The sequence below is a fragment of the Mannheimia haemolytica genome, from assembly GCF_004342115.1.
GTDB classification, from domain to species: domain Bacteria; phylum Pseudomonadota; class Gammaproteobacteria; order Enterobacterales; family Pasteurellaceae; genus Mannheimia; species Mannheimia haemolytica.
The window spans coordinates 1-57671 of the sequence record NZ_SMAC01000012.1 but is presented as its reverse complement, the minus strand read 5'-3'; the positions used below and the strand labels follow the sequence as shown (position 1 = coordinate 57671).

General features: G+C 41.2%; 51 protein-coding genes (1 of these 51 running past the window's edge). 38 read left to right on the top strand and 13 right to left on the bottom strand.

The features are described 5' to 3' along the window. From EDC41_RS05865 to EDC41_RS05790, 16 genes are all read left to right on the top strand, one after another. Positions 1–368 carry the 3' portion of an organic hydroperoxide resistance protein gene (locus EDC41_RS05865; protein ID WP_006247873.1) on the top strand. The gene continues 64 nt to the left of window position 1, outside the view, so the window shows 368 of its 432 coding nt (coding positions 65–432); the start codon falls outside the window, past its left edge; the stop codon is at positions 366–368. Positions 369–384: 16 nt separating this feature from the next. Continuing rightward, positions 385–1065, top strand: coding sequence for a nitroreductase (locus tag EDC41_RS05860; protein ID WP_006251827.1), 681 nt, complete (start codon positions 385–387; stop codon positions 1063–1065). A gap of 63 nt (positions 1066–1128) precedes the next feature. Continuing rightward, positions 1129–2253, top strand: a complete 1125-nt coding sequence (locus tag EDC41_RS05855) for an NADH-dependent flavin oxidoreductase (RefSeq protein ID WP_006251828.1) — start codon at positions 1129–1131, stop codon at positions 2251–2253. A gap of 83 nt (positions 2254–2336) precedes the next feature. Continuing rightward, complete coding sequence (locus tag EDC41_RS05850) at positions 2337–2954, top strand: glutathione S-transferase family protein (RefSeq protein ID WP_020824171.1); 618 nt, start codon at positions 2337–2339, stop codon at positions 2952–2954. A gap of 142 nt (positions 2955–3096) precedes the next feature. Beyond that, positions 3097–4038 (top strand): N-acetyl-gamma-glutamyl-phosphate reductase, encoded by a 942-nt coding sequence (gene argC, locus EDC41_RS05845; RefSeq protein WP_006251830.1) that lies wholly within the window; start codon positions 3097–3099, stop codon positions 4036–4038. 91 nt (positions 4039–4129) lie between these two features. After that, the gene (gene argB / locus EDC41_RS05840) at positions 4130–4984 is read left to right on the top strand and encodes an acetylglutamate kinase (RefSeq protein WP_006251831.1); all 855 of its coding nucleotides are present in this window, start codon (positions 4130–4132) and stop codon (positions 4982–4984) included. A 12-nt stretch (positions 4985–4996) separates the two neighbouring features. After that, positions 4997–6181, top strand: coding sequence for an aspartate aminotransferase family protein (locus EDC41_RS05835; RefSeq protein ID WP_006251832.1), 1185 nt, complete (start codon positions 4997–4999; stop codon positions 6179–6181). A 182-nt stretch (positions 6182–6363) separates the two neighbouring features. Then, positions 6364–6795, top strand: a complete 432-nt coding sequence (locus tag EDC41_RS05830) for a PTS sugar transporter subunit IIA (protein ID WP_006247866.1) — start codon at positions 6364–6366, stop codon at positions 6793–6795. Then, positions 6779–7249: a PTS sugar transporter subunit IIB gene (locus EDC41_RS05825; RefSeq protein ID WP_032844541.1), complete on the top strand. Its 471-nt coding sequence runs from the start codon at positions 6779–6781 to the stop codon at positions 7247–7249. The genes EDC41_RS05830 and EDC41_RS05825 overlap by 17 nt, the downstream gene beginning before the upstream one ends. A gap of 2 nt (positions 7250–7251) precedes the next feature. Then, the gene (locus EDC41_RS05820; RefSeq protein ID WP_006247864.1) at positions 7252–8019 is read left to right on the top strand and encodes a PTS mannose/fructose/sorbose/N-acetylgalactosamine transporter subunit IIC; all 768 of its coding nucleotides are present in this window, start codon (positions 7252–7254) and stop codon (positions 8017–8019) included. Continuing rightward, positions 8016–8822 carry a PTS system mannose/fructose/sorbose family transporter subunit IID gene (locus EDC41_RS05815; protein WP_006247863.1) on the top strand — a complete coding sequence of 269 codons (807 nt, stop codon included), beginning with the start codon at positions 8016–8018 and terminating at the stop codon, positions 8820–8822. The genes EDC41_RS05820 and EDC41_RS05815 overlap by 4 nt, the downstream gene beginning before the upstream one ends. Beyond that, entirely contained in the window at positions 8822–9859 is a 1038-nt protein-coding gene (locus tag EDC41_RS05810) for a tyrosine-protein phosphatase (protein ID WP_006251835.1), read from the top strand. Before EDC41_RS05815 ends, EDC41_RS05810 begins: the two co-directional genes overlap by 1 nt. Before the next feature lie 47 nt (positions 9860–9906). Then, entirely contained in the window at positions 9907–10959 is a 1053-nt protein-coding gene (locus EDC41_RS05805; RefSeq protein ID WP_020824170.1) for a histidine-type phosphatase, read from the top strand. A gap of 517 nt (positions 10960–11476) precedes the next feature. Continuing rightward, positions 11477–13420 carry an HTH domain-containing protein gene (locus tag EDC41_RS05800; RefSeq protein ID WP_006247861.1) on the top strand — a complete coding sequence of 648 codons (1944 nt, stop codon included), beginning with the start codon at positions 11477–11479 and terminating at the stop codon, positions 13418–13420. Next, positions 13420–15567, top strand: a complete 2148-nt coding sequence (locus EDC41_RS05795) for an autotransporter domain-containing protein (protein ID WP_006251837.1) — start codon at positions 13420–13422, stop codon at positions 15565–15567. Before EDC41_RS05800 ends, EDC41_RS05795 begins: the two co-directional genes overlap by 1 nt. A 12-nt stretch (positions 15568–15579) precedes the next feature. Beyond that, complete coding sequence (locus EDC41_RS05790; protein ID WP_006251838.1) at positions 15580–16698, top strand: YdcF family protein; 1119 nt, start codon at positions 15580–15582, stop codon at positions 16696–16698. A gap of 60 nt (positions 16699–16758) precedes the next feature. On the opposite strand, the gene rho is transcribed toward EDC41_RS05790, so the two are convergent. The 3 genes from rho to pepA form a co-directional block, all read right to left on the bottom strand. Then, positions 16759–18021, bottom strand: a complete 1263-nt coding sequence (gene rho / locus EDC41_RS05785; RefSeq protein WP_006251839.1) for a transcription termination factor Rho — start codon at positions 18019–18021, stop codon at positions 16759–16761. 185 nt (positions 18022–18206) lie between these two features. Beyond that, complete coding sequence (cysK, locus tag EDC41_RS05780; protein ID WP_006252727.1) at positions 18207–19154, bottom strand: cysteine synthase A; 948 nt, start codon at positions 19152–19154, stop codon at positions 18207–18209. Positions 19155–19327: 173 nt separating this feature from the next. Then, positions 19328–20824, bottom strand: a complete 1497-nt coding sequence (pepA, locus tag EDC41_RS05775; RefSeq protein WP_006251841.1) for a leucyl aminopeptidase — start codon at positions 20822–20824, stop codon at positions 19328–19330. Between the two features lie 234 nt (positions 20825–21058). On the opposite strand from pepA, the gene EDC41_RS05770 reads away from it, so the two are divergent. The 4 genes from EDC41_RS05770 to dnaE all read left to right on the top strand — a co-directional run bounded on the left by EDC41_RS05770 (position 21059) and on the right by dnaE (position 27941). Then, entirely contained in the window at positions 21059–21859 is an 801-nt protein-coding gene (locus EDC41_RS05770; RefSeq protein WP_020824166.1) for a hypothetical protein, read from the top strand. Between the two features lie 173 nt (positions 21860–22032). Next, complete coding sequence (lptF, locus tag EDC41_RS05765) at positions 22033–23142, top strand: LPS export ABC transporter permease LptF (protein WP_006247853.1); 1110 nt, start codon at positions 22033–22035, stop codon at positions 23140–23142. Next, complete coding sequence (gene lptG, locus EDC41_RS05760) at positions 23142–24239, top strand: LPS export ABC transporter permease LptG (RefSeq protein WP_006251843.1); 1098 nt, start codon at positions 23142–23144, stop codon at positions 24237–24239. Before lptF ends, lptG begins: the two co-directional genes overlap by 1 nt. 225 nt (positions 24240–24464) lie before the next feature. Beyond that, positions 24465–27941, top strand: coding sequence for a DNA polymerase III subunit alpha (dnaE, locus tag EDC41_RS05755; RefSeq protein ID WP_006251844.1), 3477 nt, complete (start codon positions 24465–24467; stop codon positions 27939–27941). Between the two features lie 38 nt (positions 27942–27979). On the opposite strand, the gene EDC41_RS05750 is transcribed toward dnaE, so the two are convergent. Then, complete coding sequence (locus EDC41_RS05750; RefSeq protein WP_020824165.1) at positions 27980–28351, bottom strand: cytochrome b562; 372 nt, start codon at positions 28349–28351, stop codon at positions 27980–27982. Between the two features lie 127 nt (positions 28352–28478). Between EDC41_RS05750 and trhP the strand changes: the two genes are divergently transcribed. The 7 genes from trhP (at position 28479) to EDC41_RS05710 (ending at position 35351) form a co-directional block, all read left to right on the top strand. Further along, positions 28479–29858, top strand: a complete 1380-nt coding sequence (gene trhP, locus EDC41_RS05745) for a prephenate-dependent tRNA uridine(34) hydroxylase TrhP (protein ID WP_006247849.1) — start codon at positions 28479–28481, stop codon at positions 29856–29858. Between the two features lie 279 nt (positions 29859–30137). Continuing rightward, positions 30138–31418 (top strand): lipid IV(A) 3-deoxy-D-manno-octulosonic acid transferase, encoded by a 1281-nt coding sequence (gene waaA / locus EDC41_RS05740; RefSeq protein ID WP_006251846.1) that lies wholly within the window; start codon positions 30138–30140, stop codon positions 31416–31418. Position 31419: 1 nt separating this feature from the next. Further along, positions 31420–31899: a pantetheine-phosphate adenylyltransferase gene (gene coaD, locus EDC41_RS05735; protein ID WP_006247847.1), complete on the top strand. Its 480-nt coding sequence runs from the start codon at positions 31420–31422 to the stop codon at positions 31897–31899. A 9-nt stretch (positions 31900–31908) separates the two neighbouring features. Then, positions 31909–32463 (top strand): oligoribonuclease, encoded by a 555-nt coding sequence (gene orn, locus EDC41_RS05730; protein WP_006247846.1) that lies wholly within the window; start codon positions 31909–31911, stop codon positions 32461–32463. After that, positions 32463–32954, top strand: a complete 492-nt coding sequence (tsaE, locus tag EDC41_RS05725; RefSeq protein WP_006251847.1) for a tRNA (adenosine(37)-N6)-threonylcarbamoyltransferase complex ATPase subunit type 1 TsaE — start codon at positions 32463–32465, stop codon at positions 32952–32954. Before orn ends, tsaE begins: the two co-directional genes overlap by 1 nt. Before the next feature lie 19 nt (positions 32955–32973). Continuing rightward, complete coding sequence (locus EDC41_RS05720; protein WP_006247844.1) at positions 32974–34170, top strand: N-acetylmuramoyl-L-alanine amidase; 1197 nt, start codon at positions 32974–32976, stop codon at positions 34168–34170. Between the two features lie 140 nt (positions 34171–34310). Then, positions 34311–35351: an IS481 family transposase gene (locus tag EDC41_RS05710; RefSeq protein WP_115262485.1), complete on the top strand. Its 1041-nt coding sequence runs from the start codon at positions 34311–34313 to the stop codon at positions 35349–35351. A gap of 33 nt (positions 35352–35384) precedes the next feature. Here the strand turns inward: EDC41_RS05710 and EDC41_RS05705 are convergent, their stop codons facing one another. The 4 genes from EDC41_RS05705 to adhE all read right to left on the bottom strand — a co-directional run bounded on the left by EDC41_RS05705 (position 35385) and on the right by adhE (position 40730). Next, positions 35385–35552, bottom strand: a complete 168-nt coding sequence (locus EDC41_RS05705) for a hypothetical protein (protein WP_020824164.1) — start codon at positions 35550–35552, stop codon at positions 35385–35387. A gap of 106 nt (positions 35553–35658) precedes the next feature. Then, complete coding sequence (locus EDC41_RS05700; protein ID WP_006251728.1) at positions 35659–37068, bottom strand: basic amino acid/polyamine antiporter; 1410 nt, start codon at positions 37066–37068, stop codon at positions 35659–35661. Positions 37069–37077: 9 nt separating this feature from the next. Next, positions 37078–37974 (bottom strand): homocysteine S-methyltransferase family protein, encoded by an 897-nt coding sequence (locus EDC41_RS05695; protein WP_006251729.1) that lies wholly within the window; start codon positions 37972–37974, stop codon positions 37078–37080. Positions 37975–38120: 146 nt separating this feature from the next. Then, positions 38121–40730, bottom strand: a complete 2610-nt coding sequence (adhE, locus tag EDC41_RS05690) for a bifunctional acetaldehyde-CoA/alcohol dehydrogenase (RefSeq protein ID WP_006251730.1) — start codon at positions 40728–40730, stop codon at positions 38121–38123. A 298-nt stretch (positions 40731–41028) separates the two neighbouring features. Here adhE and hemC point away from each other — a divergent pair, with 298 nt between their 5' ends. From hemC to EDC41_RS05670, 4 genes are read left to right on the top strand one after another with little or no spacing between them, the layout of a single operon-like run. Then, entirely contained in the window at positions 41029–41964 is a 936-nt protein-coding gene (hemC, locus tag EDC41_RS05685) for a hydroxymethylbilane synthase (RefSeq protein WP_006247839.1), read from the top strand. Further along, on the top strand, positions 41964–42728 hold the full coding sequence (locus EDC41_RS05680; RefSeq protein ID WP_006251731.1) for a uroporphyrinogen-III synthase: 765 nt from the start codon (positions 41964–41966) through the stop codon (positions 42726–42728). The genes hemC and EDC41_RS05680 overlap by 1 nt, the downstream gene beginning before the upstream one ends. Before the next feature lie 11 nt (positions 42729–42739). Then, complete coding sequence (locus tag EDC41_RS05675) at positions 42740–44050, top strand: uroporphyrinogen-III C-methyltransferase (RefSeq protein WP_006251732.1); 1311 nt, start codon at positions 42740–42742, stop codon at positions 44048–44050. An 18-nt stretch (positions 44051–44068) separates the two neighbouring features. Next, entirely contained in the window at positions 44069–45334 is a 1266-nt protein-coding gene (locus EDC41_RS05670; protein WP_006247836.1) for a heme biosynthesis protein HemY, read from the top strand. 89 nt (positions 45335–45423) lie between these two features. Here the strand turns inward: EDC41_RS05670 and EDC41_RS05665 are convergent, their stop codons facing one another. Next, positions 45424–46293 (bottom strand): DUF808 domain-containing protein, encoded by an 870-nt coding sequence (locus EDC41_RS05665; RefSeq protein ID WP_006247835.1) that lies wholly within the window; start codon positions 46291–46293, stop codon positions 45424–45426. Positions 46294–46364: 71 nt separating this feature from the next. After that, the gene (gene rpsO, locus EDC41_RS05660) at positions 46365–46634 is read right to left on the bottom strand and encodes a 30S ribosomal protein S15 (protein ID WP_005597777.1); all 270 of its coding nucleotides are present in this window, start codon (positions 46632–46634) and stop codon (positions 46365–46367) included. Between the two features lie 181 nt (positions 46635–46815). Between rpsO and EDC41_RS05655 the strand changes: the two genes are divergently transcribed. From EDC41_RS05655 to apbC, 4 genes are all read left to right on the top strand, one after another. Further along, the gene (locus tag EDC41_RS05655; RefSeq protein WP_006251950.1) at positions 46816–48687 is read left to right on the top strand and encodes a SurA N-terminal domain-containing protein; all 1872 of its coding nucleotides are present in this window, start codon (positions 46816–46818) and stop codon (positions 48685–48687) included. A 121-nt stretch (positions 48688–48808) separates the two neighbouring features. Then, positions 48809–49459, top strand: coding sequence for a YchE family NAAT transporter (locus EDC41_RS05650; protein WP_006247833.1), 651 nt, complete (start codon positions 48809–48811; stop codon positions 49457–49459). Between the two features lie 25 nt (positions 49460–49484). Next, positions 49485–51038, top strand: a complete 1554-nt coding sequence (locus EDC41_RS05645) for a peptide ABC transporter substrate-binding protein (protein WP_006251948.1) — start codon at positions 49485–49487, stop codon at positions 51036–51038. Then, entirely contained in the window at positions 51035–52132 is a 1098-nt protein-coding gene (gene apbC / locus EDC41_RS05640) for an iron-sulfur cluster carrier protein ApbC (protein ID WP_006251947.1), read from the top strand. Before EDC41_RS05645 ends, apbC begins: the two co-directional genes overlap by 4 nt. Positions 52133–52186: 54 nt before the next feature. Here apbC and EDC41_RS05635 read toward each other — a convergent pair whose 3' ends face one another. Further along, positions 52187–52894: a 3-deoxy-D-manno-octulosonic acid kinase gene (locus tag EDC41_RS05635; protein ID WP_006251946.1), complete on the bottom strand. Its 708-nt coding sequence runs from the start codon at positions 52892–52894 to the stop codon at positions 52187–52189. 100 nt (positions 52895–52994) lie between these two features. Here EDC41_RS05635 and folE point away from each other — a divergent pair, with 100 nt between their 5' ends. Both folE and truA read left to right on the top strand, forming a co-directional pair. Then, positions 52995–53684, top strand: a complete 690-nt coding sequence (gene folE, locus EDC41_RS05630) for a GTP cyclohydrolase I FolE (protein WP_006251945.1) — start codon at positions 52995–52997, stop codon at positions 53682–53684. Between the two features lie 72 nt (positions 53685–53756). Further along, a complete protein-coding gene (gene truA / locus EDC41_RS05625) occupies positions 53757–54542 on the top strand; it encodes a tRNA pseudouridine(38-40) synthase TruA (protein ID WP_031200754.1) in 786 nt (261 codons plus the stop codon). A 52-nt stretch (positions 54543–54594) separates the two neighbouring features. Here truA and EDC41_RS05620 read toward each other — a convergent pair whose 3' ends face one another. Both EDC41_RS05620 and EDC41_RS05615 read right to left on the bottom strand, forming a co-directional pair. Continuing rightward, complete coding sequence (locus tag EDC41_RS05620) at positions 54595–56739, bottom strand: heavy metal translocating P-type ATPase (RefSeq protein WP_006251943.1); 2145 nt, start codon at positions 56737–56739, stop codon at positions 54595–54597. Next, entirely contained in the window at positions 56739–56939 is a 201-nt protein-coding gene (locus EDC41_RS05615; protein ID WP_006251942.1) for a heavy-metal-associated domain-containing protein, read from the bottom strand. The genes EDC41_RS05620 and EDC41_RS05615 overlap by 1 nt, the downstream gene beginning before the upstream one ends. 73 nt (positions 56940–57012) lie before the next feature. Here EDC41_RS05615 and EDC41_RS05610 point away from each other — a divergent pair, with 73 nt between their 5' ends. Then, positions 57013–57402 (top strand): Cu(I)-responsive transcriptional regulator, encoded by a 390-nt coding sequence (locus EDC41_RS05610; protein WP_006251941.1) that lies wholly within the window; start codon positions 57013–57015, stop codon positions 57400–57402. The last annotated feature ends 269 nt before the right edge of the window (positions 57403–57671 follow it).

Genomic DNA, 57671 nt, shown 5'->3' with positions numbered 1-57671 from the left:
ATGACGGTTCTATCGGTTTTGATTTAGTCGGTTTCCAAAATGAAAGTGGCAAAGTAGGCACTAATCCGGAACAATTATTCGCAATGGGCTATGCTGCCTGCTTTGACAGTGCAATGAATCACGTTGCCCCAACCTTAGGCATTAAGCCAACCAAATCCAGTACCACTGTTGCAGTTGGGATTGGTCAAAAAGCTGATGGTGCTTTCGGCTTAGATTTAGATATTACCATTACTGTGGAAGGCATTAGTGCGGAAGAAGCGAAAACTTTAATTAGCAAGGCACACGAAGTTTGCCCATATTCAAATGCAACCCGTGGTAATGTAGATGTGCGTTTACACGTTAAAGTCGTGAGTGAATTTGACTTATAAAAAATAAATAGGGGAAATGAAAATGTTAGATTTTGAAACCACGGTAAAAACACGACAATCAATCCGCAAGTTTTTACCGCTTCCGATGACGGAAACTGAAATCAAACAAATTCTTGCCGATGCACAAAATGCCCCTTCGGCTTGTAATACACAGCCGTGGTTAGTACACGTTGCCTCTGGTGAAACGCTAGCACGCTTAAAAGCTCGTTTTAAAAAGACTTTTGAAGCGGGCATTAATGATGCGGATTTTGAGTTCAATCAAACGAAATTTACCGGTGACTACGAACCACGTTGGCGTAACCAATACAGCCACGTTTTTACCACCAGCTATGGCATTCCCCGTGAAGATAAAGCCGGTCGCCAAGTGGTGTATGATGACAATATTGTCGGTTATGGTGCGCCACATATGGCATTCCTATTTATGCCAAGCATTGACGGACACGATGTCAATATTGCCAGCGATGTTGGTATGTATTCGCAAACTTTCTTGCTCTCACTCACCGCTCGTGGTTTTGGCGGCATTCCGCAGCTTGCCCTTGCGATGTTTGCTAAAGATGTGCGTGAAGAGTTAGGCATTCCTGAACATTACAAGCTCCTCCACGCCATTTCTTTCGGACACCCAGATTGGGACGCTATGCAGAACAAACACCATTTAGGGCGTGTGCCGGTGGAAGAGAGTGCGACCTTACATTGGTAATAAACAAGCGGTTGATTTTTCGCAAAAATTTGCGAAATCAACCGTATTTTTTAGGAGAATACGATGATAAATTTATTTACCCCTTATACTCTGAATAACGATGTAGAAATTAAAAACCGCCTTGTAGTTGCCCCAATGACCCATTCCGCCTCCAACGATGACGGCACAATTAGCGAGCAAGAACGCCATTTCTTGCATAATCGTGCAGCAGATATGGGCTTATTTATCACCGCAGCAACCGGGGTAATGCGTAACGGCAAAGCGTTTTACGGTCAGCCGGAAGCTCTTGATGAACGCTATTTGGCAAGCCTGACAGAAACTGCCAATATCTTGAAAAATCAAGGCACCAAAGCGATTTTGCAAATTTTCCACGGTGGGGCACAAGCTATTCCTGCCTTGCTTGACGGGGCGAATGCAGTTGCGCCGTCCGAGCACGCCAACGGTGCTAAAGCCCTAACGGCGGACGAAGTGAAGCAAATGATCCAAGCTTTCGCTAATGCCACCGATTTAGCTATTCAAGCCGGTTTTGATGGTGTGGAAATTCACGGGGCGAACGGCTATTTAATTCAACAATTTTTCTCTACTGAATTTAATCAACGCACTGATGAATGGGGCGGTAGCCTTGAAAAACGCTTGCGTTTCCCGTTAGCGGTGGTTGAGGCAGCGGTCAGCGTGCGTGAAAAACACCAACGCCCTGATTTTATTATCGGCTACCGTTTCTCACCGGAAGAGCCGGGCGAACACGGCTTAACCATGACCGATACCTACGCCCTGATTGATGCTTTGTGCGAAAAGCCGTTGCAATACTTGCACATTTCACTCTGGGATTTCGGCAAAAAAGCCCGCCGTGGTGCAGATACCAACCTCACCCGTATGCAACTGGTACACCAACACATCAACGGGCGTTTACCGCTGATCGGCGTGGGTAACTTATTAACCGGTGAACAGATCCGTAAAGCTTATGCAACAGGCTGGGCAGAATTTATCGCCTTAGGTAAAGCGGTAATGCTCAACCCGAACGTGGCGACCTTGTTGAAAGATAATCGAGACAGTGAGATTGTCAGCGAACTCGACCCGCAACAAGCCGACCACTACGGCATTCCCGATAGACTATGGGGCTACTGCGTGCAAGGTGGTGCTTGGTTACCGCCGCTTAAAGGGCAAAACTGGCAACCAATGGATATTTAATCATTACAGACAAGCGGTCATTTTTTTGTAAAAATTTGCAATTAAGTGACCGCATTTTTTCAATTATCTGAAGGAGAAAAATTATGATTACGTTACATTACCTGAACAGTTCCTGCTCTCACCGCATCGTTTGGTTGTTGGAAGCCTTAGGCTTGGATTACGAGCTAAAAATCTACCATCGTGAAGAGAGCGGTTTTGCACCTATGGAGGTAAAAGCCTTGCACCCACTTGGCAAAGCCCCTGTGTTGCAAGATGGCGATTTGGTGCTTGCCGAAGGCAATGCGATTATCCAGCATCTGATTGCCCGTTACGCCGAAGGGAAATTTGAGCCGACTCGTGGTAGCGAAGCCTATTCAATGTATCACTACTGGTTGTCGATTTCTGCTTCATTATTCTCGGCAAACCTTGTGATAATGTTGGCTAATCGCTCTGATCTCGGAGCTTTTGGCGACTACGCAAAAGCGCAGACTCCGCTGTATTTTAACTATATTGAGCAAACACTTTCAGATAAAAAATGGATTGTGGGTGATGAACTAACCGGTGCGGATTTTTCTCTCTGTTTCCCACTACAATGGGGGCGTAATTTTGTTGAAATGGCAAATTACCCGAATATTGCACGCTATTTAGAACAGGTGGAAAATCACCCTGCTTACCAAAAAGCGAATCAAAAAGCCCTGAAGCTTGATATGAATAGATTTTAATACTCTTTTTAATCCCTAACATTTTGTTAGGGATTTTTGAATATAAAATCAATTAATTTGAATAATTATTCAAAAATAAACTTGAGTTTAGCCTTAAATAGCCTTAGACTACCGAGCAGAAAAAGTCAAAGAAGGATTTTCAATGAGCAAATACAAGATTTTTGTTGATGGGGCAGTAGGAACAACCGGGCTACGCATTCACGAACGTTTAAGCCAAGCGGACGATATTGAATTATTAACCTTGCCCGAAGAGCAGCGGAAAGATTTGAACGCCCGTGTGGCAAAAGTCGCAGAGGCGGATTTAACTTTCCTCTGTTTGCCGGATGAAGCCTCAAAAGAATTAGTAGCAAATGCACCGGAAAATGCCCGAATTTGCGATACTTCAACCGCTCATCGGGTCAATCCTAATTGGGTTTATGGTTTTCCGGAATTGAGCGGACAACGTGAAAAAATCCAAAATGCCAAGCGTGTTGCGGTGCCGGGTTGCCATGCCACGGGCTATATTGCGTTGGTTCGTCCACTGGTGGAAAAAGGGATTCTGCCCGCCGATTACCCTTTAAGTTGTCATTCCTTAACCGGCTATTCAGGCGGTGGCAAAGCGATGATTGCTAACTATGAAAATGAAAACAGCCCAAATGCTTTCAATGCCCCTCGTGTTTACGGTTTAACTCTCCAACACAAACATTTGCCTGAAATGCAGGCAGTTACCCAAATGCAAAACCCACCGATTTTCACCCCTGTGGTTGCCGATTATTACAGCGGAATGTTAGTCACTGTGCCATTGCCGATCTTCGCCTTACAAGCGGTCAAATCCGGCGAAGAAATTGCAAATTTGCTCGCCGATTACTACCAAACCAGCCGACTAATTCACGTTCACCCTTTCCAATCTCTACCCGAAGACGGAATGCTTGCCGCGAATGCTTATGCAGGTAAAGGCAGCTTAGAGATTTTTATTTACGGCAACAGCACCCAACTTTTACTTGCTGCCCGTTTTGACAATTTAGGCAAAGGGGCATCAGGTGCCGCAGTGCAGTGTATGAATATTATGTTGGGAAGAGATGAGGTTGAGGGGTTAGAGCTTTAAATATAAATGTAGGGACGGGTCCTGTGCCCGTCCGAATATGGGCGATGATTATCGGACAGGCACAGGACCTGTCCCTACAAGAGAAAGAAATATGCAACAACAAGAAATCAATCAATTTGCAAATTTATTAGAAAAATCCACCGCTTGCTTGGTGAAATGGCAGGGTAAAATCATTGTGGTGAAATATGGCGGTAACGCAATGATTAATGAGGAACTGAAAAAATCAGTGATGGCAGATCTGCTGTTACTTCATCGTTTAGGCGTAAAAGTGGTACTGGTACACGGTGGCGGGCCGGAGATTTCACAAGGCGTGAAATTATTGGGTAAAGAACCGCAATTTATCAACGGGTTGCGTGTTACCGATAGCGATACGATTAACGTGGTTTTGCAAATGTTGGCAGGCAAAGCTAATAAAAGCCTTGTCGCCTTATTAAAAGGGAAAGGCATTGGGCTGTGTGGTATTGATGGGGCGATGTTGCAATGCAAAAAATTAGAGGCAGAGGTGGATTACGGCTTTGTGGGCGATATTGTGAAAGTCGATCCAACTGTGATTGAAATTGCTCTTAATGCAGGCTTGATTCCGGTTGTTTCCACGGTGGGCGTTGATGAAAACGGGCAGGCTTATAACATTAATGCAGACACCGCTGCCAGCGAGATTGCGATTGCGTTACAAGCGGAAAAATTGGTCTCGATGACCGATATTGCAGGTTTATTGCGAGATCGCTTTGATGAAAGCACCTTAATTCCGGAAGTGGAAGTAAGCGAAGTGCAGTCCCTGATTGAGCAAGGCATTATTGCCGGTGGGATGATCCCCAAAATTGCGTGCTGTACCGATTTCATCAGAGCTGGTGGCTCTGAGGCAAATATTATTGACGGGCGAATCGACCACGCCATTTTGGTAGAAATGTTCGGTGGCAAAAACGGCACACGGTTTTATAAAAAATAACAGGAAAGTGAAATGACAAGCAGTAATACGATTAAGCAATTAGATAAGGATTATATCGCCCAAACCTATGGCAGATTTGACCTTGCACTGTCGCACGGAAAAGGCTGTGAAGTGTGGGATTTTGAGGGCAATAAGTATCTTGATTTTACCAGTGGCATTGGGGTAAATAGTTTAGGCTGGGCGGATGAGGATTGGCTACAAGCTGTTACCACACAAGCCGGCAAATTAGCTCACACCTCAAACCTGTTTTTTACCGAACCGGCAAGCCAATTAGCCCAAAAATTAGTGGCTGCAAGCGGTCTAAAACGGGCATTTTTTTGCAATTCAGGGGCAGAGGCAAATGAAGGAGCAATTAAAACCGCCCGCAAATATAGTTTCGACAAATACGGTTCCGGTCGTTCAACGGTTTTAACCCTCGTGAACTCTTTTCACGGACGAACCATTTCAACCCTCGCAGCCACTGGGCAAGAGGTATTCCACAAGCATTTTTTCCCCTTTACAGAGGGCTTTGAATATTTACCTGTAAATGACATTGAGGCACTGAAAGCTCGCTTGGAAACTGAGAACGTTTGCGGGATTTTGCTGGAGGTGGTGCAGGGCGAGGGCGGTGTTTGCCCATTAGAGGCGGATTATCTGCACGCCGTGCAAAGCCTGTGCCAAGAAAAAGATATTTTATTTATGATTGATGAGGTGCAAACCGGCATTGGGCGAACGGGCACACTTTTTGCTTATCAACAATTTGATTTAACTCCTGGTTTAGTCACGCTCGCTAAAGGCTTGGGCGGCGGCTTGCCGATTGGTGCTTTCCTGTTAGGCGAAAAAGTGGAAATGACATTAGGCAAAAGCGACCACGGCTCAACCTTTGGTGGCAATCCTGTTTCCTGTGCTGCTGCAAATGTAGTAATCGATAAAATAAACGCCGAATTTCTCGCCCAAGTGCAACAAAAAGGGCAGTTGTTACAGCAACGCTTAGCGAGCTTACCAAAAGTTAAATCCGTTTCAGGCTTAGGTTTAATGCTCGGCGTAGAATTTGAGGAAGGCATTTTAGCCGCTGATATTGTTGCAAAATGTATCAACAAAGGTGTGCTGTTTTTAACCGCTAAAAGTAAGTTAAGGTTACTCCCACCGCTGATGATCTCTGAACAACAGATAGAACAAGGAATCAGAGTGTTAGAGGATGTCTTGAAAGATTCTTGAGTTATTATAAACAGTAGGAATATCTTCTTACTGTTTTTTATTACTATTATATAGTAGCCTACTTTAATCTGTTGTCACTTTATATTTCTTCTTATGTGTACGATATATCGTGCAATAACTTCCCTTGTTTATCTGTATAACATTTTATTTAATAGAATGACTTATAAATCAAGGAGTGACTTATGTCTAATCAAATTGCGTTATTGTTGATGAGCCACGGCAGTTTTGCGAGGGCGGCGTTGGCGAGTGCCGAGCTGATTGTCGGGCAGCAGGAAAATGTGGCAGCTATCGGCGTAGTAGCAGTGGATAATGTAGCGGACATTAAACGGCAGATGGAGCAAACCATTGCTGAGTTAAACACCGACAAAGGCTTGATTATTCTCACCGATATTGTTGGTGGTACGCCGATGAATCTTGCCTCTTCTCAATTAACCCACCCTAATGTTTTTGCCTGTTCGGGTTTGAATTTACCTTTATTGCTAGAAGTGCTGATGAGCCGTGACGGCAATTTGCAAGAAATTCGGGAAAATCTACCGCTTGCATACCAAAACGGATTTAGCCTACGCACACAACAAGATTTTGTTTCACAGGAGGACGATGATGATCTGCTTTAGCCGTATTGATGACCGTTTAATTCACGGTCAAGTAGTCACCACTTGGGTTAATTTACACCGTATTGAACAAATTATTGTGTTAAATGATGCGGTGGCAGCGGATCCAACCCAAAAACAGATTTTAACGATGGCTGCACCGCAGGGAATTAAAGTGGTCGCGTTTGGCATTGAAAAATTTGGTGAAGTGTTGCAGAAGACACAAATTACCCGCCGTACTATGTTGTTGTTTACCAATAGCATTGATGTGTTACGCACTGTAGAACTAGGTGTATCGATTGACAAATTGAATGTCGGCGGAATGCGTTATCAAGCTGGGCGTGAGCAGTTAAGTAAAGCGGTTTCAGTTACGCCAGAAGAGCGTCAAGCATTTAAAACCTTATTGGAAAAGGGTGTTGAAGTAACGGTACAGATGGTACCGAATGATGAAAAACTTAACTTACAGGAGATTATCTAGCTATGCTGACTGCACTACTTGTTGCCTGCTGGGCAGGTATTTGTGCCTTAGATGATATTGGCACACAGATGATCCGCCGTCCGTTGTTAATCGCACCGGTGGTCGGATTGATTATGGGGGATTTGGAAACGGCGTTGATTATTGGTGCTACGCTTGAAGTGATGTGGATGGGGATCGGCAATGTTGGTGCATATTCTGCACCGGATATGATTTCCGGAACCGCTATTGGCACCGCACTTGGTATTGCTGCTGGTGAAGCTTCTACTGCGGTTGCACTCGCAGTACCGACCTCACTCTTGGCACAGCAGTTACTCATTCTTTACCGCTCCGGCGTATGTGCATTGAACCCAATTGCTGAACGCTGGGCGGCAAGCGGTGATTTTGACAAGATTTTCCGCATTCACTATATCCCAATGTTAATTGCCTTTTCTATTCGTGCTATTCCAACGTTCTTAGCCGTCTATTACGGGGCGGACATTATTGCCCAAGCGGTCTCTGCTCTGCCGGCAAAAGTGATTACCGGATTAAATGTTGCAGGCAAAATTATTCCTGCCATCGGTATCGGTTTGCTGATGTTAATGATGATTAAGAAAGCCGAACTTTGGACGTTCTTAATTGCTGGCTTTACGTTGGCGGTTTATCTCAAATTATCAGTATTGCCGATTACCTTAATTGCACTACCGCTTGCGTTGATTTACGACTTAGCAGTAAGCAAAAAAGCTGAAGCTGCACCAACCAAAACCGCAGATGAAGAGGATTATGACCTATGAGCAATAAAATTACCAAACAAGATTTAAACAAAGTGTTTTGGCGGATGCAGGTGCTGAACGTCACAAACAACTTCCAATCGATGCAGGCGATTGGATTTTTAAGTAGCTTTATTCCGGTATTAAAACGACTTTATAAAGATCGTCCACAGGAAGAACGAGCGGAAGCAATGAAACGCCACTTAAAATTTTTTAACAGCCACGTTAATTCTGATGCATTGATTTTAGGAATTGCCGCTGCGGTAGAAGAGACTACCAAAGAGGATGAAAAAGAGACAGTAACCGCGATTAAAACCGGTTTAATGGGGCCGTTAGCAGGGCTGGGAGACAGCTTGTTGAAATTCACCTGGTTACCGATTTGCGGTAGTATCGGGGCGGCATTGGCACTAAGTGGCAATGTGTTAGGCCCGATTTTAATGTTCTTGTTGTATAACAGTGTAAACATTGCGACGAAGTATTACGGTATCCATCTAGGTTACAGCAAAGGGGTTGATTTAATTCACGGTGCGGGTAATAACATTTTGCAACGACTCGGCAATATGGCAAATGTGGTTGGTTTAATGGTGATTGGCGCATTAATTGCCTCCGTTGTGAAAGTCAAAGTAGTTTCACAAATTGCCGCTGGTGATAATGTGATTAAATTCCAAGAGATGTTAGATAAAGTGATGCCGGGACTACTCAGCTTACTTTTAACTGTCGTGATCTACTGGATTTTGAAGAAAACTAACGGCAAATATGCTGCAACGATGATCCTTGCTACGATGGGGATCTGTATCGGCTTAGTCTATGCAGGAATACTCGGCTAATGGACAGTGTGTATGACATTATTCGGTTGGAACAGGGCAGATACCTGTTCCGCCAACAGCCGGCTCAATCGGTACAGATTTTCTTTCTGGACAACCCTGACAGTAAGGATAGCAAATGGCTGGCGGAGACTGATTTGGCAGAGTTTGAGCTGAAATTGAGCGCTTGTGAAGCCCGTCCGTTCTTCCTCATTCAATCAGCAAACGGAGAACAGATTGTTGCTGAACGCACCTTACCTGTTGCCGGAATGAATAATTTTCGGGATATGGGGGGCTATGTCGCTCATCAGGGCAAGCGAGTGAAATGGGGCAAGTTATACCGCTCCGATCATCTGCATAATTTAAGAGACGAAGGCGTGGCTTATCTTGATAAATTGGGAATTCAGACTGTTATTGACTATCGCAGCCCGAATGAAGTCGCCAAATACCCAAATCCCCCAATTAATGGCAGAGAGCAAACTTTTCGGCTTGATCCGAATGCACATACTGCCGAGCTTGCTGCCCAATTTAGTGCAGACAAGCACGATGAAGATCGTAATTTGGTCAATAAAATCATTGCTCAAAAAGCTGAAGGTAATCTTATCAATCGCTACGACATTGTAATGGCACAATATCGTAATTTTGTCGAAAAAGCAGAATGCCAAACCGCCTTTGCTGAAATGTTAAGGTTGGCGACAGACCCTGAAAATGCACCATTGGTTCAACACTGCCGTGGAGGGAAAGATCGCACTGGTTTCGGTGCAATGTTACTGCTTGGTATTTTAGGCGTGAGTAAAGCTGATATTATTGCTGATTATATGCTTACTCATGATAACCGCCTTGCTCGTAACGAAGAGAAAATGGCGATTTACCGTACCTTCACTCAAGATCAAGATGTGTTGGACTACCTATTGTCTTTAATCGATACTCAACCCGAATTTATCGAACAATCGCTTAATACTATTGAAACCCAATATGGCACTATTGAGCAATATGCCCAAAGGGTATTAGGTATTACTGCGAAGGAAATTGAAGCATTACGGGCAAATTATTTGGCGTAGAACGGTAGGGTGTAATATTGAACACACTACAAATGGAGAAATTTCATATGCGTTATTTTGCAAAACATTGGTATAAAACTACCGCTTGTCTGACAACAATTTTCACAGCATTTCCTCTTTTTGCTCAACCAATTGAAAATATACCAACTTCCCACTACGAATTAGAAAAAATCATTATATTTAGCCGACACGGGTTACGTTCCCCTCTTACAGAAAAAGGCAGTGATTTAGAAAAATCAACCCCTTATAAATGGGCAAATTGGAGTGTACCGACCGGTCATTTAACCCATAAAGGGACGCTGTTGGAAACCTATTTTGGGCAGTATCTTGGTCAATGGCTCACACATAATGGGTTATTGGACAAGGCAAGCTGTGAAAGTGGGAAGCAGATTGAGGTTTATGCTAATAGCCTGCAACGTACAATTGGCACTGCACAAGCTTTGGTTGCCGGTGGGTTTTCAGGTTGTAATGTACAAGTTAAACACCACCAGCAGATTGGAAAGATGGATCCGGTGTTTAATCCAATTATTCGCTCCGATGACCAGACATTTGTGCAAACAGCATTAAGCAAAATTGACCTCAATAAAACCCATCAGTATTTAGCGCCATCCTATCATTTATTAAGCGAAATAATCGATTATGCTCATTCAGAAAAATGTTTGCAGGAAAAACAGTGTGAATTTTTTAATGATGTTGGTAAATTAAGGATTAAAAAGGATAAAGAACCAGGTGTTTCCGGTACGATGCGATTAAGTGAAAATATTGTCGATGCCTTATTGCTGCAATATTATGAAGGTCTTCCTTTAAAAGAGATTGCAAATAACCAGCTTGATAGTGATCAGAAATGGCAAACACTCAATAAAATTAAAAACGATTACCAATTTATGCTACGAGGAGATCCATTTATTGCTAAACATATTTCATTACCGCTATTAAAATATATTCAGCAAGATTTAAATAGTGAAAATAAAATAACACTTTTAGTCGGACACGATTCCAATATTATAGCCTTACTTTCTGCATTAAATGTTAAGCCTTATAAATTAGCACATCAATATGAACAAACTTCAATAGGAGGGAAAGTCTTTATTGAAATCTGAAAAGAAAAAAGTAGCCAAGCACAAAAAGTTAAACTGGAATATGTATATCAATCTACTGACCAAATTCGTAAAGCGATTCCACTAAGCCTTGATAAACCACCGCAACATCACATTTTGAGTTTGGATTATTGCCAAGCTGACCAATATGGATTATGCGATTATATGGAATTTAAACAGTTACTGGAAAAAGTCATTGCTGATACATTGTGAGATTTTGACAAAGTGAGCGAAAAAGGTAGCATAAAAAAGTCGGGACAGTTGCCAGCTGCTCCCTGTAAGATGTTGTTTACAGCACTAGTAATGCTACTATCCCCAAAAAGCTGCTGAAAGGCAGCTTTTTTGTTGTATATAAAAGTACACCTTTCTACGCTTCATTCTTTTTCTCCAATTAAACCTAATTTAGGACTTCTAGTGATAAATTCGGTATCATATCTTAATTCACTACATATCGTGCAAGCCTTAAAATTGAAAGGGCTGACGAAATCCTATTTAATTCTGACACACATAAGGGAATATTATGTCGCAAGATATTCAAGCCGATTTAAAAAAGATATTGGCACTATTAAGCCGTAACCGTCGATTTCAATCATTATTTTTATTACTGTTAAGAAGTGAACAATTTATTAATAGTGATGCACTTTCTACGGAGTTACAGCTTTCAGTACGAACGGTAAAAAAAGAGATTAAGTTATTAAAAGAAAAACTTGAACCTTACGGCATTCAGATTTTTTCTCGACCGTTTTATGGCTATAAATTATTGATTCAGTTTGAAGAATTACACACGCAACTAAAACAGTATTTCCAAATATCACAGCCGATGACGGTAAATAATAAATTTGAGTCTCGGGTAAATGCGATTTTACGCCGATTACTGGTGAGCCAGCGTGCATTGAAAGTTGAAGATTTTCAGAGTGAGCTTTATTTAAGTTTTACCAGTGCCTTAACAAAAGAATTTAGTCAAGTTAAAGCCTTGTTAGGAAAATATGGATTGATACTCGAAGCGAAACCCTATCACGGAATGAACATTGTAGGTGAAAGTTATCGTAAAATAATGCTCACAGTACGATTATATAAATATTTTACCCAGCTTGAACATCCATTTGGAATTAAAGAATTTGAACAGTGTTTTGCTTGTCCTATGACTGAAAAAATCCGTGAAAGGTTAGCTAAGACAATTATTCATTTCAATTTAGTATTTTCTGATATTTATGCTGAGCGGTTTATTATTTACTTACGCTATTTTTATAATCAACAGCCTGAGTTATTGTTACCGAAGTTAAATTTTAATTATCAACAGACGAATGAATATCAGTTTGTAATTAAGTTACTGGAACAGCTTCGTGAACAAGACAGTCGTTTTGAGTTTAATCCGGAAGTTATTCGATTTCTGACCTATATTGCGATAGCCAGTACAGATCTCTACCGCTTTAAAGATTGTAATTCGGATAATTACCCATTGTTGCTAGATAAGGCTTGGGAAATTCATCGTTTTATTTTTACTCAGTTTTCTGCATATTTAAATTTATCGGAAATTCACGATGACACTTGCCGTAAAGATTTGCTTAAAATGCTGATCCCTATCGCAATGAAAATGATGCTTAGCATTTCAGATGATGTGGATTTAGGGCTATTTAACCAAACAGAACTACATAGAAATCCAATTTTGGCTCATACAGTAGAAAAATTAGTGGATGACATTGAAAAAAACTACGGGTATAGCCTATCTATTCGAGAACAGTATTTTATTTTTGATATTTTTTCCGGAATGGTTAATCGAATTGAATTAGAACGTAAACCGCTCCGACTGGCGATTATTGCCCTTAATGGCAGATTAAGCACCCAACAGTTAAAACGGAATATTAAGCGGTACTTTTCCGACTATATTTTGAAAATTGAAACCAAAGTGCTATATGAGCTTGCCATAATGGAAGATAAACCTTATGACTACTATCTCTGTAATGAATATGGAAAAAATATGGCTATTCCCTATAAGCCTATTTATTTTGCTGACAGTAGTTTAAATGAAAATGAATATGCAACATCACTCAACGAAGTATTTTATCACGCTTATCAATATGATGAGGTGTTGCCTAGCATTAAATCGATTGAAATTGAAGCACAATATCGCCTAAATGAGTTTCATCTTGAGCAAGAATATCTTAATTACGAACAGATTATTTTAGAAAATAAACAAGACAAGATTAAACTATTTTATCAACTCAATGCCTCGGTAGAAAAATTTGAGATCTATTATTTTAAAAATAAAGAAGATTTCACTTTATATGGTTATACTAAATTTATTGTGATGAGTCTTAATGTCATTGAGCAACCACAAAAATTAAAAATGATTTTGAATATTATTAATAAAATAGCACAAACAAATTTTATCCTTAATCAACTTTGTTGGTTAGATGTAAAAAGTTATAAATACTTCTTCACCCAATATAAGGAGAAATCATAATGAAACGCTTGCGTTATTCTTATCTTGCTTTGATATTAGGTTCAGCCTTACCTTTATCGGCTTATGCTGACGGTTATTTAAGTAACGATAATATTCGGCAATTTGATGCCCGTTTTAATTTTTTCCTCGCAAATCCACTACCTGCGCCTATTGCAAAAGCAGATGGGCGTGGTGAAGCGATTGAGAATTTGGTGGTGAAATATGCATCAGATTATCTTAATGATATCTATCTTAAAGAGGATGTTATTCGTTTTCGCCGTTGGCAGTGGCAAGATCTCTATACGTCATTGGATTTAAAAACGAAACAAAAGCCCGATTATTTAAATACTTACCGATTACAGGCGGAAGCGTACTTTATCAATAAGCAATACCAAGAAGCATTATCTCAACTGGATCAAATTCTGCGGCGTAACCCTAATGATGTTCATGCAATGGCAATGAGTGTGGTTGCAAGTCGGGTATTGGAAAATCCTAATACTGAAGCCGAGCGTTTATTAGCGCTTTATCAAATCTCTCCAAGTATTGCGCAAAAGGTGCAGCAATATCTACATTTTACAGACACTATGCTTGCTGCCAGCTATGGTAGTGAGCCTCAAACAACAATGATCCCCGACACCATAGCGGTATTTGGGCAATCGCCTAACCCAGACGGTACTCCAAGCAAGGGATTATTGCAACGTCTTGAGAAAACCAAAGAAATGGCAGCGAAATTTCCGAATGCAAAAATTATTTTAAGTGGTGGACCTGTTCGTTATATCTATGCAGAAGCGGATGTAATGAAAAAATGGTTGATAGAGAATGGCGTTGATGAAAGCAGACTGTTGCTTGATGATGTGGCACGAGATACTCCGGGAAATGCTGTCGGTATCATTGATTTTATGAAGGAATATGGAGGTAGAAAAGTATTGGGGATCGGTACGATCTTACATTTACCGAGAGCAATGTCTGTATTGAAAAGCTATGCGGATTCCATTGGATATGAATTGGAAATTGATTCTGCCGGAGGCGGTTCTCCTCCTAATGAAAAAAATAAAAAAGGTGAAGCTCTTTATACATTTGTTAATGTTGCTCGTGCAATGGGGTTATTTACCTTGGGCGATTTTGAGAATTTGCTTGCCAAAGAACAAGCTGAAAAAGAACAAAGAGAAGCGTTGGAAAAAGCACAGCAGAATTATTTAGAAAAATTGGTAGCTGAGCGAGATCAAGCAGTAAAAAATGCAGAAAATTCTGCAAATGAGCTGGAAGTAGCCAGACAGGCGTTAGAAACAGCAAAACAGGCTCATCAGCAAGCTGAAGAGGAATTGAATAAAGAACTTAGTAAAACGCAAGAGCAGTTAAAACAGAGTACGGAAGCCCTTAGTCGTTTAATAATAAAGCAGAACAATCCTTTTTCCGAGCATTATGTTGTACAGCTTAATTTGATGGAACAAGCAACTTATGATCTGTACCGTAGGTTAGCAGAAATAGAACATACACAAGATTGGAATTTATGGCTTTCGGATAGTCTATCCAAATATCGTTTAAAAAATCGTTCAACCGAAGACTATCACTTATTACATATCGGGCTAGATCATCAGGTTTCCCATAATTGGTCTATTGGTGGAGTATTTGGTATCAGTCAGGGGCAAATTGAGAATAGGACGCATAAAGTGAAAGGGACATCTGCTGGTATTTATGCTGGTTATCGTCCTACAAGTGGTCTGTTTTGGACAAATTTTTTTAATTACAGTCATTTTACTAATCAATCTGGTGTAACAAAACGTGATAATAATGCATACAGTCTGAGTAGTGAAATTGGAAGAAATATCGTGATGAGTCATCAATGGCAAATTACGCCAAAGCTGCAATTAGGCTGGGCAAAAGCTGGATCAGCACGAATGTTTTGGGCTGGGACAGGGCTACGTTTAGGAAAAGTGATTGAACTCAATGCAATCAAACTTAAACCTTATGCTGATATTAGCTATCGTTTTCGAAATCGTCATATTGATACCTTAGATAGTTTATCTGATCGTCATCGGAATGTAATCAGTATTGGGGTACAAGCAGTTGGAAATCGCCATTATTTTGCAATCGAAGGATCAATGTTACACGGGGATGCATTGAAGCGTTCATACGGATTACACGCAAATTATCACTATCAATGGTAAATAGGAGCCTCTATGAAAAAAATCAAAACAACCCTTTCTGCCCTTGCTTTAAGCCTTTCTTTGATAAGTGTAAATAGCTGGGCGATACCAGCTGATTATTTGAGCCAAGACAATATCAGTCAATATGATAAGGCGTTTAACTTTGTATTAGCAAAAGTACTGCCTGCACCAAAAGGTAAAGAAGATGGTCGAGGAGCGCCGATTGAGCATTTAGTTATTCAATATGCGCCAGACTATGTTGATGACCCTTATCTAAAAGAGGATGTGCTGAATTTCCGCCGTTGGTATTGGCAAGCGATGTATGCTTCGCTTGATCAGAAAGTTAAAGAGAAGCCGACCTACCTTAACACTTACCGTTTACAAGCAGAGGCGTATTTCGTCAATAAAGAGTATCGGGAAGCACTTTCTCAGCTCGACCAAATTTTGCGCCAAAACCCCCGTGATGTTCACGCTCTTGCGATGACAGTATTAGCTTCAAGGGTGCTAGAAGATACTGAACAAGAAACGGCTCGTCTTTCTGCACTGAAACAGCTTGCTCCCGAAGTCGCACAACGAATGACAGACTTTTTTGCCTTTACCGAACAAACGCTGGCGGCAAGCTACGGTAATGAACCACAGACAGCAATGATCCCTGATACGATTGCCGTTTTTGGTTCTACGCCAAACAAAGACGGCACACCTTCGCCGCTGTTGTTAGATCGATTACAGAAAACCAAAGAGATGGCACAAAAATTTCCGCAAGCAAAAATTATCGTCAGTGGCGGTGCTGTGAAAACGGAATTTGCTGAGGCTGATGTGATGGCAAAATGGCTTAGCGAAAATGGTATTGAAAAAGACCGTTTGCTACTTGATCCTGTTGCCAGAGATACCCCGGGAAATGCGGTTGGGATTATCAAGCTGATGCAAACCTATAATGGCAAGAAAGTATTAGGTATCGGTACGTTACAACATATCCCTCGTGCAACAGCGGTTCTCAAAGGTTATGCACAGCACATTGGTTATCCGATTGAGATGGATTCCGTTGGTGGTGGCAAGCCGGCAACACCGGGAAAAGCCAAAATCGAGGCACTTTATACTTATGTAAATGTGGCGAGATCAATGGGGTTGTTTGAGTTGGGGGATTTTAAGTAGTTACTTTATTGACAGCTGCTATTGATAAAAATCCCGCGTTAAGCGGGATTTTTTTATGTTCTACGAACGTTTCATAATCTCGAAAAACTCTTCGTTAGTTTTTGCCATCATTAATTTGTCGATTAGCCATTCGATAGCATCTACTTCGTCCATTGGGTTGAGGACTTTGCGTAACATCCAAGTTTTTTGGAGTTCGTCTGCTGCCATTAAGAGGTCATCTTTACGAGTACCTGAGCGGTTGAAGTCAATAGCCGGGAAGATACGGCGTTCAGCAATACGGCGTGAGAGGTGTAATTCCATATTACCCGTACCTTTGAACTCCTCGAAAATCACTTCGTCCATTTTTGATCCGGTATCCACAAGTGCGGTTGCGATAATGGTTAAGCTGCCACCTTCTTCCACATTACGGGCTGCACCGAAGAAACGTTTTGGACGATGTAAGGCGTTAGCGTCCACACCACCGGAAAGGATTTTGCCGGAAACCGGGGTAATGGTGTTGTAGGCACGGGCTAAACGAGTGATGGAGTCTAATAAAATCACCACATCTTTTTTATGCTCTACCGAGCGTTTTGCTTTCTCGATTACCATCTCCGCAACTTGAACGTGGCGGGTTGCCGGTTCATCAAAGGTTGAGGCAATTACTTCACCACGTACGGTGCGTTGCATCTCTGTTACTTCTTCCGGACGCTCATCAATTAATAATACGATAAGCTCACATTCAGGATGATTATGGGTGATGCTTTGTGCAATATTTTGCAGTAACACGGTTTTACCAGCTTTTGGCGGGGCAACAATTAACGCTCGCTGACCTTTACCGATTGGGGCGGCTAAATCTAAAATACGAGCGGTTAAATCTTCTTTTGATCCATTGCCACGCTCCATTTTTAAGCGAGAATTGGCGTGCAGAGGGGTTAAGTTTTCAAAGAGAATTTTACTGCGAGAGGCTTCCGGTTTGTCATCATTAACTGAATCAACTTTCAGTAGGGCAAAATAGCGTTCTCCCTCTTTTGGTGGGCGAATTTTACCTTCTATTTTATCGCCAGTTTGTAAGTTAAAACGGCGGATTTGGCTTGGAGAAACATAAATATCATCAGGGCCGGCTAAATATGAGCTATCTGATGAGCGGAGGAAACCGAAGCCGTCCGGTAGAATTTCAAGCACGCCTTGCCCGAAAATGTCTTCACCGCTTTTTGCGTGTTGTTTAAGAATAGCAAATACGATGTCTTGTTTACGTAAACGAGCCAGATTTTCTAAGCCCATTTGATTTTCACCCATTTCCACAAGCTCTGAAACAGGGGTGTTTTTAAGTTGAGTAAGATGCATAATTTGAATGTAAAATTGTGATTAATTAAGATTGGATTTGTTGATATTGATTAGATACGGCCAACCGTAAAGATGTGGCGAAGAATAACGCAATAGGAGACAAATTGCAAATTTTTTATAAAAAATAACCGCTTGTTTGCAATAAAAATGCCGACATCAGCCGGCATTTTTATATTAATTTAATATTACGCTTCAATCCCTTCAAACAGTAGCGTACTTAAATAACGCTCTGAGGCTGAAGGCAGAATCACTACAATTAATTTATCGGCAAATTCAGGTAGTTTAGCGATGCGATCTGCGGCAGCAACGGCAGCACCTGATGAAATACCGCCTAAAATGCCTTCTTCTGCCATTAAACGGCGTGCGGTTGTAATCGCTTCTTCGCTTGAAACTTGTTCAACACGGTCAAGCAGTGATAAATCTAAGTTTTTCGGAATAAAACCTGCACCAATGCCTTGAATTTTGTGCGGGCCCGGTTTGACTTCTTCACCGTTTAAAGTTTGCGTAATGACCGGCGATTCACTCGGTTCTACCGCCACTGAAATAATTTGCTTGCCTTTATCTTGCTTAATAGCACGGGAAACACCGGTAATAGTGCCACCTGTTCCTACGCCTGCCACTAATACATCAATTTTACCTTCAGTTGCATCCCAAATTTCAGGACCGGTAGTTTGTTGGTGAATTGCCGGGTTTGCCGGGTTTTCAAACTGTTTTAAGGTAACATAGCGCTCTGGGTCGGAAGACGCGATTTCTTCAGCTTTCGCAATCGCTCCTTTCATTCCTTTTGCCCCTTCGGTTAAGACTAAATTTACTCCTAAGCCACGCAATAAGCGTTTACGCTCGGTACTCATTGTTTCCGGCATTGTGAGCGTTAATTTATAACCACGAGCGGCTGCTACATAAGCCAAGGCAATTCCAGTGTTACCGCTGGTTGCATCTACAATTTCTTTGTCTTTGGTTAGAATACCGTCTTTCTCTGCTTGCCACACCATATTCGCACCAATACGGCATTTCACGCTAAAACTTGGGTTACGCCCTTCCACTTTTACCACAATATTGCCGTTGCCAAAATTCTTTAAACGCACCAGCGGGGTATTGCCGATTGAGTATGAGTTGTCTGCATAGATAGTCATAGTGATATTCCTTAATAAGTATTGAGATTGGGATTTATCATACTTATTTTTAATCGCTTTTCTAGTAGCTGGAATTTATTTGATATAACTAAAAAGAATATAGGGTCGTATGAAGAGGATCGGTCTGATTTTCTTTTTGCAAAAACTCGATAAAATCAGACCGCTTGTGAGGGTTAGACCTGGGCTTTATTGATCAAAAATTGTGTTAGTAAGGATACCGGTCTGCCGGTCGCCCCTTTGGCTGCCCCAGATTTCCAAGCCGTGCCGGCAATATCTAGATGCGCCCAAGTATATTTCTTTGTAAAGTTAGAGAGGAATTGACCGGCAGTACAGGCTCCGCCTAAACGTCCGCCGATATTAGCAAGATCAGCAAAGTTAGATTTTAACTGTTCTTGATATTCTTCCCCTAAAGGTAAACGCCACGCTTTGTCATCGGCTTGCTCTGCGGCAGCTAAGAGTTCGTTTGCTAAACCGTTATGAGGTGACATCAGCCCGCTGTTATGATTACCTAAGGCAATCATGCAAGCACCAGTTAGGGTAGCAATATCAATCACTAATTCCGGTTCAAAACGTTCTACATAGCTGAGAGCATCACATAGCACTAAACGTCCTTCTGCATCGGTGTTGAGTACCTCAACGGTTAAACCAGACATTGTAGTGAGAATATCCCCCGGTCGATAGGCTTTGCCATCAACCGCATTTTCACAGCCGGCGAGTAAGCCGATAACATTGAGTGGTAATTTCATCTCGGCAATTGCTTTGATTGTACCGTAAACAGTAGCAGCTCCGCACATATCGTATTTCATTTCGTCCATCGCCTCCGCAGGTTTAATGGATAAACCGCCAGAGTCAAAGGTCATTCCTTTGCCGACTAAGATAATCGGCTTCGCATCAGCATTCGGGTTGCCTTTATATTCAATCACTGAAAGAAAGGCCTCATTTTCAGAGGCTCTGGAAACCGCTAAGTAAGCATTCATTCCCAATTCTGCCATCTGTTTTTCATCAATAATGGTAGTTGAAATGGCAGGATAGTCGTAGGCTAAACCCTTAGCCAATTCGGCTAAATAGTGAGGATTACACACATTAGGCGGACAATTTGCTACATTTTTAGCGTGGCTGATTCCAAGTGCTACGGCTTTTCCGTGTTCTAAAGCTCGTTCGGCATCAGGAAGATCTTTACGGTGTGCGACATTAAAAATCACACGGCGTAATTCACGGCGAACTTCAGGTTTGATGCTTTTGAAATCGTTATAGGCATATAGTTGTTCTTGGATTGCCTCTACCGCAAATCGCACATTCCAATAAGGTGTTCTACCTTTAACGTGCAGTTCGGTTAAAAAGCTGACAGCTTCCATTGAGCCGGTTTCATTAATAGTTTGTACACTTTTTTGAATAATTTGTTTGTATTGGCGTTCAGTTAATTCACGCTCTTTTCCACAGCCGACTAATAATACTCGATCAGCGAGTACATTCGGCACATTATGCAAGAGTAAGGTTTGCCCTGCTTTGCCTTCTAAATCTCCTCTTCTCAGTAATGTGCTGATATAGCCGTTACTTAATTTATCAAGCTGTTCTGCGGCAGAACATAATCGGCGGGGTTCATAGACACCAACAACCAAACAGGCGGTTCTTTGTTTCTCAACACTGCCATTTTTGACACTAAATTCCATTTTTCCTCCTTAATTTTTATTGCTACAGATTTTATAATGCCAACATAATCATCAATGATAAGTAAAATATAGATATACCCTGATGTAAATCATTATTTAAAATAATTTACTTTTTATTTGCAAATATTAAATGTTTTTTGCGGTCGTATAGATAATTTTACTGGTTTTTCTTTTAGTTTGCTTACTTTATACTAAAAGAGTTTTTTAGATTTAAGAGAATAATTGGAGATAAAAATGATGCGCTTTTGGGGTAAAACGTTTGTTGTTGGTCTAATCGGCTTAGGGACTCAAAACACTATTTTCGCTAATGATGATGCTCAAATTAGTCGCTATGAGCAGGCAAAGTTACGTCTTTCTTATGATGGAAATGTGGGCAATTTACTTCAGCAGTTATCACAACGTTTAAAAGTTGGTTTTATTGCTTATGATGTTGATATTACACGTAAAATATCGCTTCAAAATGAGACAGAAACTGCGATCAAGACAATTAATGAACAAATTGAATCACAATTAACCAATATTGATGTCCGTTTTGAAAAAATAGGTGAACGGTTATTTTTGGTTGTTTCAGCTAAAGACGTTGCACCATTATTGCAAAATGAGCCTAAAGAGGTGCAATTTGTTGGGGATGTTATTTTTGATGGAGAACCAAATTTAACAGAACAGGCACAATCTACAGCAGAAGCGACTAAAGTTCAAAATATTCTTAATATTGCGACTAATCAAGAGAAGATTATGGCTGCAAAAGGGAAAAAAGCACCTCAATATAAAACGGTAACGAAGGACAATATAGGGCTTAAAAATCTTAGAGTTACCGCATTAGGTACATTCTTAGTATTTGACACTAGTGTTGATGCGGCTAAGTTACGTGTGAAAGGAAACTTTGAAGATATTGCACAAGGTGAAAATATTATAGCTATCCTTCATCAAAATACGGAAGCACCACCTAAGATTGAAATTGAAGATAGCCAAGGTAAGAAATTAATTCTTGAAGCTCATAAAGCAACATCATCGAAAAAATCGAAAAAACAATAATACTTACGCACGCTTTTGCCGTGCGTGATATTTTCTATAGGTGATTTTTTTGTATGAAAAAGGTATTATTAGCGATTCGAATAAGTTATTTTGCGCTCTTTGCAAAAAATTAACAAAAATAGACCGTTTGTGTTTAGCGGTATTCAGATTTGTAAATGTTATAGAGAAAAAACGTGATCTTAAGCCGATATTTAACCAAAGAGATATTTAAAAGCCAATTGGCGATATTGTTTATCTTATTACTGATCTTTTTTTGTCAGCAATTAGTGCGTGTTCTAAGTTCTGCTGTGAGTGGTAAAGTACCGGCAGATTTAGTGGTGAGCTTATTAGGCTTAGGTATGCCGACAATGGCACAATTAATGCTGCCACTCTCACTGTTTATCGCCTTGTTATTAACCCTCGGGCGGTTTTATGCCGAAAGTGAAATTACCGTAATGCGGGCTTGTGGTATCGGGCAAGGGCTATTGGTTAAAGTGGCGATGTTTCTCTCGATTTTTACCACTGCATTAGCGGTTTATAACGTGTTTTGGCTTACGCCTTGGGCAATTAATAAACAGAGTGAAATGTTAGCGGAAGCGAAAGCCAACCCACGTTTTGCGGCTCTTTCGGCCGGACAATTTATGTCTGCCGGTGGCTATGTGTTATTTATTGATAAAATTGAAAATAACAGTCTAAATGATATCTACGTTTTCCAGCCGGAACAGCAGAAGAAAAACAAACCTTCAGTGGTTGTTGCTGAATCCGGCACGTTGCAAGGTTTGCCAAATGGTGATCAAGTCTTAACCTTGGCAGAGAGCAAGCGTTTTGAAGGTACACCACAAAGTGCCGATTTCCGTATTTCACATTTTGAGAATTATTCTGCTTATTTAGGCTATCAAGACGTTGAATCTGATGAGAAATTAGTGCAACGAGCCGATTTCAAGAAATTAATGGAAACCAAAACGCCGGAAGCAAAAGCCGAGCTTCATTGGCGGCTTGCTTTGATTTTAGCTGTACCGTTAATGGCATTATTAGCGGTGCCAATGAGTAGTGTAAACCCTCGTCAAGGGCGTTTTGCTAAACTACTGCCGGCGTTATTGCTTTATTTAATCTATTTCTTACTACAAAGCTCGCTGAAATCGTCAGGGGCATCAGGCAAGTTGAATGCGGAAGTGTTAATGCCGTTGGTATCAGTTGCCTTTTTAGTTTTAGGTGTTATTTTAAATGCGTGGGATAGTAAATTTATGTCTAAGTTACGCTATCAATTTGGTGCAAAAAAATTAACCAATAAGGCGGTGGCATAATGCAATTTTTCTCAATGAATATTTTAGAACGCTACATCGGCAAAACGATTTTATCCGCGATTTTTTTAACCCTGTTTATGTTGATTGGGCTTGGGGCGATTATTAAATTTGTGGAAGAGTTTCGTGATGTAGGGCGTGGCTCTTACGATGGCTTAAAAGCGGCATACTATACTTTTTTAACTATTCCACGAGATATCGAAACCTTTTTCCCGATTGCGGCATTACTTGGCTCATTACTCGGTTTAGGCAACCTTGCGAGCCGCAGTGAATTGGTGGTGATGCAAGCCTCCGGTTTTTCCCGTTTCCGCATTGGTTTAGCCGTGATGAAAACTGCCTTACCGCTGGTACTTTTTACTATGATTATTGGCGAATGGGGCGTGCCACAAACCGAGCAATTTGCCCGTAATATGCGTTCGATTGCTCAAAGCGGTGGCTCAATGCTTGCGACAAAAGACGGGTTTTGGGCGAAAGATGGCAATTCATTTATCTATATCAATCATATTAAAAATGAAAAAAGCTTAGATAACGTACTGATTTATCAATTCGGCGAAGGACAAAACAAACGTGAATTGCAATCCGTTTTAAAAGCCGGTACTGCGAATTACAGCGATGAAAAAGGCTGGGTGTTGTCTAAAGTGGAAAAATCGACTGTGGGAGAAAATCAGATCCAGCAAGCTAAACAGCCGGATCAAGTTTGGCAAACCAGTTTAACCCCTAGCAAATTAGGCATTGTTTCACTCAAACCGGAGTCGCTCTCGATTTCAGGCTTGGCAGATTATGTCGGCTTCTTAAAAGATACCGGACAAGATCCAAAACGTTTTGAGATCACCTTCTGGCGAAAAGTATTCCAACCAATCTCAATGGCGGTGATGATGCTACTTGCGATCTCCTTTATTTTCGGGCCGCTTCGTAGTAGTACGATGGGGGCGAAAATTGTGATTGGTATTGTTGCCGGCTTTATGTTCTATGTGGCAAATATTGTGTTTGGCAATTTAAGCTTAATTGCCACTTGGTTACCTGTACCGGTTGGAGCATTAATTCCAAGCCTACTCTGTTTGATCATCGTTTGGTGGCTGTTAAGCAAAAAACGTGATTAATTTTTACTCCCCTCTTTAGATAAAGCAGGGTTGTCAGGTTCTGAAAGGGCGAATGTAATTCGCCCCTACATTCGGATTTTAAATGTAACTCTGAGCAAGAATAATGCTCGTTTGTAGGGGCGAATAACATTCGCCCAACGGGATTTTATTCACAGCAGGCTTCACTTTTTAGAACCTGACAGTCTTTACTAAAGAGGGGAACTGCTTTACTTAGATTATATTCCTATGTCAGATTGTCGTTTCGTTCATTTAAAAGTTCACAGTGATTTCTCAATGATTAATGGTTTAGCTAAGGTTAAATCGTTAGTCAAAACGGCGGTTGCCAATAATATGGTGGCGATGGGCTTGACGGATTTTACTAATTTTTGCGGGTTGGTGAAATTTTATGGCGAAGCATTGGGAGCTGGAATTAAGCCGATTATCGGGGCGGATGTTTATGTGAGAACCGAGGCAGGCAGTGAAGATTATTTTGAACTGACATTACTTGCAAAGAACAATAAAGGCTACCATAACATTACCCAAATTTTGTCTAAGGCCTATCAGCAAGGCTATATTGAATTTCCGATGGTGGAACGTGAATGGCTGGCAGAGTTGAATGAAGGCATTATCATTCTTTCGGGCGGGCGAATGGGCGATGTGGGTAAAGCCTTACTCAAAGAAAACCGACAAGAAGCTGAAGAAAAAGTGGCTTTTTATCAGCAATATTACCCGAATCATTTTTACCTTTCCGTTTGCCGTACCGGACGGGCAGACGAAGAACGCTATATCAAACAAGCGGTCGAATTTTCACAAAAAAATGCAATTCCGTTAGTGGCGGTAAATGATGTTGTCTTCTTGAAAGAAGATGACTTTGACGCACACGAAATTCGGGTTGCCATTCACGACAGCTACACCCTAGACGACCCGAAACGCCCGAAAAAATACTCACCGAAACAATATTTCCGTACTGAAGAGGAAATGTGCAAGCTGTTTGCCGATTTACCGAGTGCATTGGCAAACACGGTTGAAATTGCGAAACGCTGTTCGGTTACCGTGCGTTTGGGCGAGTATTTCCTGCCAAATTTCCCGACCGGTGAGCTTTCCACCGAAGATTTCTTGGTAAAAAAATCGAAAGAAGGCTTAGAAGAGCGTTTAGAGTTTCTATTCCCTGATCCTGAGGAAAGGGCGAACAAGCGGTCGGTTTATGACGAAAGATTGCAAGTTGAATTAGATGTGATCAACCAAATGGGGTTCCCGGGTTACTTTTTGATCGTGATGGAGTTTATCCAATGGTCCAAAGATAATGATATTCCGGTAGGACCGGGTCGTGGCTCAGGGGCAGGCTCATTGGTGGCTTATGCGTTGAAGATTACCGATCTTGACCCATTGGAATTTGATTTGCTTTTTGAGCGTTTTCTCAACCCTGAGCGTGTTTCAATGCCCGATTTTGACGTTGATTTCTGTATGGACGGGCGAGACCGTGTGATTGAACACGTTGCGGAAACCTACGGGCGACAAGCGGTATCGCAAATTATCACATTCGGTACTATGGCGGCGAAAGCGGTCATTCGAGATGTAGGGCGAGTGCTTGGACACCCCTATAGCTTTGTGGATCGCATCTCCAAACTCATTCCGCCCGATCCAGGAATGACGCTTGAAAAAGCCTTTGCCGCTGAGCCAAAATTGCCTGAGCTATATGAAGCCGATGAAGAGGTGAAAGACCTTATTGATATGGCTCGTAAGCTCGAAGGTGTAACTCGTAATGCAGGTAAACACGCTGGTGGTGTGGTGATCGCCCCAACTGCGATTACCGATTTTTCGCCGCTTTATTGCGATAGCGAGGGCTTACACCCGGTTACCCATTTTGATAAAAATGACGTGGAATATGCAGGATTGGTGAAGTTTGACTTCTTAGGCTTGCGTACGCTCACCATCATCAAATGGGCGTTGGAGATGATTAACGAACGTTTGGCTCGTGAAGGCAAAGAGCCGATTCGGATTGAAACCATTTCGCTTGATGATAAAAAATCCTTTGCTCTGTTGCTGGCAGCTAAAACTACAGCAGTATTCCAGCTTGAATCACGGGGAATGAAAGACTTAATTTCTCGCCTGAAGCCGGACTGTTTTGAAGATATTATCGCATTGGTGGCACTATTCCGCCCAGGGCCGCTGGAATCAGGTATGGTGCAGAACTTTATTGACCGTAAACACGGCAAAGAAGAGGTTTCTTATCCTGATCCGCAATACCAACACGAATGCTTAAAACCTATTCTCGAGCCGACTTATGGGGTCATTGTTTACCAAGAACAGGTTATGCAAATTGCACAAGAGCTTGCCGGTTATACACTCGGTGGAGCGGACTTACTCCGCCGTGCAATGGGTAAGAAGAAACCGGAGGAAATGGCTGCACAGCGTGAAGTGTTTGAAAAAGGGGCGGAAGCCAAAGGGATTGACGGTAAACTTGCCGGTCAAATTTTTGACTTGGTAGAAAAGTTTGCCGGCTACGGCTTTAATAAATCTCACTCAGCAGCTTATGCGTTGGTTTCTTACCAAACACTTTGGCTAAAAGCCCATTATCCGGCAGAATTTATGGCTGCGGTAATGACCTCAGAGATGGATAATACCGATAAAATTGTCGGGTTCTACGATGAGTGTATGAATATGGGCTTAACCGTTGTGCCGCCTGATGTAAACAGCGGTAAACATCGTTTTAGCGTAAATGAAAAAGGCGAAATTGTTTACGGGCTAGGAGCAATTAAAGGCGTTGGGGAAGGACCGATTGAGGCAATTCTGGCAGCTCGCCAAAAAGAGGGGAAATTTAAAGATCTATTTGATTTAACCGCTCGGGTCGATCTGAAAAAAATCAACCGCCGCACCTTTGAAAGCCTGATTATGTCCGGTGCTTTTGACAAATTAGGCCCTCACCGAGCTGCCTTGATGAAGAATTTGGAAGATGCACTTAAAGCCTCAGATCAGCACGCTAAAATGGAGGAACTCGGGCAGAGCGATATGTTTGGCGTGCTTACCGAGACACCGGAAGAAGTGCAAAATGCTTACGCCAATACGCCAAAATGGTCGGAGCAAGTGATTTTAGATGGAGAGCGTGCCACGCTCGGGCTGTATTTAAGCGGACACCCGATTGGTAGATTCCTCAAAGAATTATCCCACTATGCCCCTAATCGGCTGAATGAATTGCAACCGACTTTCCGAGGGCAAATGACCACGGTTTCAGGAATTGTTATGGCATCTCGAGTGGCAGTTACCAAGCGAGGAAGCCGTATTGGGATTGCGACTATTGAAGATCGCTCGGGGAAATTGGACATTACCCTTTTCTCGGAAGCCTTAGAAAATTTCGGGCATTTGATGCAACAAGACCAAATTATTGTGGCAACAGGTTCGGTACAGTTTGATGATTTCAGCGGTGGACTGAAAATGTCGGCTCGAGAAGTGTTATCCCTTGATGAAGCAAGGGGTCGATTTGCCAAAAGTTTAGCGTTAGCGATTAGCAAAGAGCAACTTTCTGCAGATTTTATTAAAAAAATGACCGCTATCATCACCCCACATAAAGAAGGCACTTTACCGCTGCATTTTTATTACCAAAGCCCGGAAGGTAGGGTATTGCTCAAAGGCGGAGTAGAGTGGCGAATCAGCCCGAATGAGGCAATGTTTAGCGAATTAAAGGCACTTCTTGGTGAGAATTCGGTTGAACTGGAATTTGAATAGAAAGGGTGAGCTTTAGCTCACCCTTTTAATGTGTTGAATTATTTGTATTTTTTGTGATATTCACGCTTGATCATTTCAAGCTCGGAAATCAGCATTTTTGCTTCTTGCAATTCACCTGCTTGAGCTTTCTCAATGGCTTGATTAACCATATCAATTAATTTTTGCATACCGGCTTGGTAATCTTCCTGAGCTGCTTTATCGCCTTCTACGCTATTGGGAAAAATCCCTTTGGTTTTCTCGGTAATTATAATGAAATCATTCGCAATTTCGCTAAACTCTTCTGCCGATTCGGCACGCATCAATTTATTCGCTTGCATATTCATTTGCATCATCTCCGTCTTGATGCTTTGAGCGACGGTAAATGTTGAAAAAGCCAGTAATATTGTTGCTAAAAGGTATTTAAGTTTCATATTTTTCCCCACATAAAAATCGGATTGTAATGGATTAGCTTGCCATCACGCAATATTTCTTAGAAAATATACCGCTTACGCTTCTCACGTCGAGAAGTCCTGACTTGTTATCAGAAAAGAGAATAATATGACTTTAAAATATGCCAAACCTGAGCTACTTTCGCCTGCAGGTTCTTTAAAAAATATGCGTTACGCTTTTGCTTATGGTGCCGATGCGATTTATGCAGGACAGCCCCGTTATAGCTTGCGTGTGCGTAATAATGAATTTAACCACGCCAATTTAAAAGTTGCGATTGATGAAGCCCACGCCTTAGGAAAAAAATTCTATGTGGTGGTAAACATTGCGCCACACAACTCAAAATTAAAAACCTTCATCAAAGATCTAAAAGTGGTAGTGGATATGAAGCCGGACGCTTTGATTATGTCTGATCCGGGCTTAATTATGTTGGTGCGTGAAAATTTCCCTGAAATGGATATTCATCTTTCGGTGCAAGCCAATGCGGTAAACTGGGCAACGGTGAAATTCTGGCGTCAAATGGGGCTAACCCGTGTGATTTTATCCCGTGAATTATCACTCGAAGAGATCGAAGAAATTCGTGAACAAGTGCCGGATATGGAGCTTGAGATCTTCGTTCACGGTGCTTTGTGTATGGCATATTCAGGTCGCTGCTTGCTTTCAGGCTATATCAATAAGCGTGACCCAAACCAAGGCACTTGCACCAATGCTTGCCGTTGGGAATATAAAATGGAAGAAGGTAAGATTGATGAGGTAGGGCAAATTGTGCCTAAGTATGAGCCGGAAATTGAAGTCAAAAATGTGGCTCCTACTCTAGGTAATGGCGAAGCAACAGATAAAGTGTTCCTTTATACAGAATCACAACGCCCTGATGAGCAAATGACCGCCTTTGAAGATGAACACGGCACCTATTTTATGAACTCTAAAGATCTGCGTGCAGTACAACACGTTGAGCGTTTAACTCAAATGGGGGTGCATTCACTGAAAATTGAGGGGCGTACGAAATCGTTCTATTACTGTGCGAGAACGGCTCAGGTGTATCGTAAGGCGATTGATGATGCCGCTGCCGGTAAACCGTTTGACGAAAGTTTAATGGATACTCTTGAAAGCCTTGCACACCGTGGTTATACAGAGGGCTTCTTACGTCGTCATACTCACGATGAATACCAAAACTATGAATATGGCTATTCGATTTCAGAACGCCAACAATTTGTGGGCGAATTTACCGGCAAACGCAATGCAGAAGGCTTGGCGGAAGTGGCAGTGAAAAACAAATTCTTAGTGGGCGATTCAGTGGAAATGATGACCCCTAAAGGCAACATTGTATTTAAAATCGAGCGTATGCTTAACCGCAAAAATGAAAATGTGGACGCAGCACTCGGTGACGGGCATTTTGTCTTTTTAGATGTGCCGGCAGATATTGAGTTGGATTTTGCACTTTTAATGCGTAACTTAGTGAATACGAATACCCGCAATCCACATCAAGCGTAATGATGCGAGATAAACCACGGATTAAGGTTATTCCGTGGTTTTGTCTTTGAGGATATAGATTGCAAAATTTTTGGTAAAAATAACCGCTTGTTCCCCCCTCTCGAACAAGAGAGGAACGATTTATTGGCGTATTTGACTCTCTCCCCTTGTGGGAGAGAGACCGATAAAATTGTGTTCAGCAATTTTATCAGAGAGAGGGCAAGCGGTCGTTTTTTTGTAACAGTTTGCAATATTCCCCCTCTCCCACAAGAGGCGAGGGTTATGGTATAAGGAAAATAAATGCTACGTTTACTCTATATTTGTTTAAGTTATCTATTACAGCCTGTGGTTCTGCTATTAATGTGGTACAAAGGGCGTAAACAACCGGCTTATCGGAAACGTTTATGGGAGCGTTATGGGATTTATGACGAATCGGAAAAACCGAAAGCAAAAGGGGTGGTAATCCATGCGGCATCGGTTGGTGAGGTGATTGCTGCAACGCCTTTGATTAAGGCAGTCAGCAAGCAATATCCTGAACTTCCGTTGATAGTCACAACGGTAACGCCAACAGGCTCTGGGCGTGTGCAAGCTGCTTTTGGTAATAGTGTTTCACATTTTTATTTGCCTTATGACTTACCTGATGCTATCGAGCGGTTTTTGAATTTTATCGATCCGAAATTGATGATTGTAATTGAAACCGAACTTTGGCCGAATTTAATTCGTAAAGTAAATATTCGTAAAATTCCATTTGTGATTGCCAATGCCCGCTTATCGCCACGTTCTGCGAAGCGTTATGGCTGGGTAAAAGGTAGCATTAAGGATATGCTCAACCAAATTAGTCTGATTATGGCTCAAGATGAGGTAAGCCGAGATCGCTATTTAGCACTCGGTTATGCACCGGCAAAAATGGTTAATACCGGTAACCTGAAATTTGATTTAGAAATTACGCCACAGCTTCATCAATCGGTGATTAAAACTAAAGCTAGTCTGAATTTAACAGAGAGACCGATTTGGATTGCCGGCAGTACTCACGAAGGGGAAGAGAAGCTGATTTTAGATGCTCATAAACTCTTATTAGAGCATTACCCGAATTTAGTGTTGATTTTAGTGCCTCGCCATCCGGAGCGTTTTGGTTTAGTTGAGCTACTGATTCAAAAATCAGATTTAAATTATGTAAAACGTACTGAGAATAAAACGTTAAGCCAAAATACTCAAGTAATGTTAGGTGATACAATGGGGGAAATGATGTTACTGTATGGGTTGTCTGACATTGCTTTTGTAGGAGGCAGTTTGGTCAAACACGGTGGGCATAATCCACTTGAACCAATCGCTTTTAATATTCCGGTGGTTTCTGGGCTTTACACCTATAATTTCCCTGAAATCTTTGAGAAATTGCGTGAGGTGAAAGGCGTGATTGAAATTGAAAGTTCAGTCGAGGCTTTGACCGAGAGCATTCAATTATTGCTTAAGCAGCCCCAAATCGGACAAGAAATTGCAAAATCCGGCTTAAGCGTGTTACAGGAAAATCAAGGGGCATTAAAACGCCATTTGGATTTATTAGCCTCCTATTTAGAGAAATAAAATGAGTTATAACGTAATTTATGCAGGCACCTTTGATCCCATTACCAATGGGCATTTGGACATAATTTGCAAAGCCTCTCACTTATTTGGAAAAGTGATTGTTGCCGTTGCTCAAAACCCAAGCAAGCAGCCGCTTTTTAGTCTTGAAGAACGAGTGGAGCTTGTTAAACAAAGCTGTACCCAGTGGCAAAATATTGAGGTGATTGGCTTTAGTGGATTGTTAGCAGACTTTGCCAAACAGCAGAATGCCAAAGCGTTAATCCGTGGTATTCGTGGGGCAGATGATATTGACTATGAAATCCAACTCGCTCAGTTAAATTACAAATTATCGGGCGATTTAGAAACTATTTTTTTCCCCCCTTCAATAGAATGGCGTTACCTTTCTTCAACGATGGTAAGGGAAATCTATCGCCACAATGGTGACATCAGCCAATTTGTGCCGCAAGCGGTCAAAAATGCCCTAAAAATTGCAAAAGTGTAAGGAAATAAAATGGCTCAAAACGAACAAAATTTAATTTGGATCGATCTTGAAATGACAGGGTTAGATCCGGAAAAAGAACGCATTATTGAAATCGCCACCATTGTGACCGATAAGGATTTAAATATTTTAGCGGAAGGACCGGTACTTGCGGTACACCAAACCGATGATTTATTAGAGAAAATGAGTGATTGGTGCGTCAAAACCCATACCGCTAACGGGCTGATTGAACGAGTGAAAGCGAGCAAATTGACTGAACGGGCAGCAGAGTTGCAAACTTTAGACTTCTTAAAACGCTGGGTGCCAAAAGGCGCTTCTCCGATTTGTGGCAACAGCATTGCTCAAGATAAACGTTTTTTGTATAAATATATGCCTGATTTAGCCGATTATTTCCATTATCGCCACTTAGATGTGAGTACTTTAAAAGAGCTGGCACGCCGTTGGAAACCGGAGATTTTAGATAAATTCAGTAAAGGCAATACGCATTTAGCGTTGGACGATATTCGTGAATCCATTAACGAATTGAAATTTTATCGGGAACATTTTATTCAGCTAGACCAAAAATAATGACAGATTCTCTCTCTTTTTACTGCGAAGATGAAACTAAATTGCTGGAATTTGGTCAATCATTCGCGTTAGAACTTAAGAAATATTTATTGCAAGACCAAGCTCATTCGCTGGTTGTTTACCTAAACGGCGAACTTGGGGCAGGTAAAACCACCTTAACTCGCTCGATCGTACGGGCTTTCGGGCATCAAGGCAATGTAAAAAGCCCAACTTATACTCTGGTGGAAGAATACCAACTTCCGCCTTTCAGCCTTTACCATTTTGATTTGTATCGCTTAGCCGATCCTGAAGAGCTGGAGTTTATGGGAATTCGTGATTATTTCAAACCACAAACGCTTTGTTTGCTTGAATGGGCAGTTAAAGGTAAAGGAATGATTCCAGAGGCTGATTTTGTGATCCAAATTGATTATAAGAATGACGGACGGCAGATTAGCCTGTTGCCGCAAAATCAAACTGCAGTAGATATATTAATAAATTTTCATCAAAAATAGACCGCTTGTAGGGAAGGTAATGAAGCAAGTTATCAGATTTATTGTTTTTAGCACATTGAGTTTATTCAGTTTTTCCACATTTGCCAAAACCATTGTGGCGATTGATGCCGGACACGGGGGAAAAGATCCGGGGGCTATTGGTAAAAATCTGGGGATTTTGGAAAAAAGCGTTACCCTCGCAATTTCTAAAGAGCTAAAAGCCTTGTTAGATGCCGATCCTAATTTTAAAGCAGTGATGACACGCTCGGGAGATTATTTTATCCAATTACCGCAACGTACCGAGATTGCCCGTAAGCATCGTGCCGATCTGCTGGTTTCTATTCACGCAGACTCTTCGCCTCGTGGCGATTCCTTGAAAGGGGCTTCGGTTTGGGTACTTTCTAATAGCCGTGCTAGCGATGAAATGGGTAAATGGTTGGAAGACCACGAGAAGCAGTCGGAATTACTTGGCGGGGCTGGTTCGGTGCTTTCAAGCAACAATGAACGTTATTTAAATCAAACAGTGCTTGATTTACAGTTCTCTCACTCTCAACGTGCCGGCTATGAATTAGGCAAGAGCATTTTAGCTAAAATGTCAAATGTGGCTGCATTAGCAAAATCGTCTCCTCAGCACGCAAGCTTAAGTGTTCTGCGTTCACCTGATATTCCATCTGTATTGGTGGAAACGGGATTTTTATCTAATTCAACCGAGGAAGCAAAGCTAGCCAGTGCAAATTATCGTAAACAAGTTGCTCGGGCCATTTATAATGGATTAGTCGCTTATCGGGCAAAAAATGCAGTTGCTAGTTCTTCGGTCAGTAAAAAATCGGACAAAGAAGATAAGCAAAATAAGAAAGAGGAAAAAACTGCTAAAGCTGATTTAACTAAAAAGCCTGCTTCTGAGAAACAAGAGAAGAATACGCAATCAGATAAGACAAAATTGAAAGAAAAGAGCAAAAAAGAGGATAAAAAAGAAGATTCGGCTAAAACCAATAAGAAAAAAGAGCAGCAACTAAAAGAAAAAACAGCTCTTGAGAAAGATCAAAAAAATCAGTCTAAAAAATCAGACTCTCAAAGAGAAATTAAGGTGTCTAACAGTGGCTACCATATTGTCCAACAAGATGAAACGGTTTACTCGATTGCTAGAGCTTACGGTACTACGCCGCAAAAAATCAGTGAGCTGAATAATTTGAAAAATTATCAGATCACGGTAGGTAAAAAATTGAAGGTGAAGTAAATTGAAAGGCTGATGGAAATATCCATCAGCCTTTATTTGTAGAAGATCAGACTTGATCTGACAATTCACTCTAAAAAGTGAGAGTTTCCCGTTTAGAATATGAGTGTCCAAATTCAATCTAAACAAAAAAGGAAACTCTCATGTTTTATTCTAACAATCCCCTTATTAAACACAAGACCGGTTTATTAAATTTAGCAGAAGAACTGGGCAATATCTCTCAAGCCTGTAAGGTGATGGGGATGAGTCGAGATACATTCTATCGCTATCAACAAGCAGTTGAGCAAGGTGGGGTGGATGCCTTACTTAATCAAAATCGGCGTGTTCCTAATCTAAAAAATCGTGTGGATGAGGCAACAGAGCAAGCTGTTGTGAAGTTTGCATTCGATAATCCGGCATTTGGGCAGGTACGAGTCAGTAACGAACTCCGTAAACAAGGTATTTTTATTTCAGCAGGTGGTGTGCGTTCTATTTGGCTACGCCATAATCTCGCTAACTTTAAACAGCGTTTAAATGCGTTAGAAAAAGCAGTGGCTGAGAAAGGCATTATTCTGAGTGAAAACCAAGTTCAAGCCTTGGAGCGTAAAAAAGAAGACGATGTGGCTTGTGGCGAAATTGAAACGGCTCATCCGGGCTATCTAGGTTCACAAGATACCTTCTATGTGGGGAATCTTAAGGGGGTTGGACGCATTTATCAACAGACCTTTATTGATACTTATAGTAAAGTCGCATTTGCAAAACTGTATACGATGAAGACAGCAATTAGTGCAGCAGATATGCTCAATGATAAAGTCCTACCGTTCTTTGAGTCCCAAGGATTACCGATGTTGCGTATTCTTACCGACCGAGGCAGTGAGTACTGTGGCAAGGTGGAAAATCACGATTATGAGCTTTATTTAGCGATAAATGACATAGGGCATACGAAAACGAAAGTGAAGCATCCCCAGACGAATGGTATCTGCGAACGCTTCCATAAGACGATTTTACAAGAGTTTTACCAAGTCGTATTTAGGAAGACAATTTATATGGATTTAGCGACATTACAAGCGGATTTAGATGAATGGTTAATGTATTATAATCATCATCGAACTCATCAAGGAAAAATGTGCTGCGGCAGAACACCGATGGAAACATTACTTGATGGAAAACGGATTTGGGCGGAAAAGCATTTAAGCTCAAATTAATCTGACAGGCACTATAATTTTAAACGGGAACTGTCAGATTAGGTTTGATCTTCTACATGTTTGAATAGCGGGAACTAATAGATCAAATTCTGCTTTTGCCACATTTAATGCCGTTTCCCACTGCAATTTATCTTTGGTTAAACTCAGAAAAAGGGTAATGGTTCTTACCCGACAAAGGGCTTTATGTTGATAAGTTTGCATTGTTTCTCCTCTTTTTATTTATTATTGACGTTTTTTCTATTCTAATGAATCTTTGCAAAAGATCCTAGAAAAATAACCGCTTGCAAGCGGTCATTTTTGATGGGAATTATGCTGCTAATAGTGCTGGCAGCTCAATCACGGCATAGCCAAAAATTACCAGTAGCACGATTAAGATGACCTTTTCAGCGGTTGAAAGGGTTAATCTGCCGTTGAATTTATAGTTGGAGTAGAGGAAGAGTAAAATTCCGGGTACATAAAGCACCACCGAAAGCAGCAAATATTCTAGTCCTGCGGCATAGACAATCCATAATCCGTAAAGGGCTGCCATAAAGCCGGTGAGTTTAATGTACCAAGTGGCGTTGGTTTGAATCGCTAATTTGAATAAATAAGCCCCGATTAAGAAATAGGGAATTAAAATCATCGAGGTGGAAATCAGCAATAAGGTGTTATAGCTTTGCTCAAAAACAAACACCAACACCAAGCAAAATTGCACGATAAAGCCGGTAAACCAGAGTGAGTTAATCGGCGTGCCGTTTTTATTCACTTTGTCTAAAATTTTCGGGAAAGCCCCGTTTTTTGAGCCACGATAAGGCACTTCTGCCGAATACATCGTCCAGCTAATGTAAGAGGCAAGCACCGATACAATTAAACAAGCAGTAATAATCACTTTGCCGGTTGGGCCCATCATTGCATCGAGCAACGGCCCCATTGACGGATTTGCCATATTGGCAATAGTTTCCCGTGGCAGAATTCCGAGTGAAAGAATGGTAATTGCCACATAAAGAGCAAGTGCAATAATAATACCTAATACGGTTGCCAGGCCCACGTCAGAACGCTTTTTCGCGTGAGCCGAAAGCACAGAAGCCCCTTCCACACCGGTAAATACCCATAAGGTGATTAACATTGTGCTTTTCACTTGGTCGCCTACACTATTATTAAGTGCGGTGGCTTTAACATCGCTATTAAACAGATCCACATCGAAATACCAAATGCCTAACCCGATAAACAGAATGAGCGGAGCGACTTTCACAAAAGTGGCAATTAAGTTTACAAAGGCAGCTTCTTTGATACCGCCTGCGATGAGGGCGTGAACCAGCCACACAATGATTGAAGATCCAATAAAAGAGGCGAGGGTGTTACCTTGCCCGAAAATCACGGTGTTCGGGTTGTCGGTAAATACACCCAAACCTTCAAAAGCAACGGTGAGGTATCCTACAATCCCAATGGTGGCACAGAGCCAATAGCCCCACGCTGACATAAAGCCCATCAGCTCGCCAAAACCCTCCCGTGCGTAGGTGTAAATGCCACCGTCTAAATCCGGACGCAAGCGGGAAATAAAGAAAAACGATAAACCTAAAAAGATAATGCCGACACCGGTAATCAGCCAGCCAATGGTAATGGCTTCTGCTCCGGCAACGGCTGCCATATTTTGCGGTAAGCTGAAAATCCCCGAGCCAATCATTGAGCTTAGCACTAAGGCGGTGAGTGAAATTAATCCTATTTTTTTATTTGACATTCGATTTCCTTATTTTAAATTTTTTGCCAGCGTTTCAATATACTCAACCCCAATGCCGCAGCAGCCACCGATAATAGTTGCCCCTTGTTCCGTCCATTTTTTTGCCCAGCCTAAATAAGCCTCCAGGGTTAAATCTTGGCGAACTTCATCTAAACCGTCATTGGCGGTGGCATCTTTTGGTTGTGGAGCAAAGGCGTTGGCATAAGCTCCTGTGCGAATATGGGTAGCTTTTAATTCGGCTAAAGTTTTTTGGGTTACACTTAATGCCTCGCCGATCACTTCAGGCTGACAGCAGTTAAATAAAATCGCTTGCACGCCTAACTTCACCATTTCTTCGACTGCTTGTTTAACGCTTTCGCCCGAGCGAAGTTGTGGCTCGGTGGTTGGTTCATCATCGGTGAGGGTAAAAGAGACCCAAAGCGGGCGGTTGTCTTTCGGCAATAATGCTTTGATGGAAATCGGCTCAATAATCGCACTTTGGGTTTCGCAAAGCCAAATATCCACATAAGGCGAAAGCCCGTCAATTAAAGGCTGAGCGACTTCAGCAAAGCGTTCCATTTGAATTAAATCGGCACGGTAAGAGCCAAACATTGGTGGAAGTGAGCCTGCAATTTGAGTTGCGAAATTTTCCGAATTTTTGACCGCTTGTTTGGCAAGGCGACCGGCTAAATCGGCAAGCATTTTGCCGTCTGCCGCAAAGCGTTTTTCGCCAATGTGAAACGGCACAACCGCATAGCTGTCGGTAGTAATCACTTCTGCCCCGTGAGCGATAAAATCTTCGTGTACCGCTTGCACAAAATGTGGGCCTTCATACAAAGCGGCAGCAGACCATTCAGGCTGATGAAATGGAGCATTGCGACGCATTAATTCACGGCTAATTCCGCCGTCTAAAATCGTAATTTGCATAGTATTTCCTGTAAGATAAAAGGAGCGATAAAAATACTATGCTTTGTAAAAGAGCGAAAGTATTTTGTGAAGGGAAAAGTAAAAATTTCAAGAAAAATGACCGCTTGCAAGCGGCCATTTAGTAAGTTTAACGATTAAATTGTGCTTTATTCCTTGCCATAGTAGGCTTTAGTCATAATCGCTTCCATATCTTCAATCATTGCCAAACGTGGGTTTGCTGGTGTGCATTGGTCTTCAAATGCGTGTAGGGCAAGTTCACGGCGGGCATTCAAGAAGGCTTGCTCATCAACGCCTTGCTCACGAAGCGACATTTTCACGCCGCAACGAACGGCTAAATCGTGTACCGCTTGGGCGTAAGCTTCCACCGCTTGTTCCGGGGTTTCTGCCGGTAAGCCAAGCATTCTGGCAATATCTTGGAAACGCACATCTGCGACATAATTGGTGTATTTTGGCCAAGTTGCCACTTTGGTTGGGCGTGTGCCGTTATAGCGAATAACGTGTGGCAGTAAAATCGCATTGGTTCGACCGTGGATGGTGTGGAATTTACCCCCGATTTTGTGTGCCATTGAGTGGCAAATACCTAAGAAGGCATTGGCAAATGCCATCCCTGCCATTGTGGAAGCATTGTGCATTTTTTCACGGGCGGTTTCATCAAACTCTTTGACCGATTTTTCCAAGTTTTCAAACACTAACTTAATGGCTTGCAAGGCTAAGCCGTCGGTATAGTCGTTGGCTAAAATCGATGTGTAAGCCTCGGTAGCGTGAGTTAATACGTCTAAACCGGTGTCGGCAGCAACGTGAGACGGCACAGACATTACTAACGCAGGATCGACAATCGCAATGGTTGGGGTAAGCGAGTAGTCAGCGAGCGGATATTTAATATCGCCATCGGTAATTACTGCAAACGGTGTGACTTCAGAGCCTGTTCCGGAGGTGGTTGGAATGCCGACAAATTTCGCTTTTCTGCCTAATTGTGGGAATTTGAATGCACGTTTGCGGATATCCATAAATTTTTGCACTAAATCACGGAAATCGACTTCCGGTTGTTCGTAGAATAACCACATAATTTTGGCTGCATCCATTGGTGAACCACCACCAAGTGCGATGATAGTATCAGGCTGGAAGCTACGCATTAATTCTGTACCACGTTGTACGGTTTGCAGGCTTGGGTTTGGTTCAACATCGGTAAAGAGCTGAATCATCACTTGGTTGCGACGTTGGCGAAGTTGTTCGGTAATTCTATCCACAAAGCCGAGATCAACCATTGAACGGTCGGTTACGATCATTACTTTATGCACATCGTGCATTGATTTCAAATATTGAATTGAGTCACGCTCAAAGTAGATTTTTGATGGCACTTTAAACCATTGCATATTATTTCTCCGTCTGCCCACACGTTTGATATTGATTAAATTTACCGCACTAACGTTGTTACCTACAGAGTTTTTACCGTAGGAACCACAGCCCAGCGTAAGCGATGGCAGGAAGGAGTTATATACATCACCGATACCGCCAAAGGTTGATGGTGAGTTCCAAATCACCCGAATGGCTTTTACCCGTTCGCCAAAGGTTTTGGCTAAGGCTTTGTTTTCGGTATGAATGGCGGCACTATGCCCTAAACCGTGGAAATTCACCATCGCTTCAGACAATTCCAAACCGTGTTCGGTGGAGTCGGATTTTAACAGAGCCAGTACAGGCGAAAGTTTTTCACGGGTAAGTGGCTCAGCTTCGCCCACAAAGGCACATTCGGCTAACAGAATATTGGTTTTTTCCGGTACTTTAAAGCCGGCTTGTTCTGCAATCCACGCAGCCGGTTTGCCAACCACCGCTGAATTGAGTTTTGCACCTGAGCAGTTTTCATCTTTGGCTTTATCAATACCGAAAATGTATTTTTCCAATAAGGCTTTCTCTTTTTTGTTCACTAAATAGACGCCGTAAGATTGCATCTCTTTAATAAACTCAGCGTAAATTTCTTTATCTACAATCGCCGCTTGTTCAGAGGCACAAATCATACCGTTGTCGAAAGATTTTGACATTACAATGTCATACACCGCTTGTTTTAATTTAGCGGTTTTTTCTACATAAGCCGGTACGTTGCCTGCACCAACTCCTAATGCCGGTTTGCCGCAAGAGTAAGCGGCTTCAACCATTGCATTACCGCCGGTGGCTAAAATAGTTGCAATGCCCGGGTGTTTCATTAAAGCAGATGTACCTTCCATTGAAGGCTGGGTAATCCATTGAATACAGTTTTCCGGTGCACCGGCAGCCACGGCGGCATCACGCACAATTTGAGCAGCGTGGGCAGAAGATTGTTGAGCAGACGGGTGGAAAGCAAAAACGATAGGGTTACGGGTTTTAAGGGCGATTAACGCTTTGAAAATGGTGGTTGAGGTTGGGTTGGTGGTTGGGGTGATACCGCAGACAACACCGACAGGGTCGGCAATTTCGGTAATACCGGTGACATCATCTTCACTAATGACCCCTGCGGTTTTCAAATGTCGCATATTATTGACAACATACTCACAGGCGAACAGGTTTTTAGTGGCTTTGTCTTCAAACACACCCCGTCCGGTTTCTTCGTAAGCGTGCATTGCTAAAATACCGTGTTTATCAAGGGCAGCAACAGAGGCTTTAGCGACAATAAAATCCACTTGTTCTTGGTTGAGTTTTCTAAACTCATCAAGGGCTTTTAAGCCTTTTTCAACAAGCTCATTCACTTCTGCTTGGGCATCAAATGGTTGCGTATTTTTAGCCATAGTTTGGTTCCTCATAAAATTTAAATTTGATAATTTTTTTAACTGATGAAATTATTACCCAAAAGAGTTATTTTGTCGTTAAAAATTAATAATGTTTTATGTTTGCTTTGATCTATATCAACTTTTTTAACGTTGTATATATGCTATAAAATATTTAGTCATATAGACATTGATACATTTTGAGAAAAAGCCGGATTTTTGATTAAATGCAAAGCGAAATCCACGATTATTTTTGGCAGTTCAGCTAATAAAAAGTGGTAGGATAATTCATTAACTCAATGTTTTAATTTTAGAATTTATGAAAGATATTTTACGCATTGCAACCCGTCAAAGCCCGTTAGCCTTATGGCAGGCAAATTTTGTAAAAAGCGAATTAGAAAAACATTTTCCGCAATTATCTGTCGAACTGGTTACGATGGTAACGAAAGGCGATATTATTTTAGACACCCCATTAGCCAAAATTGGCGGAAAAGGCTTGTTTGTGAAAGAGTTAGAATTAGCCCTTTTAGAAAATCGAGCTGATATTGCGGTGCATTCAATGAAAGATGTGCCGATGAGCTTTCCCGAAGGCTTGGGGCTTGCGGTGATTTGTGAACGTGAAGATCCCCGTGATGCGTTTGTGTCGAACAACTACCATTCGTTAGAAGATTTGCCGAAAGGTGCTGTGGTCGGTACATCGAGCTTACGCCGTCAGTGCCAATTAATGGCGAAATATCCGCATTTAGAGGTTAAATCATTGCGAGGCAATGTCGGCACTCGCTTAAGCAAATTAGATAATGGCGAGTATGATGCGATTATTTTAGCCTCTGCCGGCTTAATTCGTTTAGGCTTGCAAGAGCGAATCCGTAGCTATATTTCTGTGGAACAATCATTACCCGCAGCTGGTCAAGGAGCAGTAGGGATTGAGACTCGAGCCAATGATGAACGGATTTTGAACTACATTGCAAAATTAAACCATAGTTCGACCGCTTGTTGCGTGATGGCAGAACGTGCAATGAATACCCGTTTGCAAGGCGGTTGCCAAGTGCCGATTGGTGGTTATGCTACATTAGAGGGCGATGAATTAACGCTTAATGCGTTAGTTGGATCGTTAGATGGCTCACAAATTATTCGGGCTTCGGCAAAAGGACATAAGCAAGAGGCGGAGCAATTAGGCATTTTGGTGGCGGAACAGTTGCTTGCTCAAGGTGCAGATAAAATTTTAGCTGCGGTTTATAACGAAAACGTACAATAATGAATGTGTTGGTCACACGCCCGGATAGTCGGGGGCAAGAATTGGTAGATATGTTGAATGAACAGCAAATTTTTGCTATTCATCAACCGCTATTTACGATTGAAGCCGGTAAAGAATTACCTTTGCTTCCTTCGGCTATTTCTCGGCTAAAATCAGACGATTATGTATTTGTTGTTTCGCCGAATGCAGTGGACTATGCTGCAAAAACATTAGTAGATACCGGGTTCCATTTTCGTTCAGATTTGAAATATTTTGCGGTAGGGCAACGGACTGCGAAATATTTAACAGAAAAAGCTGAACAAGCGGTCATTTATCCGATAGAATTTGAAAATAGCGAGGGGGTTTTGGCATTACCTGAAATGCAGAATCTAACTGATAAAACTATTTTAATTCTAAGAGCCGATTCTGGGCGTGAGCTACTTGCTGAAACTGCAGTCTTGCGTGGGGCAACTATTCAATATTTGGAGTGTTATCGTAGAGAGCCGGTTACCGATGATATTCCCGAAAAAATCAGCTTATGTAAACGCTTGGGAGTAGATACTATTGTGATCACCAGTAGTGAAATTTTAAGATCACTTTATGAACAAGCGAAAGCAGATTGTAGAGCATGGTTATTTGAATGTGATCTGGTTGTAGTGAGCCGGCGGATTGCAAAGATAGCTAAACAAATGGGCTGGCAAGAAGATAAGATTAGGGTATCGGATAAAGCCGATAATGTAACTTTGATGAATACATTATTATTTAAAGTGGGCAAATCTAACTAGAGGTGGCGAGTATGTCAAGATCTAAAAAAGTAACTGAACATTTAGAGCATTCAGCTGAAAAGGTGGTAGAAGAGGCACAACAAGCGGTCGATTCAGCGGAATCTTTTGCAAAAAAAGAGATTGAGGAAGATGTAGTGAACGAAGCTATAGAGAAAGATATTCAAACAGAAATGCAAAAAGCGCCAAAAGAACAAGTGGTTGTTCAAAAATCGGGCGGAAAGGGCTTGGCATTAGTTGCACTATTAGTGGCTTTAGCGGTTGGCGGAGCTGGTCATTATATGGCAAATAAAAAGTTTGCAGAGGTTGAATCTCAAATTCAGGCAGTATCTGCTAAAGCAAATCAGCCTACTACTCAAACTATGGTTGAGATGCCAAATTTCGAAAATGAAAAAGCACAAATTGCCGAATTGGTCACGGAATATCAAAAAGCTTTAGAACGGATTAAAGCTTTAGAAACAGCCCAAAATGGTTATACCCAGCAAATTAGTAGTTTGCAGCTTCAACTGCAAAAGCTAAATAATACCTCTGGTTCGGATAACACATTCTGGCTATTATCTGAGGCAGATTTCCTATTGAATAATGCGGCTCGTAAAGTGGTGTTAGATAATGACATTGAAACAGCGAAAAATTTATTGTTAGAGGCAGATCAAGTTTTATCAAAAGCACCGAATACGATTCACATTCGTGAGGCAATCAAAACTGATTTAAATACATTAACCGCATTGCATCAGATCGATCAAAATGCCTTAATGCAGCGTGTCGCAAATTTAGCGAATAAATTAGATGATTTGCCGATTTTGGAAAGTGAACAAGCTTCAAATAGCAAACAAGATGGGCAAGTAAGTGATTCTCTTGCGGATTGGGAGAAAAATTTAGAAAAAAGTGCTGCTTCATTTTTAGATCATTTTATTCGTGTATCGAAACGTAATGCAGCAGATGAGAAAGCCTTTGTTGCACCGAATCAAGAAATTTATTTGCGTGAAAACATTCGCTTGCGTTTACAAATTGCGATTTTAGCTGTTCCTCGCCAGCAAAGCGAACTTTATAAAAAATCGTTACAAACGGTAGGCTCTTGGGTAAGAAGTTATTTTGAAACTTCAAATGAAAATGTGCAACATTTCTTGAAAGAGCTAGATGAGTTGGCAGAACAAACTATTTATGTGGATGCTCCAACTTCATTACAAAGCTTAAAGGTGATTGCTCAGCAAATTAATAAAACCCCTGAAAAAATAGAGAAAGTCGAAATAAAAGCTGAAAAAGAATTAGAGCAAGCAGAGCCTGTAAAAGCAGAGCAAGATGCGATGCCTCCTTCAGCACAATAATAAAAAGGAGAATAGATTATGTTTAGAACGCTCTTTTTGATGCTTTTATTATTAGTTGGACTAATCTCTGGGCCTTATTTAGCCGGAAATCAAGGTTATGTCAGAATTGAAACAGCAACTACCGTGATTGAAATGAGCATTGTAATGCTTGTGGTTTTTTTTGTGTTGGCAATGGCGGTAGTTTATTTACTTGAATGGATTGTCACTAAAATATGCCGTATGAGTAATGGAGCTTATAACTGGTTCTCAACTCGTAAGCATAAAAAAGCTCAGCAAGAAACACTGGAAGGTTTAATGCGTATGAGTGAAGGGAATTACTCAAAAGCGGAAAAACTCTTTAGTAAAAATGCAAAACATGCAGATGAGCCTGTACTGAATTTAATTAAAGCGGCGGAAGCTGCTCAGCAAAATGGTGATGATTTAGCTGCAAATAAATATTTAATTAAGGCAACTGAAATAGCTGGACCGAATAATGTTGCAGTGGAGTTGGTACGAACCCGAATTTTATTACAACAAGGAAAATTACCGGCTGCCCGAACTGCGATTGATAGCCTACTAGAGCTTGCACCTCATAGCGATGAGGTATTACGCTTAGCGATTCAAATTTATAAAGAATCCAGAGCTTATGTTGCGTTAGATAGATTATTAGTTGAAATCGGCCAACGTAATTTCTTAACTGCAGAAGAGTATGCTGAGTTAGAGTATTTCGTTGATGATGGTTTACAAGATGAGCGTTTACAGGAAGAAGGGCAGGAAGGCTTGCTTTCTTGGTGGGAAAACCAACCAAATCGTCGTCGTAAATCGGTGTATAGTCGTGTCGGTGTCATCAAGCGTTTAATTGATAGTGACGATCATCAATCTGCACAAGAAATTGCTTTAGAAACGTTGAAGAAATTTGAAGATGAGCAATTACAAGGTTTATTTGTGCAATTAACCCGTTTACAAATTGATTCTGACAGTAAGCTACTAAAAGTATTAGCAAAACGGGCAGATAAAGCGAATGTTAAATATACCGATGATTATGCTAGAGCGCTTGGCTATATTTATACACGAGATGGGCAATACCAAAAAGCGAAGTCTCAGTTTGAATTGTTATTGGCTCATGATGAATGTGTTGCTGATGATCGTATTATGGCACTGCACGTGGCAGAGCAGATGGGGGATACATTAATGGCAAACCGTATTCGTGAGGAAAATCTCAAACAGGTGAATATGGCTACTCAGTCTAAAGTTAATGAGCCATTAGCCTTACCGCAAACAGCCACTGAGTCTAACTCATTATAATAATTAAAAAAATAGCAGGCTTGAAACCTGCTATTTTTTTATAGCAAGAGATAAAAAGCTAGCTTTAACCAAAGCTACGCTTTTGGGGATTAGTGCGCCTTTTTAGAAAATAATTTCATCAAAGGTAAAATAATTAAGCATGCAATAATACCAACCACAATACCCACTGCAAAATCAACCAGAGTAGAAAAATGGGGAGAGATACCGAATTGTTCTACGAAGTGATGAATCATTGGTAAATTATGGGTAAAAATACCACCACCGACTAAGAACATCGCAATAGTACCAATCACAGAAAGTCCTTTCATAAACCACGGCATTGCAAATAATAAGCCTTTTCCAACCGCTTGTGAGAATGTGCTTTTTTTCTGCATTAACCATAAACCGATATCATCTAGTTTTACAATTAATCCAACTAAGCCATAAACAAACAGGGTAATTCCGACCCCGATAGCGGAGAGAGATAAAATTTGGGTTAGGGTTGAAGAGTCTTGCAAAACACCTAACGCAATAATGATAATCTCTGCTGATAGAATAAAATCGGTGCGAATTGCACCTTTAATTTTATCTTTTTCAGAAAGGGTTTCGGTTTCATCAGAATGAGCTTGATTGTTTTTATGTAATAGACGATGGAGTAATTTCTCTACGCCTTCAAAACATAAATATGCACCGCCTATCATTAATAGCGGGATAATAGCCTGCGGTAAAAAGACCGATAGCAGCAACGCTAGTGGAATCAAGATCACTTTATTGATTAATGAGCCTTTCGCTACAGCCCAAACAATCGGTAGTTCTCGTTCTGGCACCACATTCTTTCCACTGACTTGATTAGCATTTAAGGCAAGATCATCACCGATTACGCCTGCTGTTTTCTTAGCAGCCACTTTAGTCATGATCGATACATCATCAAGCACGGCAGCAATATCGTCTAATAATGTAAATAATGACGCAAAAGCCATATTTTTTCCTCGAATAAAATTTATAAAAAAGCCGAACTTTTCAGCTCGGCTCTCATATCTAATATTTGAAATTAGCGACGTAAACCTAAACGTGCGATAGTTTCCGAATATTTAGCAAGATCAGTACGTTTTAAGTAGTCTAATAATTTACGACGGCGTGAAACCATACGTAATAAACCGCGACGACCGTGGTGATCTTTTTTATGCTCAGCAAAGTGTGCTTGTAAGTGGTTGATTTGTGCAGTTAATAATGCAATTTGAACTTCAGAAGAACCAGTGTCTTTTGCATCACGACCAAATTCAGCAACGATTTTTGCTTTTGCTTCTACGCTTAGAGACATTTTAATTTCCTTTTGTTAAGGGTTGATAATACATCAATAGCCGATCTCTAACTCAGCTACGACAGGGACTGTGAATTTTAAAGAGAAAGCGGTTAAATTTCAATAAAAATTTGCAAGTTTATTTCTCATTTGAGAAAGAGTATAATCAGCGACAATTTTTGAGTAATTTAGGAATTTTTAAATGATTGAAAAAATGCACGAGCGGACAAATGGGCCGGTCTTTAAAATTATTTTTGCATTAGTCTCTATTTCATTTGTAATCGGTGGAATTGGGACAGGATTGATTTCACAAGATAATTCTGTAGCGAAAGTAAATGGGGAAGAAATTAGTCAGCAATTATTTAATAACACGCTTAATCGTGAGCAAAATAGATTAAATGTTGAACTGGGGAGTCGCTTTTGGGATTTAATGGATAGCCCGGAGTATGCTGCTCAATTTAATCAATCGGTATTAAATGGATTAATTGATGAAGAGCTTCTGCGCCAGTATGCAAAAGAGTTAAAACTAGGTATTAGTGCTGATCAAATCAAATCTGAAATTGTAAACAGCCAGATGTTTCAACAAGATGGTAAATTCAGTAACGAGTTATACCAACAAACATTACGCCACAATAATTTAAGTGCCGATGGCTATGCAGCGATTGTGCAGGAAGGTATGTTGCAATCCCAGCTACAAGAGGGGATTATCAATAGTGATTTTAATGTACCGGCACAGCAGGCATTGTTAGCAAAATTACTGTTGCAACAACGTGAAGTGCGTTTAGCCGAATTTTCAGTTGCAAAAGAAATGGAAAATCAGACCGCTTCCGAGCAAGAATTGCGAGCCTATTACGAAGCAAATAAAACTAAATTATTAGCACCTGAAAAATTAGCGGTTGAGTACGTTACTCTTTCTCCAAAAGATGTGGAAAGCAAAGTTGAGATTACCAATGAGCAAATTCAAACTTACTATGATCGCAATAAAGCCGATTATGTAACTAAAGGTGAAGCCCATTTAGCTCATATTCAAGTCGCTAGTGAAGCGGAAGCACAGGCTATTGAGCAAGCGCTCAAAAATGGGGAAGATTTTGCTACTTTGGCAAAAAACAAATCTAGCGATACTTTATCAGCAAATAATGGTGGTGATCTAGGTTGGGCAAAAGCTGGCACTTTCCCGAAAGCTTTTGAAGATGCTGTAGCAAATTTAACTGCCGGCCAGATGAGTGCAGCGGTGAAAGTGGATAATGCTTACCATATCATCAAAGTATTGGAGCGTAAACCTGAGCAAGTGATTGAGTTAGCACAAGTGAAAGATAAAATTGCCCAAACTATTCGCCAAGAATTAGTGTTAACTGAGTATTCTACAGTTGCGCGCGAAATGGCAAATAAAGCCTTTGAGAATAATTCTTCACTTGAAGAAGTTGCGAAAGCCGGTAATGTGGAACTGCAAAAAACGGATCTGTTTACCCGTGAAAACGTACCTACTGCTTTACAAAATGAGAAAGTATTAAAAGTTTTGTTTGAAGGAGAGCTACGCCAAAATAAACAAAATTCTGATGCTTTAGATGTTGGGAATGATGCAAATCCACAGACATTGTTTGTGAGAGTGAGTGATTATGATGCAGAACGTCCACAAACTTTTGATGAAGCAAAAGCAGCAGTTGAAAATTTTGTGAAGGCAGAAAAAGCGGAAAAAGCGTTGCTGGCGAAAGTAGAAGAAAATGTAAAAGCCTTGAATGAAGGGAAATCAGTGGACGTGAAATTTAATGCGCCACAAACTTTAGTTTATATGCAAGCAGAAGTAGAAAACCCGGTATTGGCTGGAACGATTTTCGCAATGAAAAAGGCGCAAGATAAAACGACTTATCAAATGGCACGTAATCAAAAGGGCGATGTAGTTATTGTTGCCTTAGATAACATTACGGAAGGGAATGCTGAACAGTTTAAGACATTGGCGCCACAATTTGAACAAGCTAATCGTTTAATTTTACGTAATGAATTCTTACAATCGCTACGTGCAAAAGCTTCAATTGAGGTAAATGAAGATTTTATGCAGCAACGTTCGTCACACTAACAAGCCTTTCATTTTATCAAAAAGCACCCAACCGTCCTTTAGGCTGGGTGCTTTTGGTTTGTATCTACCTTGATTAACCGATATAATAGCGCCCGAAACACTGTTGTTTGAGAAAGTTTTTGTGGATATCATTATTAATTTTGCCATCTACCTCCAATTCTTCATTGGTCTATTTGCTATAGTCAATCCTTTTGGTTCCTTGCCTATTTTTTTCAGTATGACCGCTCACCAATATGAGGGGGAAAGAAATCGCACCAGCTTAATCACCGCTGTTTCTATTGGAGTAATTTTATTAGTCAGCCTCTATTTTGGTAATCTGATTCTCAATGCGTTTAGCATTTCACTTAGCTCTTTTAGAGTAGCTGGTGGCATTTTGATTGTAAGCATTGCGATGACGATGATTAGCGGTAAATTAGGTGAACACAAACAAAATAAAGAAGAGAAAAATGAAGATATTACTGAATACGAAAATATCGGTGTCGTGCCATTAGCAATGCCGATTATGGCAGGACCAGGGGCAATTGGCTCAACCATTGTGTGGGGAACCCGCTACCATACTTGGGAAGACTATGTTGGCTTTAGCATTGCGATTATTGTATTTGCATTAATTTGTTATATTTTATTCCGCTATTCAGCCCCTTTGGTGAAAAAATTAGGCAAAACAGGATCTAATGTCGTTACTCGTATCATGGGGCTGATTTTAATGGCGCTGGGAATTGAAATTATTGTGGCAGGAATTACAACTTTATTTCCTGTGCTTCTTGTAAAATAAATCTTAATTAACCTTTGGGGAGTTTATGTTGAAATCCTTACAAGCGGTTACATTTGTAAAAAAAATTGCAAAAGTTACCGCTTGCATTCTGCTTATTACATCTTGTGATCAATTAATTTGCCCTCAATCCATTCAATCTGTCTGGGTAGAAAACCGGCAGAGTGATACTTTACTCAAACGTGCAATTTATTCTGCTGTATTTCAACTCGACCCACATAAAATTAAAGCTTCTGCAGATGCTGCTCCTTTAAGAGATCTATTAGTCGGTTTAATGGCCTACAACAGAAAAGGTGATGTCGTTCCGGCCATTGCTCAGAATTGGTTTACTGAAGATGAAAAAGAGTGGTTGTTTATTTTAGATGAGAAAGCTGTGTGGTCTAATGGCCAACCTGTGACTGCACAAGATTTTGTAGCAAGCTGGCGACGTTTAATAGATCCTCAAAATCATTCTGTATTGTCTAAATATCTCATCTATATGGGTATAGAAAATGCAAAAGCGATTGAAGAGCAAATAAAGTCAGTTGAAGAACTCGGTGTAGAGGCATTAAATGCGCATACATTGAGAATTCGGCTAAATCACCCAAATCACCAATTGCCTGAAATGCTGGCACATTCCACATTATTACCTACTTATCAAGGGATTGCTCCAACCATAGATAACTTCGTGAGCAATGCGTCTTACCGTCTCGAGAAACTAGATGCTCAAAAAATGGTGTTAAAGGCTCGAACCCAAGAAATTCCCTTTCAAACTATAGAGTATGATTTAATTACAACTATCCAAAACTGCTCTGCTTTTGATATTGTCGAGAATCCTTTATTAAATAAAAAAACGAATATCGTGAAATTTCCGTGTTTGTGCTCTTATTACTATGAGTTCAATTTTGATGATCCATTATTAGCTAAACGAGAGATTCGTGAAGCAATAAGGACAATGGTGGCTTCAGCAAATATTGGGCAAGAATATGGGGTTCCGAGTCAGTCTGTAATTCCACATAGCTTAGTAAAAGATAGAGAAAAGCGTTGGAATCCTGTTGTGGTTGAGCAGCTATTAACAAAAGCAGGAATTAGCCCTTATAATCCTTTAAAGCTGACTTTGTTATATGATGAGAATAGCATTAATATTAATATTGCTAACCAAGTTACTCGAGCCCTTTCTCAATCAGAATTATTTAATATTACACCTAAAATGGTTGATTGGCAGACTTTAAATAAAGTAAGGGGACAAAAAGATTATCAGATAGCACGAGCAGGCTGGTGTGCAGATTATCCTGATCCGATTGTATTTTTGCAGAAGTTTCATTCAATGAGCCCGGATAATCATTCCGGCTATAAAAGTGAGATAGTCGATCAAAAATTAAATCGTTTACAAACAGAAACGCTTAGTGCAGAAGCGAGAGAGTCACTTATTCAAGAAATTAGCGAGCAGCTTTATAGCGATGTTGCCGTATTGCCATTATTTCAATACCATCATCGGGTTGGGATTGTTTCCTCCCTTTTGGGTATTGATTTGAATAACGATAGCGAAGTAATTTATAGCAAAGATTTAAAACGCAATTTAGCAAACAAGGATAACCAATGAACCAAGTAAATGAACAGCAACTTGTTGAAATTAAAGCAATCTTGCAACAATTTTCCCACCCGACTTTACAGAAAGATTTAATTGCCCTTAATGCGTTTAAAAAAGCAGAATTAGGGGGCGATATTCTTAGAATTGAAATCACGATGCCATTTGCGTGGAACAGTGGTTTTGAAACCTTAAAAGCCGAAACAGAGGCTAAATTAAAGCAAGTAACAGGTGCAAGCGGTGTAAAATGGGTATTAAATTACCAAATTGCGACCTTAAAACGGGCGAATAAACACCCGGCAGTCAATGGGGTAAAAAATATCATTGCGGTCACTTCAGGAAAAGGTGGGGTAGGGAAATCAACGACCTCAGTTAATCTTGCTTTAGCCTTACGAGCACAAGGGGCAAGAGTGGGGATTTTAGATGCGGATATTTACGGCCCATCTATTCCGCATATGTTGGGAGCAAAAGACCAACGTCCAACTTCTCCTGATAACAAGCACATCACGCCGATTACCGCTCACGGCTTGCAATCTAATTCTATCGGCTATTTAATGGAAGAAGATAACGCCACCATTTGGCGTGGCCCGATGGCAAGCAGTGCGTTAAGTCAGCTTTTAAATGAAACTTGGTGGAATGAATTGGATTACTTGGTCATTGATATGCCACCGGGTACGGGTGATATTCAGCTTACGCTTTCACAGCAAATTCCGGTGACCGGTGCGGTGGTAGTAACAACCCCACAAGATATTGCCTTATTAGATGCGATTAAAGGGATCTCAATGTTTGAGAAAGTCTCAGTACCAGTGCTTGGGGTGATTGAAAATATGTCAATGCATATCTGCTCAAACTGTGGACACCATGAGGCAATTTTCGGCACCGGCGGAGCGGAAAAAATCGCCCAAAAATATGGCACTAAAGTGTTAGCACAATTACCACTACATATTCGTCTGCGTGAAGATTTAGATAGCGGTGTGCCAACGGTGGTGGCAGCTCCGGAACACGAAATCAGCCAAGCCTACCTCGCATTAGCGGAAAAAGTAGCTTCTGAACTTTACTGGCAAGGCAGTGTGATTCCGTCTGAAATTATGATTCGTGAAGTGAAGTAGTTAATGTTGATGATTTGATGGCACAAGTTTCTAAGCTTGTGCCATTATTGTTTCTTAGAGAGTATATCCTCTCAAAACAGCCTGCCAATTTTCTTCGCTGAAGAAAATATTTAATCGCCCTTGTTCTTTCTTAAACGAGCGTAACAGGCGGTCTAGGTTATTTTGCTTCCAATTTTCGCCCGGCTCAATGCCGCATTTATCAAAATCAATCAGCCAAAATTTGCCATCATTACCAAGCAAAATATTATGGATATTTAAGTCGGAATGGTGAATTTGATGGTTATGCAGACTGCGAATCAGTTTCCCTATCTGCTCATATTGTTCGTTCGATAAAGAATGGGATTGCAAGATTTTGCTTAAATCTTGTGTGTTTTCTAGCTTTTCGAGCATAATGTCGGCACGATAGCAACAAAAATTTCTTTCTACTTTGATCGCTATTGGGCGAGGCACAGGTAAGCCCCAAGCTAACATTTGTTGCAGTAAGAAAAATTCTTTATAAGCTCGGGTGGCTTCAAAACGGGTAAAAAAGTAACTGTCTTTGATGATTTTACCGAACAAGCCGCCACGATAATAATGGCGAAGCACTACATTGATACCTAGTTCGGCAGAGGTATCTAAAAACCAAGTCGCACCTCGCCCTTTTGAGAAACCTAGCAAGCGGTCGGAATTGTCAAAATTTTTGCAAGTTAAGAGAGACTGCACAAATTCAGCTTGATGTTCGGGAATTAGGTCGGCATTAAAGAGATACTGTATATTTTGCATAAATAAAGAGGGTGTTTATGGCTGAAATAGCTCATTTTAGAGCTATTTTTTTTGATGTCAATTTGTTAGAATATTCCGCTTACATTTGAGAGGAAAACCAATGACAACGATCTCGCCCGAATTAACTATCACAGAAAACACGCTTTCGCCGGAGGCTCAAAAAGTTCGCCAAGCCTTGTTGGCAAAAGGCATTGAAACTCCGACTGTTGCTCATACTAAAGATAAAGCCAGCCGCCGTGCAGAAATCCAGCAGCATATGCAGGCAGTTTTAGAATTGCTCGGTTTAGATTTGAACGATGACAGTTTGGAAGAAACGCCTCATCGCTTGGCGAAAATGTATGTCGATGAAATTTTCAGCGGGCTTGATTATGCTACCTTCCCGAAAATTACCAATATTGAAAACCGAATGAAAGTCAGTGAAATGGTGCTGGTGGACGATATTACTTTAACTTCTACCTGTGAGCATCATTTTGTCACTATTGACGGTAAAGTGGCGGTAGCCTATTACCCGAAAAAATGGGTGATTGGACTCTCGAAAATCAACCGTGTCGTGCAGTTTTTTGCCCAACGTCCGCAGGTGCAAGAGCGTTTTACCGAACAGATTTTAACTGCATTTCAGACCATTTTAGAAACGGACGATGTCGCAGTTTATGTGAAAGCGACCCATTTTTGTGTGAAATGCCGTGGTGTAAAAGACACCAATAGCTATACGGTAACTTCTGCATTTGGCGGTGTTTTCTTAGAAGATCGAGAAACCCGTAAAGAATTTTTAGGTTTATTGAATAAATAATTGCAAATATCAATTACTGTGGGGGCGAAAATTTTTCGCCCTTATATTTTGCATCAGGTGCTTGAGGTTGAAATGAAAATAGCATTAGGTATTGAATATGACGGCAGCCGTTATTTTGGCTGGCAACGACAAGAAGCGGTAGAGAGCGTGCAACAACAGCTAGAGCAGGCGTTGTCGGTTGTTGCCAATTCGCCGGTGGAGGTGTTTTGTGCCGGCAGAACCGATGCCGGTGTGCACGGCACTGGGCAGGTCGTGCATTTTGAAACGCAAGCAAACCGCCCGTTACAAAGCTGGTGTTTCGGCACTAACGCTCATTTACCCGATGATATTGCGGTGAAATGGGCGGTAGCGGTGAATGAGGATTTTCACGCCCGTTTTAGTGCCACCGCCCGTCGTTACCGCTATATTATTTTTAACCAAAAACTGCGGTCGGCAATTTTACCTAAAGGTGTTACCCACTTTCACTTTCCCCTTGATGAACGCAAAATGCACCAAGCAGGGCAGTATTTGCTGGGCGAGAATGACTTTTCCTCTTTCCGTGCTGCTAAATGTCAATCTAATACGCCGTGGCGGAATATTCATCATTTGAATGTGTCTCGGCAAGGCAATTATGTGATTGTTGATATTCAAGCCAACGCCTTTGTGCATCATATGGTACGCAATATTGTAGGAACGTTGCTCGAAATCGGGCAGGGCAAGCAGCCTGTGGAATGGGCAAAATGGGTGCTGGAACAACGTGATCGGGAAAAAGCTGCCCCTACAGCGAAAGCTGAGGGGCTATATTTGGTTGAGGTGCATTACCCTGAACATTTCGGCATTCCCCAAACACCTCTTGGGCCGCTGTTTTTGGCGGATTAATTAAGACAAGCGGTTGAGTTTGTAAATTTTTTTGCAAATCCAACCGCTTGAATTATTTCAACAGTCTTTGGCTATTCAGCACCACTGTAATGGAGGACAATGTCATCGCAATCGCAGCAATCATTGGATTGAGCAGCCAACCAGTAAACGGATAAAGCATTCCTGCTGCCACAGGAATCGCAACCACATTGTAGATGAATGCACCTAGCAGGCTCTGTTTCATATTTTTTAGCACTCGTTTTGAGAAGGGTAAAATTTGGCTTACAAGTGCTAATCCGCTTTTCATCAGAGAAAGATCGGCGGTTTCCACCGCAATATCTGATCCATTATGCATTGCAATTCCCACATTCGCTTGAGCAAGGGCTGGGGCATCATTAATGCCATCGCCAATCATCGCCACTTTTTTTCCTTCTGCTTGCAACGCTCGAATTTTCTCCGCTTTTTGTTCGGGTAAGACTTCAGCAATCACGCCATTTAAGCCCAGCTCTTTGGCAAAATAATCAGCGGTTTCTTGGCGATCGCCTGTAAGCATTAGGCATTGATAACCTTCAGCTTGGAACCGTTGAATTGTTTCTTTCGCTTCAGGGCGAAGTTGGTCTTGCACCGAAATTCTGCCAATTATTTCATCATTAACTGCAATATAGATAAGTGTGGCAGTACAAGCGGTTGTTTTTTCCGAAAAATTTACAAATGAGGCATTGCCGATTTTAACTCTATCTTCTCCCACCTTGCCTCGAATGCCCAATCCTTTCTCCACTTGAATTTCATTGACATCAAGAGAGGGATAATTTTCCGCAAATTTTACAATCGCTTTCGCAATGGGGTGAGAGGCGTGCTGCTCTAAACTTTTGGTAAGAGTAATCAAATCATTTCTATCAAAATTATTGAAGGTAATAACTTCCGTAACCTCCATTTGCCCTGTGGTGAGCGTGCCTGTTTTATCGAAAACTAGAGTATCAATTTCACTCCCTGCTTGTAAGGCTTGAATATTTCTCACTAATACACCGAATTCAGCCGCACGAGCTACCCCTGCAATGGTTGAAAGCGGAATGGCTAACCCTAAGGCACAAGGGCAAGCAATAATCAGCACGGTGGTAAAAATGGAAAGTGCAAAGGCGAAATCTTTCCCGACAAGAAGCCAAATTAAAGCAGCAAATAATGCAATAGAAACAACTACAGGCACAAATACAGCGGCGACTTTATCAACAAATTGAGCAAGTGGTGGTTTGCTACTTTGGGCATGGCGAACGGCATGAATCACACGAGCTAAAGCAGTTTGAGAACCAACTTGCTCGGCAATATAAACCCCTGAACCATCTTGCACCAGCGTGCCAGCTCGGACTTTATCGCCTACTTTTTTCTCAATCGGCAAGGCTTCGCCTGTCAGCATTGATTCATCAACCCAAATTGAGCCACTTTCTAAAATGCCATCAACCGCTAGGCGATCACCCGTTAAGGCTTGCACTCGCATTTCAGGTTTAATGCCTTTGGCTGGAATAGTTTTTGCAATATTTTCTTCAAAAATGACCGCTTGTTTCGGGGCGAGATCGAGCAATTTTTCCAATGCAAGGGAAGAGCGTTGCTTGGCTTTAAGTTCAAGGTATTTGCCTAAATTGATAAAGCCGATAATCATCACACTCGCTTCAAAATAGACGTGAGCATTTGGCTGTGGAAACAGCGTAAGCCAAAATGAATAAAGCCAAGCCGTGCCTGTGCTTATGGCGACTAACACGTCCATATTGGCAGATTTATTTTTAAGGGCGTTATAAGCCCCTGAAAAAAATTCTCTGCCCGAAAAATACATTGTAGCAAGCGTGATGAGAGACCAAACAAGCCAAAGCGAGCGATTGTTTTCGGTAATCTGCATACCCTTATAAAAGCCAAACACCATCAACGCAAAGCCTGCAACAAGAGCCACGATAAATTGTGTACGCTTATGGCTTAGCACACGTTTAGTTTGAGCTTGCAGCTTGGCTCTACGCTCTTCCTCGCTTTCTAATATCTCTGCCCCAAAACCAATTTTAGTAACAGCGGCAATTAATGCTTCTGAATTAGCATTTCCTTGCACAAAAGCGGTTTGATCAGCAAGATTAACAGAGGCAAAACTGACGTTTTCTACTTTAAGCAATGCTTTCTCAACTCGGCGAACACAAGCAGCACAGTGCATTCCATCAATTAAAAGCTGTTGTTCGGTCATTATGCTAATTTCGCTCCAAAACCAATATCTTCAACTGTTGCAATTAAATCTTCAGCCAAAACTTCGCCTTCAACTACCGCTGTTTGATTTTCTAAGGTTACGATAGCTTGCGTTACTCCCGAAACGTCATTTAAAGCCTTTTCGACACTTTTCACGCAGTTACCACAATGCAATCCGTCTAATTGTAATTTGATTGCCATTATTTTCTCCTATGTTGAGTGGTTATTCGAGGATATAATAAGGTTTAACCTTAGGTTAAAGTCAAGAGGGAATATGAACATTAGCCAAGCCGCCGAAAAAACAGGGCTATCTACCAAACAAATTCGAGACTATGAGAAAGCAGGACTGCTCCCGGTTCCAGCTCGCACACAATCGGGTTATCGTTTTTATAATGAAGCGGATTTAGACCGATTGTTCTTCATTGGTAATGCAAGAAAAGTCGGCTTTTCACTTGTGCAAATTGCCGAATTATTGAAACTAAACGACAACCCAAACCGCACCAGCCGAGAGGTAAAACAGCTCACCGAGCAACATATTGCAGAGCTGGAACAAAAAATAAATGACTTAAACGAAATGCTTAAATTACTCAGAAGCTGGAGCCGTACTTGCTGTGGCAACAACAGTCCTGAGTGTTCAATTTTGAATGGGTTGAGGGATCATTAAGCTAAAAATGCAGTAAAATAGAATGACTTTAGTCTATAGGTAAAAATTATGACAAATAATCAAAAACGAACCTTATTTGCTTCACAATAAGATGGACTCAATGATGACGTTTCTAAAAAATTGGCGGAGAGTGGAAGCTATAAATAGCTATACGAGCGGTCATATTTCACTAAATATTTGTAGAAGATCAGACTTGATCTGACAATTCACTCTAAAAAGTGAGAGTTTCCCGTTTAGAATATGAGTGTCAAAAATCAATCTAAACAAAA

What these genes read in the sequence shown, in the direction of transcription:
- EDC41_RS05610 (WP_006251941.1), top strand. Translation starts at nt 57,013, where the DNA reads ATGAACATTAGCCAAGCCGCCGAAAAAACAGGGCTATCTACCAAACAA.
- EDC41_RS05620 (WP_006251943.1), bottom strand. Translation starts at nt 56,739, where the DNA reads ATGACCGAACAACAGCTTTTAATTGATGGAATGCACTGTGCTGCTTGT.
- EDC41_RS05750 (WP_020824165.1), bottom strand. Translation starts at nt 28,351, where the DNA reads ATGAAACTTAAATACCTTTTAGCAACAATATTACTGGCTTTTTCAACA.
- hemC (WP_006247839.1), top strand. Translation starts at nt 41,029, where the DNA reads ATGAAAGATATTTTACGCATTGCAACCCGTCAAAGCCCGTTAGCCTTA.
- EDC41_RS05645 (WP_006251948.1), top strand. Translation starts at nt 49,485, where the DNA reads ATGTTGAAATCCTTACAAGCGGTTACATTTGTAAAAAAAATTGCAAAA.
- tsaE (WP_006251847.1), top strand. Translation starts at nt 32,463, where the DNA reads ATGACAGATTCTCTCTCTTTTTACTGCGAAGATGAAACTAAATTGCTG.
- EDC41_RS05695 (WP_006251729.1), bottom strand. Translation starts at nt 37,974, where the DNA reads ATGCAAATTACGATTTTAGACGGCGGAATTAGCCGTGAATTAATGCGT.
- EDC41_RS05700 (WP_006251728.1), bottom strand. Translation starts at nt 37,068, where the DNA reads ATGTCAAATAAAAAAATAGGATTAATTTCACTCACCGCCTTAGTGCTA.
- EDC41_RS05815 (WP_006247863.1), top strand. Translation starts at nt 8,016, where the DNA reads ATGAGCAATAAAATTACCAAACAAGATTTAAACAAAGTGTTTTGGCGG.
- EDC41_RS05825 (WP_032844541.1), top strand. Translation starts at nt 6,779, where the DNA reads ATGATGATCTGCTTTAGCCGTATTGATGACCGTTTAATTCACGGTCAA.
- EDC41_RS05705 (WP_020824164.1), bottom strand. Translation starts at nt 35,552, where the DNA reads ATGCAAACTTATCAACATAAAGCCCTTTGTCGGGTAAGAACCATTACC.
- EDC41_RS05820 (WP_006247864.1), top strand. Translation starts at nt 7,252, where the DNA reads ATGCTGACTGCACTACTTGTTGCCTGCTGGGCAGGTATTTGTGCCTTA.
- EDC41_RS05835 (WP_006251832.1), top strand. Translation starts at nt 4,997, where the DNA reads ATGACAAGCAGTAATACGATTAAGCAATTAGATAAGGATTATATCGCC.
- EDC41_RS05720 (WP_006247844.1), top strand. Translation starts at nt 32,974, where the DNA reads ATGAAGCAAGTTATCAGATTTATTGTTTTTAGCACATTGAGTTTATTC.
- rho (WP_006251839.1), bottom strand. Translation starts at nt 18,021, where the DNA reads ATGCATCTTACTCAACTTAAAAACACCCCTGTTTCAGAGCTTGTGGAA.
- coaD (WP_006247847.1), top strand. Translation starts at nt 31,420, where the DNA reads ATGAGTTATAACGTAATTTATGCAGGCACCTTTGATCCCATTACCAAT.
- waaA (WP_006251846.1), top strand. Translation starts at nt 30,138, where the DNA reads ATGCTACGTTTACTCTATATTTGTTTAAGTTATCTATTACAGCCTGTG.
- EDC41_RS05655 (WP_006251950.1), top strand. Translation starts at nt 46,816, where the DNA reads ATGATTGAAAAAATGCACGAGCGGACAAATGGGCCGGTCTTTAAAATT.
- pepA (WP_006251841.1), bottom strand. Translation starts at nt 20,824, where the DNA reads ATGGAATTTAGTGTCAAAAATGGCAGTGTTGAGAAACAAAGAACCGCC.
- apbC (WP_006251947.1), top strand. Translation starts at nt 51,035, where the DNA reads ATGAACCAAGTAAATGAACAGCAACTTGTTGAAATTAAAGCAATCTTG.
- orn (WP_006247846.1), top strand. Translation starts at nt 31,909, where the DNA reads ATGGCTCAAAACGAACAAAATTTAATTTGGATCGATCTTGAAATGACA.
- folE (WP_006251945.1), top strand. Translation starts at nt 52,995, where the DNA reads ATGACAACGATCTCGCCCGAATTAACTATCACAGAAAACACGCTTTCG.
- cysK (WP_006252727.1), bottom strand. Translation starts at nt 19,154, where the DNA reads ATGACTATCTATGCAGACAACTCATACTCAATCGGCAATACCCCGCTG.
- adhE (WP_006251730.1), bottom strand. Translation starts at nt 40,730, where the DNA reads ATGGCTAAAAATACGCAACCATTTGATGCCCAAGCAGAAGTGAATGAG.
- EDC41_RS05615 (WP_006251942.1), bottom strand. Translation starts at nt 56,939, where the DNA reads ATGGCAATCAAATTACAATTAGACGGATTGCATTGTGGTAACTGCGTG.
- EDC41_RS05770 (WP_020824166.1), top strand. Translation starts at nt 21,059, where the DNA reads ATGATGCGCTTTTGGGGTAAAACGTTTGTTGTTGGTCTAATCGGCTTA.
- EDC41_RS05860 (WP_006251827.1), top strand. Translation starts at nt 385, where the DNA reads ATGAAAATGTTAGATTTTGAAACCACGGTAAAAACACGACAATCAATC.
- EDC41_RS05830 (WP_006247866.1), top strand. Translation starts at nt 6,364, where the DNA reads ATGTCTAATCAAATTGCGTTATTGTTGATGAGCCACGGCAGTTTTGCG.
- EDC41_RS05795 (WP_006251837.1), top strand. Translation starts at nt 13,420, where the DNA reads ATGAAACGCTTGCGTTATTCTTATCTTGCTTTGATATTAGGTTCAGCC.
- EDC41_RS05710 (WP_115262485.1), top strand. Translation starts at nt 34,311, where the DNA reads ATGTTTTATTCTAACAATCCCCTTATTAAACACAAGACCGGTTTATTA.
- argB (WP_006251831.1), top strand. Translation starts at nt 4,130, where the DNA reads ATGCAACAACAAGAAATCAATCAATTTGCAAATTTATTAGAAAAATCC.
- trhP (WP_006247849.1), top strand. Translation starts at nt 28,479, where the DNA reads ATGACTTTAAAATATGCCAAACCTGAGCTACTTTCGCCTGCAGGTTCT.
- argC (WP_006251830.1), top strand. Translation starts at nt 3,097, where the DNA reads ATGAGCAAATACAAGATTTTTGTTGATGGGGCAGTAGGAACAACCGGG.
- EDC41_RS05790 (WP_006251838.1), top strand. Translation starts at nt 15,580, where the DNA reads ATGAAAAAAATCAAAACAACCCTTTCTGCCCTTGCTTTAAGCCTTTCT.
- EDC41_RS05680 (WP_006251731.1), top strand. Translation starts at nt 41,964, where the DNA reads ATGAATGTGTTGGTCACACGCCCGGATAGTCGGGGGCAAGAATTGGTA.
- EDC41_RS05810 (WP_006251835.1), top strand. Translation starts at nt 8,822, where the DNA reads ATGGACAGTGTGTATGACATTATTCGGTTGGAACAGGGCAGATACCTG.
- rpsO (WP_005597777.1), bottom strand. Translation starts at nt 46,634, where the DNA reads ATGTCTCTAAGCGTAGAAGCAAAAGCAAAAATCGTTGCTGAATTTGGT.
- EDC41_RS05635 (WP_006251946.1), bottom strand. Translation starts at nt 52,894, where the DNA reads ATGCAAAATATACAGTATCTCTTTAATGCCGACCTAATTCCCGAACAT.
- dnaE (WP_006251844.1), top strand. Translation starts at nt 24,465, where the DNA reads ATGTCAGATTGTCGTTTCGTTCATTTAAAAGTTCACAGTGATTTCTCA.
- EDC41_RS05675 (WP_006251732.1), top strand. Translation starts at nt 42,740, where the DNA reads ATGTCAAGATCTAAAAAAGTAACTGAACATTTAGAGCATTCAGCTGAA.
- EDC41_RS05850 (WP_020824171.1), top strand. Translation starts at nt 2,337, where the DNA reads ATGATTACGTTACATTACCTGAACAGTTCCTGCTCTCACCGCATCGTT.
- EDC41_RS05665 (WP_006247835.1), bottom strand. Translation starts at nt 46,293, where the DNA reads ATGGCTTTTGCGTCATTATTTACATTATTAGACGATATTGCTGCCGTG.
- EDC41_RS05855 (WP_006251828.1), top strand. Translation starts at nt 1,129, where the DNA reads ATGATAAATTTATTTACCCCTTATACTCTGAATAACGATGTAGAAATT.
- truA (WP_031200754.1), top strand. Translation starts at nt 53,757, where the DNA reads ATGAAAATAGCATTAGGTATTGAATATGACGGCAGCCGTTATTTTGGC.
- lptG (WP_006251843.1), top strand. Translation starts at nt 23,142, where the DNA reads ATGCAATTTTTCTCAATGAATATTTTAGAACGCTACATCGGCAAAACG.
- EDC41_RS05670 (WP_006247836.1), top strand. Translation starts at nt 44,069, where the DNA reads ATGTTTAGAACGCTCTTTTTGATGCTTTTATTATTAGTTGGACTAATC.
- EDC41_RS05800 (WP_006247861.1), top strand. Translation starts at nt 11,477, where the DNA reads ATGTCGCAAGATATTCAAGCCGATTTAAAAAAGATATTGGCACTATTA.
- EDC41_RS05805 (WP_020824170.1), top strand. Translation starts at nt 9,907, where the DNA reads ATGCGTTATTTTGCAAAACATTGGTATAAAACTACCGCTTGTCTGACA.